This is a genomic window from Nitrosomonas sp. (assembly GCF_021731985.1).
Lineage (GTDB): Bacteria > Pseudomonadota > Gammaproteobacteria > Burkholderiales > Nitrosomonadaceae > Nitrosomonas.
Genome location: NZ_JAKFWH010000006.1, coordinates 52,613 through 99,045 on the forward strand (window position 1 = coordinate 52,613; position 46,433 = coordinate 99,045).

Annotated in this window: 46 protein-coding genes, 2 tRNA genes and 1 pseudogene (1 of these 49 cut by a window edge); 39 read left to right on the plus strand and 10 right to left on the minus strand. The window is 45.1% G+C overall.

Going from position 1 to position 46,433, the window contains the following annotated elements; genetic code table 11:
* From QZ942_RS00695 to QZ942_RS00785, 19 genes are all read left to right on the plus strand, one after another.
* Positions 1-1,123: the 3' portion of a hypothetical protein gene (locus QZ942_RS00695; protein WP_292992605.1), read on the plus strand. It extends 569 nt beyond the left edge of the window; only the last 1,123 of its 1,692 coding nucleotides appear in the window; the start codon falls outside the window, past its left edge; it ends in the stop codon at positions 1,121-1,123.
* A gap of 56 nt (positions 1,124-1,179) precedes the next feature.
* The gene (locus QZ942_RS00700) at positions 1,180-1,809 is read left to right on the plus strand and encodes a hypothetical protein (RefSeq protein WP_292992607.1); all 630 of its coding nucleotides are present in this window, start codon (positions 1,180-1,182) and stop codon (positions 1,807-1,809) included.
* A 6-nt stretch (positions 1,810-1,815) separates the two neighbouring features.
* Entirely contained in the window at positions 1,816-3,681 is a 1,866-nt protein-coding gene (locus QZ942_RS00705; protein ID WP_292992609.1) for a hypothetical protein, read from the plus strand.
* A gap of 33 nt (positions 3,682-3,714) precedes the next feature.
* Entirely contained in the window at positions 3,715-4,413 is a 699-nt protein-coding gene (locus QZ942_RS00710) for a hypothetical protein (RefSeq protein WP_292992610.1), read from the plus strand.
* A 79-nt stretch (positions 4,414-4,492) separates the two neighbouring features.
* A complete protein-coding gene (locus QZ942_RS00715; protein ID WP_292992611.1) occupies positions 4,493-5,299 on the plus strand; it encodes a hypothetical protein in 807 nt (268 codons plus the stop codon).
* A gap of 193 nt (positions 5,300-5,492) precedes the next feature.
* Entirely contained in the window at positions 5,493-5,645 is a 153-nt protein-coding gene (locus QZ942_RS00720) for a DUF4113 domain-containing protein (protein WP_292992612.1), read from the plus strand.
* A 179-nt stretch (positions 5,646-5,824) separates the two neighbouring features.
* Complete coding sequence (locus QZ942_RS00725) at positions 5,825-6,955, plus strand: right-handed parallel beta-helix repeat-containing protein (RefSeq protein WP_292992614.1); 1,131 nt, start codon at positions 5,825-5,827, stop codon at positions 6,953-6,955.
* Between the two features lie 455 nt (positions 6,956-7,410).
* The gene (locus tag QZ942_RS00730) at positions 7,411-8,151 is read left to right on the plus strand and encodes a hypothetical protein (protein ID WP_292992616.1); all 741 of its coding nucleotides are present in this window, start codon (positions 7,411-7,413) and stop codon (positions 8,149-8,151) included.
* Positions 8,135-8,359 carry a hypothetical protein gene (locus tag QZ942_RS00735; RefSeq protein WP_292992617.1) on the plus strand — a complete coding sequence of 75 codons (225 nt, stop codon included), beginning with the start codon at positions 8,135-8,137 and terminating at the stop codon, positions 8,357-8,359. Before QZ942_RS00730 ends, QZ942_RS00735 begins: the two co-directional genes overlap by 17 nt.
* A 2-nt stretch (positions 8,360-8,361) precedes the next feature.
* Entirely contained in the window at positions 8,362-8,676 is a 315-nt protein-coding gene (locus QZ942_RS00740) for a hypothetical protein (protein ID WP_292992618.1), read from the plus strand.
* Positions 8,677-8,679: 3 nt separating this feature from the next.
* A complete protein-coding gene (locus tag QZ942_RS00745; RefSeq protein ID WP_292992620.1) occupies positions 8,680-9,237 on the plus strand; it encodes a hypothetical protein in 558 nt (185 codons plus the stop codon).
* Positions 9,238-9,252: 15 nt separating this feature from the next.
* Positions 9,253-9,825, plus strand: a complete 573-nt coding sequence (locus tag QZ942_RS00750; protein ID WP_292992622.1) for a hypothetical protein — start codon at positions 9,253-9,255, stop codon at positions 9,823-9,825.
* 135 nt (positions 9,826-9,960) lie between these two features.
* Positions 9,961-10,461 (plus strand): hypothetical protein, encoded by a 501-nt coding sequence (locus QZ942_RS00755; RefSeq protein ID WP_292992623.1) that lies wholly within the window; start codon positions 9,961-9,963, stop codon positions 10,459-10,461.
* Between the two features lie 33 nt (positions 10,462-10,494).
* Positions 10,495-10,851: a hypothetical protein gene (locus QZ942_RS00760; protein ID WP_292992625.1), complete on the plus strand. Its 357-nt coding sequence runs from the start codon at positions 10,495-10,497 to the stop codon at positions 10,849-10,851.
* A gap of 9 nt (positions 10,852-10,860) precedes the next feature.
* Positions 10,861-11,247 carry a hypothetical protein gene (locus tag QZ942_RS00765; RefSeq protein WP_013965560.1) on the plus strand — a complete coding sequence of 129 codons (387 nt, stop codon included), beginning with the start codon at positions 10,861-10,863 and terminating at the stop codon, positions 11,245-11,247.
* A gap of 10 nt (positions 11,248-11,257) precedes the next feature.
* Positions 11,258-12,166, plus strand: a complete 909-nt coding sequence (locus QZ942_RS00770) for a hypothetical protein (RefSeq protein ID WP_292992629.1) — start codon at positions 11,258-11,260, stop codon at positions 12,164-12,166.
* A gap of 4 nt (positions 12,167-12,170) precedes the next feature.
* On the plus strand, positions 12,171-12,677 hold the full coding sequence (locus QZ942_RS00775) for a hypothetical protein (RefSeq protein WP_292992630.1): 507 nt from the start codon (positions 12,171-12,173) through the stop codon (positions 12,675-12,677).
* An 80-nt stretch (positions 12,678-12,757) separates the two neighbouring features.
* A complete protein-coding gene (locus QZ942_RS00780) occupies positions 12,758-13,243 on the plus strand; it encodes a hypothetical protein (RefSeq protein ID WP_292992631.1) in 486 nt (161 codons plus the stop codon).
* 38 nt (positions 13,244-13,281) lie between these two features.
* Entirely contained in the window at positions 13,282-13,722 is a 441-nt protein-coding gene (locus tag QZ942_RS00785; RefSeq protein ID WP_292992632.1) for a thermonuclease family protein, read from the plus strand.
* A 44-nt stretch (positions 13,723-13,766) separates the two neighbouring features.
* On the opposite strand, the gene QZ942_RS00790 is transcribed toward QZ942_RS00785, so the two are convergent.
* From QZ942_RS00790 to QZ942_RS00800, 3 genes are read right to left on the minus strand one after another with little or no spacing between them, the layout of a single operon-like run.
* Complete coding sequence (locus tag QZ942_RS00790) at positions 13,767-14,303, minus strand: DUF6680 family protein (protein WP_292992634.1); 537 nt, start codon at positions 14,301-14,303, stop codon at positions 13,767-13,769.
* Positions 14,304-14,323: 20 nt separating this feature from the next.
* Entirely contained in the window at positions 14,324-14,740 is a 417-nt protein-coding gene (locus QZ942_RS00795; RefSeq protein ID WP_292992635.1) for a type II toxin-antitoxin system HicB family antitoxin, read from the minus strand.
* On the minus strand, positions 14,737-15,027 hold the full coding sequence (locus QZ942_RS00800; protein WP_292992636.1) for a type II toxin-antitoxin system HicA family toxin: 291 nt from the start codon (positions 15,025-15,027) through the stop codon (positions 14,737-14,739). The genes QZ942_RS00795 and QZ942_RS00800 overlap by 4 nt, the downstream gene beginning before the upstream one ends.
* Between QZ942_RS00800 and QZ942_RS00805 the strand changes: the two genes are divergently transcribed.
* From QZ942_RS00805 to QZ942_RS00815, 3 genes are read left to right on the plus strand one after another with little or no spacing between them, the layout of a single operon-like run.
* Positions 15,019-17,091 (plus strand): hypothetical protein, encoded by a 2,073-nt coding sequence (locus QZ942_RS00805; protein WP_292992638.1) that lies wholly within the window; start codon positions 15,019-15,021, stop codon positions 17,089-17,091. The two genes, QZ942_RS00800 and QZ942_RS00805, sit on opposite strands and share 9 nt — an antisense overlap.
* A 5-nt stretch (positions 17,092-17,096) precedes the next feature.
* Positions 17,097-19,025, plus strand: coding sequence for a hypothetical protein (locus QZ942_RS00810; RefSeq protein WP_292992640.1), 1,929 nt, complete (start codon positions 17,097-17,099; stop codon positions 19,023-19,025).
* Entirely contained in the window at positions 19,022-20,890 is a 1,869-nt protein-coding gene (locus QZ942_RS00815; RefSeq protein WP_292992642.1) for a hypothetical protein, read from the plus strand. Before QZ942_RS00810 ends, QZ942_RS00815 begins: the two co-directional genes overlap by 4 nt.
* Positions 20,891-20,940: 50 nt before the next feature.
* Here the strand turns inward: QZ942_RS00815 and QZ942_RS00820 are convergent, their stop codons facing one another.
* Positions 20,941-21,330, minus strand: a complete 390-nt coding sequence (locus QZ942_RS00820; RefSeq protein WP_292992644.1) for a type II toxin-antitoxin system HicB family antitoxin — start codon at positions 21,328-21,330, stop codon at positions 20,941-20,943.
* Positions 21,331-21,340: 10 nt separating this feature from the next.
* Positions 21,341-21,628, minus strand: coding sequence for a type II toxin-antitoxin system HicA family toxin (locus QZ942_RS00825; RefSeq protein WP_292992646.1), 288 nt, complete (start codon positions 21,626-21,628; stop codon positions 21,341-21,343).
* Positions 21,629-21,654: 26 nt separating this feature from the next.
* On the opposite strand from QZ942_RS00825, the gene QZ942_RS00830 reads away from it, so the two are divergent.
* From QZ942_RS00830 to QZ942_RS00840, 3 genes are all read left to right on the plus strand, one after another.
* Entirely contained in the window at positions 21,655-28,065 is a 6,411-nt protein-coding gene (locus QZ942_RS00830) for an SNF2-related protein (RefSeq protein ID WP_292992647.1), read from the plus strand.
* A gap of 14 nt (positions 28,066-28,079) precedes the next feature.
* Complete coding sequence (locus QZ942_RS00835) at positions 28,080-28,496, plus strand: hypothetical protein (protein WP_292992648.1); 417 nt, start codon at positions 28,080-28,082, stop codon at positions 28,494-28,496.
* Between the two features lie 367 nt (positions 28,497-28,863).
* Positions 28,864-29,727, plus strand: coding sequence for a hypothetical protein (locus tag QZ942_RS00840; RefSeq protein WP_292992650.1), 864 nt, complete (start codon positions 28,864-28,866; stop codon positions 29,725-29,727).
* Positions 29,728-29,794: 67 nt separating this feature from the next.
* Here the strand turns inward: QZ942_RS00840 and QZ942_RS00845 are convergent, their stop codons facing one another.
* Positions 29,795-30,937 carry a DUF3883 domain-containing protein gene (locus QZ942_RS00845; RefSeq protein WP_292992651.1) on the minus strand — a complete coding sequence of 381 codons (1,143 nt, stop codon included), beginning with the start codon at positions 30,935-30,937 and terminating at the stop codon, positions 29,795-29,797.
* Positions 30,938-31,203: 266 nt separating this feature from the next.
* A complete protein-coding gene (locus QZ942_RS00850) occupies positions 31,204-32,028 on the minus strand; it encodes a hypothetical protein (RefSeq protein ID WP_292992652.1) in 825 nt (274 codons plus the stop codon).
* Between the two features lie 659 nt (positions 32,029-32,687).
* On the opposite strand from QZ942_RS00850, the gene QZ942_RS00855 reads away from it, so the two are divergent.
* The 10 genes from QZ942_RS00855 (at position 32,688) to QZ942_RS00900 (ending at position 40,683) form a co-directional block, all read left to right on the plus strand.
* Complete coding sequence (locus QZ942_RS00855) at positions 32,688-32,921, plus strand: hypothetical protein (RefSeq protein ID WP_292992653.1); 234 nt, start codon at positions 32,688-32,690, stop codon at positions 32,919-32,921.
* A gap of 1 nt (position 32,922) precedes the next feature.
* Positions 32,923-34,416, plus strand: a complete 1,494-nt coding sequence (locus QZ942_RS00860) for a hypothetical protein (protein WP_292992655.1) — start codon at positions 32,923-32,925, stop codon at positions 34,414-34,416.
* Positions 34,417-35,127 carry a hypothetical protein gene (locus QZ942_RS00865; protein ID WP_292992657.1) on the plus strand — a complete coding sequence of 237 codons (711 nt, stop codon included), beginning with the start codon at positions 34,417-34,419 and terminating at the stop codon, positions 35,125-35,127.
* Positions 35,124-35,762 carry a phage tail protein gene (locus tag QZ942_RS00870; protein WP_292992659.1) on the plus strand — a complete coding sequence of 213 codons (639 nt, stop codon included), beginning with the start codon at positions 35,124-35,126 and terminating at the stop codon, positions 35,760-35,762. Before QZ942_RS00865 ends, QZ942_RS00870 begins: the two co-directional genes overlap by 4 nt.
* 15 nt (positions 35,763-35,777) lie before the next feature.
* Positions 35,778-36,092 (plus strand): hypothetical protein, encoded by a 315-nt coding sequence (locus QZ942_RS00875; protein ID WP_292992661.1) that lies wholly within the window; start codon positions 35,778-35,780, stop codon positions 36,090-36,092.
* On the plus strand, positions 36,092-37,714 hold the full coding sequence (locus QZ942_RS00880) for a hypothetical protein (protein WP_292992662.1): 1,623 nt from the start codon (positions 36,092-36,094) through the stop codon (positions 37,712-37,714). The genes QZ942_RS00875 and QZ942_RS00880 overlap by 1 nt, the downstream gene beginning before the upstream one ends.
* 18 nt (positions 37,715-37,732) lie before the next feature.
* Entirely contained in the window at positions 37,733-38,143 is a 411-nt protein-coding gene (locus QZ942_RS00885) for a hypothetical protein (protein ID WP_292992663.1), read from the plus strand.
* A 142-nt stretch (positions 38,144-38,285) separates the two neighbouring features.
* Positions 38,286-38,606, plus strand: coding sequence for a hypothetical protein (locus QZ942_RS00890; RefSeq protein WP_292992664.1), 321 nt, complete (start codon positions 38,286-38,288; stop codon positions 38,604-38,606).
* Position 38,607: 1 nt separating this feature from the next.
* Positions 38,608-39,351, plus strand: a complete 744-nt coding sequence (locus QZ942_RS00895) for a hypothetical protein (protein ID WP_292992665.1) — start codon at positions 38,608-38,610, stop codon at positions 39,349-39,351.
* The gene (locus tag QZ942_RS00900; RefSeq protein ID WP_292992666.1) at positions 39,352-40,683 is read left to right on the plus strand and encodes a hypothetical protein; all 1,332 of its coding nucleotides are present in this window, start codon (positions 39,352-39,354) and stop codon (positions 40,681-40,683) included.
* A gap of 71 nt (positions 40,684-40,754) precedes the next feature.
* On the opposite strand, the gene QZ942_RS00905 is transcribed toward QZ942_RS00900, so the two are convergent.
* Together QZ942_RS00905 and QZ942_RS00910 are read right to left on the minus strand one after the other, a co-directional pair.
* A tRNA-Phe gene (locus tag QZ942_RS00905) sits at positions 40,755-40,830 on the minus strand.
* Between the two features lie 69 nt (positions 40,831-40,899).
* Positions 40,900-40,976 (minus strand) — tRNA-Arg (locus tag QZ942_RS00910).
* Between the two features lie 307 nt (positions 40,977-41,283).
* On the opposite strand from QZ942_RS00910, the gene QZ942_RS00915 reads away from it, so the two are divergent.
* From QZ942_RS00915 to QZ942_RS00935, 4 genes are all read left to right on the plus strand, one after another.
* Positions 41,284-41,829: an ISAs1 family transposase gene (locus QZ942_RS00915; RefSeq protein WP_292992668.1), complete on the plus strand. Its 546-nt coding sequence runs from the start codon at positions 41,284-41,286 to the stop codon at positions 41,827-41,829.
* A 385-nt stretch (positions 41,830-42,214) separates the two neighbouring features.
* Positions 42,215-42,634, plus strand: coding sequence for a rubrerythrin family protein (locus QZ942_RS00920; RefSeq protein WP_013966504.1), 420 nt, complete (start codon positions 42,215-42,217; stop codon positions 42,632-42,634).
* Positions 42,635-42,751: 117 nt separating this feature from the next.
* Positions 42,752-44,740, plus strand: a complete 1,989-nt coding sequence (locus QZ942_RS14000; RefSeq protein ID WP_366835868.1) for a DUF3501 family protein — start codon at positions 42,752-42,754, stop codon at positions 44,738-44,740.
* Positions 44,737-45,246 carry a CNP1-like family protein gene (locus QZ942_RS00935; protein WP_292992671.1) on the plus strand — a complete coding sequence of 170 codons (510 nt, stop codon included), beginning with the start codon at positions 44,737-44,739 and terminating at the stop codon, positions 45,244-45,246. Before QZ942_RS14000 ends, QZ942_RS00935 begins: the two co-directional genes overlap by 4 nt.
* A 146-nt stretch (positions 45,247-45,392) precedes the next feature.
* Here the strand turns inward: QZ942_RS00935 and QZ942_RS00940 are convergent.
* Positions 45,393-46,304 (minus strand): annotated as a pseudogene (locus QZ942_RS00940) (IS3 family transposase); the annotation flags it as partial.
* Between the last annotated feature and the right edge of the window lie 129 nt (positions 46,305-46,433).

Here is a 46,433-nt window from a genome sequence, read left to right on the forward strand (position 1 = left end):
ATCAATGGATGGCGCTAATTCAGGCAACTCCTTCATATCAGCATCGCGCGTCAATGTGTCTATGCCAGCAGTCAGTACCGGCAACGTTACGGGTGCATTAACGGCGGTACAAGCTACTGATGAAACTTGTGATCCAGCCGCATCAACACTTAAATTGCTGCGTGGCAGAACATTAGTTTATGTAAACGGCATGGTTGCTGCAAAAGAAGTGGATCAGTCCGGTTCGGGCAACTCCGCAGTCAGTGGAACGATCAATGTTGGCGGCACTGATTACGCCATTGGCGGAACAATTAATACCGATACCGGCGTTTACGCTTTGACCACAACCCCGGCATTAGGTACAACCGTTCCAGTTGCAGTGGAAGGTTTCATTGATTACGAGCGTGCGCCAGAATTCACGCCATCGATCATCGCCGCCGCTACTACATACGAACTTTTTGCTGCACCATGGAGAGCAATCACTCAAATCACCATTGATTCAGCCACGCAAATGTCAAATGAGCTGGGTCTTGATCCCTATGGCGAGAGCATTCTTACTATCCAAAATCAGTTCGCCAATGAGCGGCACTACCAGATTTTGCTCAAAGCGCGTCGTTTGGCCAAAAACAACAGCGTTGATTATGACTTCGACTGGCCAAATCAAAAAAGTCAGAAAACCCGTGCGCAGATTTGGCTTGATTTCGCCACTCCACTGGGCGCGGTATCGCAACAAATGGCTGTCGATACGATGGATCACGGTATTACGCACATGTATGTGGGCAAATACATCGCATCTGCTTGGATGTCATTGCCGCGCGAAATATTCGAGCCTTCTGGAATCGCTGAAAGACCTGGCATATTCCGTATCGGTCGCCTATTCGGTCGCATTGATGTGTACTACACGCCAAAAGGTCTGACTGATACCGCAGCGGCTGGGCAAATTCTTTGCATCGGTAAAGCTACTAACGTTGCACTCAATCCGTTTGTCTTGGGTGATGCGACAGCGCCAATCGTTCAGCCATTAGCTGTTAATGCGGACATGAAGCGTGGCGCTGCGTTCTATGCGCGTAATTTCACCGCAGTTAACCCATACAAGCAAGCCTCACTAGGGTGCGCAATTATCAACGTTACAAACATGATCTAAGCGTCAGATTAATAACTGAAGCAAATTCAAAGTAACGTTAATAAGGAGCAAGCATTATGGCAAGAAAAATAGAACTGGGATCACCTTCATTCGTGAAGGTGGCCATTGCCAGCTTAATCGGGGCATTCGCTGATGCGACCTACCCGGTTAAGGTGGTTATCACAAACAACATGCCACGGGATATTTCCTTGCCTGACATTGGATTATTCCTGCGGCATGTATGCAATCCAGATGGTGAAAACAGGCGCGAAATTGAGTTACAAGGCTTTGATCAATTGCAGCGGCTGGCATCGAATATTGGGCAGATATCAATGCTTAATGATTACCAGTATGCGGCCATGACTGTTGAGGAAGTGGTTGAAGAGCCTGAGCAGGATGGTGATGAAGAAGTGGAAGCTAAGGCCAAAGCAGAAGCAGAAGCCGAAGCCACAAAAATGGCGGAGGCCGCAAGAGTTCAAGCCGAACTTGATGCTGCTGAAAAAGCTAAGGCTGCCGCAGAAGCGGAATCTAAAACTGGTGATGAATCGGGTACTGAAAATAATCCTGACTTGACCGGGACTGGTGATGAATCTACCAAGATTCCAGGCGCTGATGCTGCCAATGGTGAGAGCGATGCAGGAAAAGACGCTGCGCCGCCAGCCGCACCAAAAAAGGTATCTCATGCCAAAAAAGCTAAGGAGGGCTAATAAACCATGTCACTTACTTTTGTGAGACAACTTGGCTCTGAAGCAGGCGTGCAGCTTAACCCGCTGCGCGACAATTCAGAGATACCAACGTCCGGTAATGGTGATCAGGTATTCGCCTTAATGATGCGCGCTACTCGTGGTCGAATCGATAAGCCTTTCAAGGTTGATCGCGGGAACGTAACCAGAAAGCTTGGAAAGGGTGAGCAAATCCGTATATCCGCGCTAAATGAAGCCTGGGTGCATGTGGTGGAAGCATTGAACAATGGCGCGTATGAAGCCGTCGTTCAGCGCTTGGTCACCAGTGCTGCGATAATCAAATGGGCTGTAATAACTGCTCCAACTGATACCCCGGCATTTGCGGCCTCACATACTCCAGCCGTTTTAACTGCTGTGGTTGGTAGCGGAGCGGTTACTTCGGTGACTGTGGTCAGTGGCGGCAAGGATTACGCCGGTACTGAAACAATCACCGTTGGCGGTCCCGGTACCGGTGCGGTGCTTACTCCGGTATTCACCAACGGCGTTATCTCTTCAGTAACGGTAACGACTCCCGGAACTGGTTATTCAACAGCCCCAGCATTAACGTGTTTGCCTACAGCAGCTGCGCCAGTCGGAACGTATTTGCTCGCAGTTAAGCACCTGGAATGCTTTAACGATGGCATTAAGCTGGAAATTCGTGCGGATGAAAAGAAATCCAGCGGCGTGTCCGTAGCAAACGACAAATTGACTCTGCGCATCAAAGATAAAGACGGTCTTTTGCTGTATGAATTCACCGGGTCACTTGATCCTCTGGCAAAAGATGATTTTGGCGGATCTGCTTACCTCGCCGATGTGGCTGCGGCAATTACCGATGCATTAATAGTCAGTGTCGGTGTGACCGGCGCATCGGCTGATATTGAGCCGACATCAGATGCTTATGGATATGACTCGAACGGCAAGGAGAAATGGGCTAAATCAAGCGTTCTCACCTGCTTTACCGAGGGCAGCACTTCATATTCAAATGGCGATTATTCTGCCGCGCGAGTTAAATTGAATAATACGGTGTATGACTACGCTTATGTTTCTTCTGGGGGATCTCAGTCCGCTGCGTTGTTAGGAGAACTGGCGCAATTAGCATTCGATACCAATCGTCAACTGCGTTTCGATGTGCCTGGAAATCTTGGTATTGATGCGGCAATTGCTTTTGTCGAGCAATTAAACATGGGTGCCAGTCAAACTTCGCACCTAATTCATGCTTTCTGGTCACCTATTAAATCAAGTGATCCAACAGGCATTAACCCCAATGGATATTTCGGTGTGGCCACGCTTAACATTGCCTACGCATGCCTGAGAAATGCACAGAAAAATGCTCGTGGCTTTGCTCCGAAGAATTACCCGATAGCTGGCAAAGAATGGCCTGTTCGTAGAACCGGAATGGTGCAAGCCTATACCCCAAGTAGTCAGGAATTGAATTCTCTTGCGAAAGCCAAGATAAATCCGGTGTTGTGGGAAGTGTATTCGGGTGGCGGTAGTTTCGTGTTCAGAGATTCTTTGACCAGTGCCTTGGTAGATTCCAGCCTGAAGAAATTGATCGCAGTAGCGGATATGTCGGTCAGTATTGATGATGCGGTCACTCGTTACGGCAAGGATGTTCTGCAATTGCCTATGCAGGTTGCATTAAACCGTATGGGCAACTATCTAACCGCACTGTTTGAAGGTGCCGAAGCTTCGGGATGGTTGGTTCCTAGCAATTCACCTGATATGGGCGGTAAAGCGTGGAGGTTTGATGTTCGCCCTAATGAATTACGTCCATACGACAACATGGATGTTTCATATTGGCTTCGTTACGACGGAACGGTTAGACAGATTTTTGTCACGCAAACATTGACCCGGTAATTTCCTGGATATTTATTAAAAGAGGATTAGAGCATGAAATTAGCAAATAGAGCAGTGACTGACGTATTGCGAGACGCAATGAAGAGTAGGGCTTCAACTAAGCCTGTTCTGGATTCGGCTGAAGATACTGGAACTGAATTGATGGGCGCTGATGATTTCACGTTGAAAGACATTAAATTATCTGTTGCGGCAGTCATTCAGCAATGGGTAGAAACGGACGATCTTGATGATGGTGAAACGTATGCGGATCGTTTGCTTGCATTAATGATCGGCACCGCTGATGAAAATCATGACGGCGATATCACTGATGATGAGCAAGGTGTTTTGGATATAGCGCTCAATGCGGCATGGGACTATTTATCCAGTAAAGGTGCTTCAGATGAGGATCTTGACGTGCTGCTAAATGACTGGGATGGCGATGTTGCTGACCGCGTGCGCGACCTAGTAGCATCCGTATTGCCAGAGGGTGAAGATGAATCTGATTCTGATATTGATAACTTCGCCTTTAGTGCCAGCGATCAGGAACCGGCTTTGGATGCGGCATACAAGATGAAAATGGCGATTCGCAAGGGCAAGAAAATGCGCATCAGAAAGCGCGTATCTGGAACCGTTCGATTGAGTGCAGCCCAGAAGGTTGGGCTTCGTAAGGCGCGCATGAAAAGCCACTCAGCTACAGCGAGAATGCGCCGGGCAAAATCGATGAAGATTCGCAGAAAAGCTGGATTGAAGTAAAAACATTAGATTAACTGAAGCCCTTGAGCGCTACCGTATCGAGAAAAACGTCCGGTAGCGCTTTTTTTACATCTACATTATGAATAGAACATCATCGCAACCGCCAAGCCTTGAAGGAAACTCGCTCTCATCACTTTGGGATGGTCTTTCGCCGCATTTGATAGCCAGCTTCTATGAGATTAAAAAAAGTGATGATGGCGTGTGGTCAAGAGCAAAAGCAGACCCTGTGACCGTTCTGGCTCCTTTGTCTGAAGCCAGCATGGAGATATCCTTGAGCTGGCAAAGCCCATTTGAGCACGCCGGACCGGAATCACGCGCGCCCACGCTGCTTGCTATGCTTCAATCGGGTGCGTTGATGCCATTAATTGACGCATTCCTGAAAGGTGATGATGCATCAAGTATGGCCTCTCAAGCGCAGCAAAAATCAAATGATTTTATTCGCCAGTTCGAAGGTAGAACCGGCATTACCAAGCTGAATTCAATGCAGGTATTCAATGGTATGCCGCCTGTTAAGTTTCAGGTTACCGCTTTATTCCGGGCATGGAGTGATCCATTTGCTGAAGTGGAAGCGCCATTCAATAAACTCATGGAATGGTCGCTGCCGGTAAAACTCTCACCCGATGGTTCGGTATTGGCAAGATCGGCTCAGGCAGTCAAGGGCAATACTGGGTTTATTGATGCTTTGGTACCGTCTATCGCGCCTACCATGGTGGCCATGAAGTACAAGAACCGCATCTATTCTCCACTGGTTATTGAGTTTATAAAAGACCCAATAGAATCACCTGTTGACAGAAATGGCCGGTATGTTGAAAAAGCGGTAACGATGACACTGGCAACACTGACGGCTATAGATCGGGATGATTGGGTTAAGTATGGCAGTTTGTAATTTGCTGCTGCGGAATATTCCGTAAGTTATTCTCGATTTGAGTTCGTACAGGACATAGCACTTAGCTTGTATTTTAAGGTTGTTTGCTCAGCGATATCCTTTTCCAAATCGGCTATCAGACTTCGTTGATAGCTATCACAGGCAAGCTGATATGTTTGGGCTAAGATTGGAAGATAGCAAGTCAAAAAAACTCATGAAAGTAATAGTTCAGATCAATGCGCGGATGGGCAAAGGCACTATTAAGGTAGCATCTGAAGGCACTAATCAGTTGTGGAAGATGAAGCAAGGGAGTAGGAGCCCTGGTTATACTACTGATTGGGATGAGTTGGTGGCTGTGAAGAATTAGATTTTCTAACTAACGGATAAAGATCGGGTAGAATGGATATTGATGCTTGTCATGGACAACCTAGGAATAAAGAGATAGTTGCATCGATTAGAAAGTCTGTGGAAGATAATAAAAATATCTTGATATTCCCGAAAGAATTTGAACACAATGTTATAAACAAACATTAAAGGAGAGTTTAATTGAAAAAAATATCAAGTATTGTCTTTGCTGCATTGTTGGCAATGTCAACTACATTTGCACTGGCTACAGTTCCAACAATAGGACCTAAAGCATACACTCCCACAAGTACAAGTGGAACTGTTTACTATGTTGCCACCAGTGGTTCAGGAACCACATGCTCTATCTCTGTACCTTGCACCATGCCTACCGTTATCGGGAAGGTTGCTCCAGGTGATAAAGTATTTTTGAGAGATGGGATTTATTCATTAACTTCAACGGTTAACATTTATGCTAGCGGATCTTCTGGAAGCCCGATCATATTTGAAAGTTATCTAGGTGAACAAGCTATTTTTGATGGCAGTTCAAATGCTAAAGGTGATGCTGTTCGAATTCAGATTACCGGAGATTGGGTTAAATTAAGAAATATAACCATCCGGAACATGCCGCAACAAGGTTTATGGATTCAGGGAAATGACAATGTTATCGATGCGGTTACAGTCTATGACAATTATCTCTCAGGTATTCTTGTTCATCATAGTTACAGCACTCCATACACAAAATCGTCTAGAAATTCCATAATCAACAGTGTTATTTTTGGTAACGTTGATGAAGGATATACCACGGAAGGGGCGAATGGTGGAAACGCCGATGGCATATCCATTTCAAGTGGCAATGATAATATCGTTAAATGGAATTATGTAGCCAAAAATTCTGATGATGGAATTGATGCATGGAGATCTATAGGAACATTAATCCAATTTAATCTAGTTTTATTCAATGGTTTATTGGATGGAAATGGTAATGGAATTAAAGCTGGCGGCGATTCTCCTAGTGCTGACAACATAGTTAAAAATAATATCTCAGTTGGAAATCGTGAAACCGGTATCGATTGTAATGGTGGCGATAATATCACTATCGGAAACAACACAACTTGGAGTAACAAGAAGAGCTACATCTTATGTTCGGATAGTATCGTAACTGATAATATTGAACTTGAATACAATCATGCTGGAACTGGTTCAACAAACACCGGGAATTCATGGAATGCTGGTGGAACTGTTTTGATGGATTATTGGGATGTTTCTAATAAATTATTTTTAACTCCTAGTTCACAAACTTTTCAAGCTATTGGAGCAAGGGCAACTTACTGAGCTATTATTTTCTCCCCGCCCAGGGATAGAACCGCAGATCAAAGAGACCCTGGTGGAAAGAGCTGATTTATAAATTTTAGACCACAGAACCCGCTTAGGCGGGTTTTTTATTGCCCATAGCCAGCCAGCGTCCTGCTGGTTTTTTTACGTCCTTAGTTTGGAGTTTGGTATCGAGCAGATGACACGAGCAGATGAAAATCACTTCTTGTCTTTGGAAGACTCCCCTTCTTGGTGTTAACGCAGTTATAGCTTTCTTCTACGTCAAATTCCTTAAATTTATGCAGCCGCCAGATATTTCCGCTATCGAGCGTCTCAGCTTCCACCCAAAAAGCAATAGCGGAAAATCCACCAAATTCCACCTGCACAATTTAGCACAATCATGGCATGTAGTTACATGACCAAAAGAGGTGTTGCTGGTGATTTATTATCCTGTTCTCAGAATGCGGCGTTTGACTGTGCAACTCCGAGAACTATCAATTGGCGAATCGATAAAGATCGCATCCATGCCGGTACATTTAGAAGAGGCTTCCGTTACCGCTATGCTTCGGTATGCCGTCGAAAGTGTGAAGGGCAAGGACATTATCGAAGATCCAGCGTATTGGACGGTTCAAGAACGCATTATGGCGGTATGTCATTATCTGGCATCCATTTCCGATGGCGAACCGGATTTCACAATTGGTAAAGGCCGATATTCAGACTATTTGGATGGTAGTAACGATGTCGGTTTGATGGAAAGCGATATCAATATCGGTGAAGTGGGCGGGGATATCTGGCACATAAGGCACTTGACCGGCGCTATGGCCGAATCGATTGAGCGTCTAAGTGGTGAAATAGAAGGGGTATCTGGAAAGCTTCACTGGTTGTTGGGCGGGATGGCTGCGCAATTGACGATAGATGGCGAAAATAGTCCAAGTCCAATAGATGGTGAGGGTAAATTTGATCAGTTTCTTGTTGACCGGATGAAAGTCATGGCCGGTTATCCCGAGAGTGATTTTAATGCATTGCTTGGCCTATATTTCACCGGACGCGAAAAACTACACCACTTATTCCACATAGAATTCGATAACAACGGAATTGTTTCACTACCAAAAGGAGGGGCGGCAAGCGATTTGCCACCCGCCCGATTTCCGGTTAGTACCTGCCTCTCGCGCGTCGTGCTTAACCTGGTCAGAGTCGCTCATGAGCCTGGCATCTAACATCAGCCTTTATTCCCACACCTCTTTGCTTGACGCACTGAATCTGCCTGCAAGTGTGGCAAAAGATTTCTTTGACGGCAAGCCGTTTGGAGATTGGAAGAAAGTGCGAGAAGCGGAAGCCAAAACACAATCAGCAATTGTCGGTCGTCTGAATTCAGTAATTCGGGCGATTGGCATACTTGCCAAGACAACAGCAGGGAGAAGATAGACATGGAAAATCCACAACAATGCCCGCACACAATGCAAATGGGGTCGCATGAAGCAAGGATAGTCGCGCTAGAAAAAGGAATGGAGGATCTTGAACATTCTATTGAGGACAAGATAAATAAAGTGACTGCAATGGCACAGAACAATGCTGTAAAGATTATCGAAGATAAGGCAAATCAGTCTGGTTTCATAAAAGGCGTACATATCACAGCAACACTCATTGGCTACGCAATAATCATTGGTTTGTTGCTGATGGCAGGGAAATTTACTGGGGCTATAGAGTCATTCCTAAAACTATTAAGTGGTAAGGGTTTATAAAACATGGGTTCAGCAGCATTAATTATGGCAAAAAAATACCTTCCGTATCTCATTGTGGCGATTGTAGTAATCGGTTTTCTGACATGGGCAATCTCGAGTATTTATAAGGCCGGTGAAGCATCCAAAAATGCCGAATGGCTGATTAAGGACGCAGAGCAACGGGAAGCTTTGGCAAAAGAAATGGGAGAGGCCATGCAGCGCGTGGCTGATGATAGAAAAAAGAATGAAATGCACACTATGGAGGTAATCAATGAAAGAGACCGTCAAATTAGTAGCCTTAATAATCATCTTGATGACAGTAAGCGCGTGCTCATCCATACACAAAACACCGCTTGTAATGGCAACGCCGTGCCTGGAAAAAACAACGGTACCGTTGACTCTGGTGGAGCCACCCGTGAATCTGGAATACGAGTCTCAGGAGGATATGCTGAAGAGGTATATGTATCAGAAGAAATGACCAATACCATCATCAATGACTTACATCGGCAAAGAGAAGAGCTAAAGATATATTTTAAAGCATGCGCGGCAGAACTCAGGCCACTGGTAAACATTGTTAACTGACTATGAAAGTTCATCATGATACAAAGATCGAATAGATTGCGGTGGATTACAGGATTCAAATACAGAACCACTGAGCCTTATTGGTTGTTTACAAACTTCAGACCCAAAAAAGCAATTGAGTTAAACAGAATCCACCTGACGCGCGAAGGTCTTTTGTTTATCGAAGCCGGGTATTCATCTGACGGTCCTAGCGGTCCCACGATAGATACCAAGGACATTATGCCGGGAGCAACAGGCGCGCACGATCCTGGTTATGAATTGCTACGCAACGAAATGATGGGTGTGCCGGTGGATATCGTGCAGCCAGAGCAACGGGCTGGTGAGAGGCTGATCTATAACACCCCAGATGAAGAAAAGGTAATCAAAAACGCAAGTCATGAGCAAATCAGACACGAATTTGACAAATTGCTTGCTGATTTGATGCTTTTGGATGGTCAAATAGTATGTCAGAAATTCGATAAATATCCGCGCTTCAAGAAGCTGCTGGGTAAAGTCTTGGTATTCAGAGCGCAGTATTTCTATGACGGGCTGAGACTGGGCGGTGTATCTTCGGCAATCGTATGCCGCAAAGAATACGCAGCGCCTTAATGCCTGCAGACTACTCACAATTCTAATTCCCTCGAATACGGGGGAATTAAACCGGAAAAACAGCCAGTTCATGGCGATTCAGTAAGGCAAAGTTCTGTTCATCAGATTCACTTATGAACTATAGGACAGCCAATCATGACAGTTTCTAATACAGCATATCTTCACGGCTTCTACAACGTTTCAAAAGCGCTTGGTGCGAAGGTTATTTCCAGCGATTTCACTATGGAAATAGAAGGCTTTGAGCAAAATTACTTGCTTTGCAAGCAAGCGCCATGGGCGCAAGTATCCCCTGCTGGCGAAATAGAGGTTCCGGGGCCGATTGGATCTGCTTCATGGCAGCCACAACAAATAAGAGTCAATCATCAAGGGCAGATTGCGCTCGAAGAAACCGTGGCTGGAAGCATAGACAATATGTTGATCAACATCATCACTCGTGGCGGCAGGTTCAACGCAAAAATGTACGAAGGAACGCCACAAAAGTTCTTGCGGGCAAAGCGCTACGAGGACTGCTTTATACAGATGGATGACGCAGACAGGGATTGGGAAAACAGATCACAGATACTGATGTTTACTGGAACGATGTTTTTTCATTACTTTGGCGAGGTAATTCCTGGAAATTCAGGCGATTACACATAATTTTTTCATTAACTTTAACAGGAGTAAATTGATATGGGAGCACCATCATTTTTAGGCGGTAAAGTTCAAACCAAAAAAGGATCATCAGGTAGCGAGGTAATTAGCGCTGAAGATGTCGATAAAAATTACATGAGCAAAGCGTCGCCCAAGATCGTTGAAGGTGCAAATGCAGCAATGGGCACTACGGCTCTTGTAGGCGGTGCTAAAGTTGTTGCAAATACCAGAGTGACTGCTAATACCAGAATATTTCTTACATCTCAGGCAGACGGCGGTACTCCTGGTTGGTTGCGTATTTCTGCCAGAACCCCCGGTACCAGTTTCACTATCACATCTAGCAGTGGCACTGACACCAGTACCGTAGCATACGAGCTGATTGAACCAGACGCATAAGGCTGACAAATGGCTACTATAGAAGCGCTCGTTGATAATTTTCTCATGAATGAGCGTCCTGATAGTATCGTGCTAGACCCCGCGACCGTGCTTGCCAAGGCGGTTGCGGCAACAGAATTTTATGCGGGATATGCGAATCTTGAGGCAAATGACGGTGTTGATCCGCCATTGCCTGCAATTGCTGCCAACACAGTCATCAGTTACTCAGAATGGGCTTTGATCAAGCCGTTGTTCATGCTCATGACGGAGCTTGAAACATCTACGCAGCTTGAAGCTTCGCGCGCCCTGGGAGTCGATGTTTTTGGCCGGTCATCCAGTGAAGTTCAGCAGGAAATCAACCAATATCAAATGGAATTGCCGCAAAAGGCATTTCTGCAAACAATCATAACAGTGTGATAACTGCCCTGTGATTCTATACCTCAATAGCGGAGACCAAATACGTGGCGACCTTATAAAATCCGCCATAATTCGCTCGGATATGTCGCCGGTACCGGTTACGCTCGAGGCAGAGATCCGGGCTGATGAAGATATGGCTAAGAAATTGGCCGAAGGGGAAGTCATAACCGCGGGCGGCAGTTCTGTATCGTCAGGCGATACACTGCGCATTATCAAATCCACATTGGTGGAGAATAGGCTTGTGCAAGGCAGTCGTGAAATGGATGTGATTCAGATAACGGCCATGCTGGATGCCTGCCATGGCGTAGCGTTTGTGCGAAGCCGGGCGATTATCAAAGAAAACGCTGTTTTGTCGGCAATCTACCGTGCATCGGGCGCAACAATCAAAGCAGTCGATGCGGATTTCCCGGTACCACGTTTCTATTGCCCGGTAGGGGATACCCCAAGTTTTCACATTGCCAGGGCATTGCAGGAAGAGGGCGGTATCGTTCGGTGGAAGGATGGCCGGTTAAAGTTCTTTCGCCTGCCCGATCTGTTTAAGCAAAACCCAATCATGGAATTGCCTGAGAACGCATCGGATTATATTAACAGCGGATTCCTTGAGCGGCATGAAATCCCCTGGTTCTACTCTTTGGATGATGCCGGTGGCTTTGTCTTGGGCGATCAAAGAAAGCCAAGGAGCGTGCGTTACGCGCCGTTCATGAATGCGCAACGCCTGCGTAATATGTCACGCTGCCTGGTGCAGCGCAAGATATCAAACATCAACTTATCAACCGGTATTGCAGCCGGTGATTTAATCAATTTTGCCGGGCGTGATCCGCTTGTTGTTATTACCGCAGCCCACGCTTTTTTTAGTGGCACCGATGGCAGCGGAAGTAACCAGTACACACGCCTTTGGCTTGGGTCATTGGAGGGATGATGCGATGAATGATTACGGGACCATGCCAGGGCGCTATCCAGGGGTTGTTAAATCTTACGATAAAGACCGCAGAACATGCCGCATTGAGATACCCGGCTTGACGGACGGTGCGGACGTGCTGCCAGAAGCAGAAATCGAATATCCGATTGGGGACAAGTCACGAACTGGGGACAATTCTACCGAGATCGAAATACTGCCGGGTGATGCCGTCTGGATAGCCTTTATCGGTGGAGATCCGCGCTATCCAATTATTACTGGGTACAGAAACCCGCAATCAGGAAATTCAATCGATTGGCGGCGCTTCCACCACACAAACATCGAAATGACAGCCGATGGCACATTGAAGCTGAATGCGGCCACTGTTGAGATTAACGCCGCAACAGTAACGATCAACGGCACCAATACAACCATCAATGGCAGCTCATTGAAACACAATTCTAAGAACGTTGGTGACGACCATCGGCATTCAGGCGTACAGGCTGGCGGAAGCATCACCGGTGTGCCGAGTTGATAACGTAAAAGCGCCAATTTTAGGTATTTCTGCTGGTGTATTCTGGATATCACTTACTTGCTTAAATATGAGTTAAAAACATGAAATCTTTACTATTCAGCTTCGAGGATCTTTCAGTCAAAGACAAGGCCGCAAAAGAAGCTATGAAATACTTCTCACGCGCCGGGGCTAATGTCGTTCAGCAAGATGTGTCGACAGCGGTAAAAAGAAATTCTGGCGTGAGTTACCGCGAAATGACGCTGACTTTTGCCGACTCTCAGAAAGTAGTTCTGCGAATCAAGCAGACCGGCGATATCTTTCAGGTTCTACTGAATAACAAGTTGTTACCAATTAAAAACCAGGATGACCACGTTGCCGCAATCACTGAGATTGTGAAGGCGATGGACTCCGGGCGTTCAAAGTTCCAGAAATTACTTGCTGCAGCAAAGGTTCGTCCACCCGCAGGAATACGCACGGCGGCACCCAAGATGGAGCAAGTATTGATTGGGAAAAGGGATGCTTTGAAAGCGGCGATTGCCGAAGTCAGAGCGGAAATTGCAACATACACAGGAGCGTTAGCAACATGAAGAATTTTTTGAGTGGGTCTCTTTTATTGGTTTTTTGTATGATGACATTACTATCCGCTTGCGATTCGGTATATGCCGATACTGCAATCAAACCGGATTCGGTGATTAAGGTTCACGATGGTGACACATTCAGCGTAAATATTGCTGGTTGCCCAGATGTTTTGTGCAAGAACATGCCGGTACGAATAAGCGGAATCGATGCCCCGGAAATGAAGGGGAAGTGCGCTCAAGAAACTGCCGGGGCGATTGCTGCCAAAAATTATCTTGCTGCCCAGGTAATGAATGCCAAGGATATTGCGTTACACGATCCAACCAGAGATAAATATTTCCGGATAAGCGCTCATGTTATGGTGAATGGCGTTAATGTCGGTGATGAAATGGTCAAGCAAGGATTGGCGCGAACGTACAGCGGTGGCAAGCGAGCTAGTTGGTGTGGCGGTTCTGGCGGCACCGGTGTGACGCAAACTAACTCAGTCTGACAACTAAGTATCGTAACAATCAATGGCGCTTCGTGCGCCATTTTTCATTTGTGGTCGTTCTGATTAGTTTCCTCTTGAAAAGGAAATTTCATTACATCCATAGGAATAGATCGCTTGCCTTCAAGCACTTCAATTAAACCCTTGCGAATATTAAACAGATCGTTTTCCGTGTTACCGTGAGCTTGAGGTGCATAAGATGAGTTTTTAATATGTGTTTTTTCAAAATCATAATCCAAAACTATTGCCATCCTGTACAACATTTCCACGAAAAGCTCAGTGCGTTTGTCATTCCATTGGGGATCAATTGGTCTAATAGTATTGAGAAAATCTAAATATGCGTTCCAAGCAATAAGAACATCTTTTTCTTTATCGATACTTTTATCAAATTCAAGATCGATTATATTAAGTGCGTTTACATGCTCCTGTGAAGTGGCATATGACCGTGTAGCCATAAGAGTTTTAAATACCCTCAATTTGCGCTCTCTTTTTTCTTTTCTTTCGTCCAACCTGCGTGTAAGTTGAATGCCAACCAATGGACCTAACAAGATTGCTGCGATTGTTAACCAGTCTGATAACTCCAAGATAACCCCTCAAAAGAATTTTATTCCAAAGACAGTACCAGTTTCTTACCCAATGCCGCTGCCGCCTTATCAAGCTGTTTAAGTGTTGCCCAGTGATGAGGATCTTCAAGGCGTTGTGCGGCTGGCCAGGAGGTTTCAAGCGCTCTTGCAATCTCAGCCATAGATCTGTCGCCGCGCGCCCATTTAATCAGAAGAGCTGACTGTATTTTTACATCGGGCGCGATGTAATAAGCATCTTTAACATTCTCTGATGGAAGCGGAATATCCTTGCCATCCTCAAGATACACTTCCAGAATTCCAGACAACACTTCCGCGCCATTGAATAAGCATTCTTCAGTGGTTTCTCCTTGTGTTATTGCTTCTGGAATATCAATAAATTGCACAAAGAATCCCGAAGGTTCCTGCGGTTCAAATTTTGCTGGGTAAAGCGTGTTCATTTAAGTTTAACTCCGGTTTGTTTTTCGATTGCTGACAGCAAGCCTTTGCCTATCTCGGTTGAACCGTGTACCGGCACCGGAACGCTGCGCCCATCCTTGCTCATGATGTGATGGCTACCGCGAACGCGCTTTATTTGCCATCCTTCATTTTCCAGCTTTCTGATGATTTGTTTGCCGTTCATAATGTAAAGATATATCAATAAAGATACATTGTCAAGTAATTCAGTAACCGGAAAACCCACCGAATACAGCGTCATCAGCGGCTTAACATGCTGCTTATGACACATTCAACCGATACCATATTTCTTAGCATCGAAAACGCTGCCCATGGTGGCGCTTTTGGTAAAAATCCTATTCCAGAACCCACGGAAGCACAGTGCAAAGCCGGGAATTACAAAATGGGAAGAGTCTCTTTCCAGGGTCTCTCAATAGCCATAGAGCAGCCGCGCGGCACCTATCGAAATGGTATTGATTCAAAGACCGGCAAGCGCTGGACTTCTCGCATGGCAGCGCATTATGGCTATATCAGCGGCACCAAGGGCGCGGATGGTGACGGCGTTGATTGTTTTGTGGGTCCGTATCCGCAGTCTGAGATTGCATACGCTATCAATCAGTATATCGATGGCCGCTTCGATGAACATAAAATCATGCTGGCTTTCCCTGATGAAGAAACGGCAAGAAATGCTTATCTGCATAGTTTTGATCGCGGCTGGAATGGCCTGAAAAGCATGATTCCACTATCAATTAACCAACTCAAATGGTGGCTCAAGCACGGCAATATGAAGCAGCCACTCAAATCAGAAAACTTACCACCGGAAGGATTAGAAGCTATGACAAAAAAAGTTCATTGGGATGGAAACGCGCAGCCATATAACGCCACTATCGATCAGGTTCTGTATGAGATACGGCAATCAGATTCAGGCGAAAACCTGCTATTAGATGCTGTGAGCATCGCTGAAATTATTGCTGATTCTGACGGAATTCTGGCACTTGATGCGCTGGTTACGCCTTACATCAAACTGCAACGCAAAATGGAGATATTGCAGGGCGTTATGGAGCGTATGGGCACAGGAATTAAACCTGTAGCCATGCAAATAACCGAGCCATTCAAGCAATTTGGCGTGGCGAATGTGGCCGTAGTTTATGAGCTATCAGACGGGCAAACCGTATCGATCTATTTTCACAATCCTGATGCAACACCAGCAAAGCTGTCACCGAATGATGATGTTATTTCTTACAAATGGCTGTTGAACAAGAAGGATATCACGATTGTTGTGGCACCTGAGCGCGGCCAGGATCTGAATATTCGTGAAGTTGCGCGCCGCATTCTGAAACTGGCTGAAAAAAACAGCCCGGCTTTTGCTCGTGCAAATGCAAAGCGTGCGGATCGTATGCAGAACATTCAATCTTTGAAGGATGAAATTGTTGTTTTGGAGGGCGAATTGAAAAGTGCGCAGAATGAATTGGAAATTGCCAAGGTTGCTGCTGAAGATCGAAAACCAGAGGATACAAAACCAATCCTTCCAGAAACGGATTTCAACGTGGACATAGCATCGTTGATCGAAGCGTTGCCGGGGCTTGATGGCTATGGCATAACCAGTCTGATTATGCGCACAAATGGCGAAATAAATGCAGTTAGCGGCCATGACATCAAGGCATCTGGCGTAACTGATGCAGATATTCTCGCTGCTTATGGAAAGGGATTGCTGCGGGAAGCTGCGGCTGATGATCTACCAGATAACCAAACAGTAGTTGAAACAGCGCTGAACCCAACATCCCCAGAAGATTACGCCAAAATCATGGCCGATCCTGAATTGCAATTGAATTACCAGGATGTGCTTGACTCCTTCATTCAAGAGCGAATTATTGCCGTGCGGAATGCGTTAAGAGAGTTGGGCTGGGATGGAGAAAAATTCAAAGACCTCAGTAAAAACGGAGTGGTGGCAAAATTTACATTTAAGCAAGTTGGTGCTGGCGCTAACTTGGTTGGATACGATGTAAACGGTATTGCAGACGATCTATCTAAAACCCCAGAACAGCTTGCCGCCGAGATAGATGCTGCGGTTCCAATTCAGGAAGATTCGAAGGAATTAAACCCTGCCGCTTCGGAAATCGAAGTTCCACCGACCTCAGAAATCGAAGCTGAATCCGAAGATATGAAGGCGGCCAGAGAATTCCTTAAATCAGTCGTAGAGGGCGATAAAGACAAAGATGATCTAATGGCCTTGCTGGATAAAATCGAGGCTTCTGCCAATGCGATTATTGAAGCCGGTAAGGGTGAAGATTATGATTCCTTGATTGGAGCTGCAGCGGAAAAATGGGCTTCTTTAGACCAGCAAGTTAACGGATAGCCGCCATGCATATGCTTGATGATGCGGGTGTTGGTGGAGTTGAAAAACTCAAACTGGTCCGTGAACTTGGGGTTATCCGCAAAAAACTACCAGAAGTAGCCGGGGTAAATAAACTTACTCTGGTTAAGCGCGTGCGCGAGATACGGCAATTGTTGTCTGTTTCAGGTGGCGCGCCTGCTGTAAGCCTGTCAATTGATCCATCAAACCCGATTGAATCGCTCAAATCATTAACTGATTACGTGAAGAATGGACTATCTGCGGTTCCTGAAGTGCTGCGAGGTGTTGAAGCCGATATTGTAGCAAACATAGGCCGCTCGTTGCAGGTAGAGCGTAATGATGAACATGAGGCGGTCAGAAGGGATTTTTGGGATGCTCTTTCAGACGCTGCGCGCGGTAATGGCGATAAAACCCAAGATGAATGGATGATTGCATCATTTGATCATTTCAAATCGCTAGGAAATGTATTTGATATTGATATGGATGTGATCAATGCAACCGAAGAATCCATCAAAGAATTGACCGCAAAGCCACTGGAAGAAATTAGCCCAGAAATTGCCGCGCAAATGAAGGTCGCTCAAGAGGAATATGAAAAATTGAGACTTTCTTTGACATCCTTGATATCGGTAAATGAAGCTAATGGTTTCAGCCTTGATGAAATAAACAAAGCAACCGAAGATTACACTGAGATTTCTATGAAGAAACAATCGGTGTGGCATAAATTGCTAGAACTGGATAAACAAAGTAGTGACGAAAAGAAAATGCGTGTCAAAGAGCTAAAAGACAGTATTGCGCCTATCGGTCAGAAGATCATAGATACCCTGCTGAATAGCTCAAAAGTAACTCAAGAACAAGCTGATTCATGGGCGAATAGCCAGATAATCGAAAAATCGGCCATTGTAAAACTAAAGAAGATGGGGTACCCGGAAGCCGATATACGCCGTGATATGTCGGAATTCTACCGCATTACTGGCGGCAAACTCAGGCTCGTGCGGATAGAGACAAATGGAAGCAGACGCGCCAATGCGGGCGGCATAGGTCATTTCGAGGATAGCGTTATCCGCCCAGGAAGCGCATTTGGTAAAACTGTGCTATGGCATGAAATGGCTCATCATCTTGAGGCTGATCCGGTGGCTGTATCGGCATCCAATGGATATTTGCTGAGAAGAAGAAAAAACGAGAAAGTGCATTCCCTTAGATCATTGACGCAAAATCCTGGTTATCGAAGCAACGAGGGTGCTTACGATGATAACTTTATCGATCCTTACATCGGTAAGGTGTATCAAAACAGAATCACTGAAGTATGGTCTATGGGTGTTCAGTACCTTGCAACACCTCAAGATGCAGCAATGATGGCCGCCAAAGATCCGGAAATGGCGGCGCTGATGGCTGGTTATCTTCAAGCCGATCTAACCCCGGCCATGAAAACGCTTCAAGCAATTCAGGATAGCGCTAAGGATAAAGCCCAAGAAAAGCGCGAACAAGTCAAAAGCGAGTATGAGCAGGCGCTAGACAAGCTGGCCGCTGGTGTTGAGATTATTGATGATGGCTGGTTTGGTGCGCTAGATCCTGTCGATCAAGAAAATCTACTTAGCCGGTGGGGTGGATTGGGAGATCCGGAAGCTAAATTTATTGGTTCATGGGGTGGGTACCGGGTATTTACTGGAAAATTCAGAGACAAGCTGTCAAAGCGCACAAAGAAAGGAAATTCGGTAGCTTATACAACAATGACTGGGTCATTCGTAAATCCAGACGACAATAAAAGTAGATTTATGCCAAATTCAGCCCCTGTGCATGGCGATGAGCGCTTTCTCAAAGCCTTTATGCGTATGGCAAGCATGCATAATGACAGTGTTTACGCTGTTCTCTACAACATAATCGGAAGGGAATCAAAAATCGTTGAAGAGGCTAATAAATTATCAGGTGAGCAATCATGATGAATAGCATTTACAAAGTTCTGACACCAGCCGGTCAATTCGATGCGATTTTCGCTGAAGATGAGGATATTCCAATCGAATACAGTGGTGATGAGCTGGCAATCAGTTTTTTCAAGGATTGGTTATTCATCAATCAGGTAAGCGGCGAACACGGTCACTTGCTGGATAGCAAAAACCTTACACCAAGAGAGCTATACGGATTTTGCCAGCCGCGAGGTGGCGTAATTGAAGTGATACCGCCATTTGAGGATTTTTTGGCGTACATCCAAGAAGATGCAGCGAATCCAGTTGAAGATAACGATGAACAACTACAGGAAGAAAATACTATGCAGGCGAATGATATGGTTAACAACGATAGTTCTTTGGATGGCGTGTACACCGATGCAGATAAGGAGGCAATCGCGGCCACCAATCAGCTTATTAAATATTTTCGTGATTTTATTGCATCGGATTTTGAGAAAGCTAAGGTTCCTACTTCAATTTATGGATGGACGGCAACCGGCCAGGTAATGAATAAAGATGAAGCCAAACGTATGCTCAGATCCCTAATTGATGTTGCTATAAACCGGAAGGCCGGAATTGAAGATATCACTCCTAAGCAACAGCAGCGGATCATTGATTTTCAAAGTGATGCGCGTGTAATTAGTGACTATCTGACCAAGCGTATTCGTCACACCGGCGCGCGTAACCTGCTGCGCACTCCAGAAATGAAAGCTAAGTTTCCAGAGATCGACAATCAGCCGCGCGATGAGTTCGATTCTGCGATCACTAACGATGAAGTGAAAAATATTGGTGATGTGACTCTTGATAACATATCCGGTATTGAAAAAATTAAGCTGATTAAAGAGGCCGGTAGTCTGCGGTCAAGTCTGCAATCCGCGCAATCCGGAATGGAGAAACTAAAAATGGTTAAGCGTATCAAGGAAATTCGTGATGCTTTGGGTGTTGGTGCCGGTGGATTAGATAAAGACGGTCTTGATTCTGATGGCATGTGGCCAATGACCAAAGCTGAATACGACAAGATTCACAGCGACTACAAGGGAGCGTTCCCAGATGGCACGCCTACGGCACTCAAACTGATTAACGGTGCTAGTTCTATCGTGCCTGTGAGAATCACTGATGAACAGCCTAAAGACCCTGAGCCAGAAGTAAAGCCACAGGCCACCATAGAAGATGTTAACAAAGTAATGCTGCTGTTAAAACAGTTCATAGGTGCCGCACAGCTATCCGCCATTGGTTCAGTCATTCGTGGTGAGGAAGGCCAATTTTTCAAAGATAAGTTGATTGAGATTGCTAACGTAATCCAAACCATGCCAAAAACCTGGGAAACTGACGGGCAGGGCGATAAGGCGATTGCTTATCTGCACTACTTCAAAGGCTCAGGTGACTGGCATATTACCGAAAAGGATATGGAAGATGAGCAATTGCAGGCGTTCGGGCTTGCAAATATTGGTTACGGTGGCGAACTTGGCTATATCAGCATTGAGGAATTGATTGGCGCTGGTGTTGAGCTTGATTTGTATTGGACTCCTAAGACTATCGGGGCGATTAAGGGTGTAAGTAGTGAGGATGAAAGCGAGGGCACCGAAACTGGTGGTGATGAAACCGGTGGTGAATCGACAGAAATCCCACAATCCACCGAAGAGCCTCAGACTATAATGCCAGCTGATACCATCAGAGCGGGATTCATAGCCGAATTGGAATCACTCAAAACCGAAACTGATATCAACCGTTTCAACGAACGCCTTGATGAAATTGCGGCGCGGATTGAGCAAGCCGGTTTGATGGAAACGCTAGATAAAGAACTGAATGATGCGGCGGATGTGCTAACCGCGTTACTGGCTGCGGCTGAAAAAGTCAGTTAAAGCATATTTAACAAGAACACTACACAAGCCCCATTAACCGGGGCTTTGTTTTAACCATGTAAGGCCAATTTAGCAATAAATCCCGAGCGAGATTCACCAGCCTCTTTCGCAGCCGCATCAATGCGACGAAGCACGCGGGATGGAAGCGTGATATTTATACGCTCAACCTTATCCGATAATTCGGCCAGATCAATTGTAACAACTGCCCATACCCAGCCTTTGTATTCAGGATTGGCTTGATGCTCACTGATGCTTTTAGGGTGAGGCACAGAACCACCATCATCGATTACGGTTTCTAACCATAACTCAATTGCTTCTTTTGCGTTATCGATTGCTTCATCAATAGTATCTCCGGCAGAAAAACAACCAGGAAGATCAGGAACTACCACGCCAAAAGCATGCTTGTCATCACCAGGTTCAATTGCTATTGGATATCTCATGTAATTCCTCTTATTTAAGCCCTGCCTGTTTTAACAACTTGTTTGAAAGGCCGATACCAAGGTCTTTTTTAGGATGTGGGACGCTGATATGACCGCTTTTCTCAGGATGTGTGTAAACGTGATGTGATCCCTTCGTTCCGCGGAGAATCCATCCATCCTTTTCAAGCTGTTTGATAATTTCTTTGCTGCTCATGTTGTGTATTGTACACACCGTTTTAAAAAGATCAATAGCGCGTTCAGTTATCCACCGGAAAACCAAGCAAATTGAGGGCTGTAGCGTCTCTATGATGATGGTCATAAATTGCCATCATCAGGACGTTAACAATGATTTCTTTCGCAGAAAAAAGAAAAATACAAAGCACAATATTAGAACAAAACAAGATTCTTTCTAGCAATCCATCGTTTGCCGATAAACGGCAGGCGCAAAAGATCAAGTCAGAAGCCATGATCAAGCTTGGCTTGGTTAGTACCGGTCAGCAGACACCTAATGCCGAAACAGAGCAACCGGATGAAGATCAGCCGATTGAGCGCAAATCTATCGCGCACCTGTACGAATTCGACCCAAACCGCAAGCCAGCGCAACGCAAGAAAGACAATGCCGCAGCAATGGCATTGCTTGACCGCATTGATTCCGGTGAAATTGATGCGAATAGCCTGACAGACGAACAAAAAGCCACTTTAGCTAAATATTCCGGTACCGGTGGCGCTTTGATAGGGGCTGATGGCAAGAAAGGTAGCGCATACGAATATTACACACCCAAACCGATAGCTGAAGGTGTCTGGGATCTGATGAGCGAATTGGGATTCAGTGGCGGTAAAGTGTTGGATCCTTCCGCTGGCGTGGGTGTTTTTGGTGCTGTTGCGCCGATTAATGCGGCTGTTGATGCTATCGAGTTAAACGAGACTTCCGGGCGTATCAATGGATTGGTGAATGATGGTCCGGGATATTCGACCACTGTTTCAGCGTTCGAGAGGGTTGCGGCCAATACTCCAGATGAATCCTACGATGCGATTGTCACCAATGTGCCTTTTGGCGGTGTTGCTGATCGTGGCGGCAATCAGTTATTAGATAACCGGTACCAGAAAGAGCCGCTACAAAATTATTTCATACTGCGGTCGCTTGAAAAGTTGAAGCCGGGCGGCCTGGCTGTTTTCATTACTCCTCCCCGTTGCGTATCAGGCAAGGGCGGAAAGGAAGAGGATTTGCGCGTGAAAGCCAGTTTTATGTCCGAATTCCTGGGCGCGTATCGCCTGCCCAATTCTGTATTCGGCACTGCAAGCGCAGACACGATGACTGACGTTATCGCCTTTCGCAAATACAGCCGGGAAACACTGGATAAGATTGCGGAATTGCGCGAACAGTCACCTCAAAGCCTGATTGAAGCCAATGTTCAATGGCAGGAATTCATTGATGGCCATTACTTCGACAGAGAATGGAAGCGCTTTATCCTGGGTGAATTTGTACCCAAAGATCCCAATAAATTCCGGGACGTTGACCGCGTGATTAATCCTGCCAATGTTGCAGAAATAGGCCGCATGCTCAAACGATTTCCGGATTCAAGAATTAATTGGGATCTGCTGGGAGCCGTCGAAACATCGCCAATTATCTACCGTGACGGCGACACCATTACCCAATCCGGGCAAACACTGCAAATGCAGAATGGCCGATGGGTTGCGATGGCGCGCACGGAAGAAAGCGTGGATATGGCTGAACTGGCCGGGAATATGGCAACACCCTACAAGGCTTTTGAGAACAAGGTAACTTGGTCTGATGCGATCAAGTATTTTGACTACATGATTGAGACCTCTCAGGCGCTTGATATTCCTGCGTGGGCGCGCGGGGTAATTAATGAGATTAAGCGGTTATCTGATGAGGGTGATCGCGGCAAATACTGGAATGCTGGCGTGGTGGGCATGTCGGTTGCGCAAGTATTGGAAGAGCGGCTTAGTGAAGAGGTGGGGGTCAAGTATGTTGACGAGTACCCCGCATTGTCGGACGCAATGCAGCGAGTTTCAACGATTGCAAAAGGCCGCCCCTCATCTTTTGGTGGCAAAATCAAAGATGGCTTGCTCGCTATTGGCAATCATTACCAGAAGAAAACCGGATTCTCAGCGGTATGGCGTGGAGACGTGCAGCAAGTAGTTACCACAATGGAAATTACGGCTGATTCCAGTTTTGAAGGTTTGCGCTATAAAACCAGATCGGCATGGGTGACGCTTGAAGATGCAAGGGGCATTTATGGTGATGACTTTGACCCGATTGGAGACCAAGCCTGGTGCGTTTCGCCTGATGGTAAATCAGTCACGCGCGCAGATGATTACTATGTGGGTAATTATGCCGAATTCTTAAAGCGTGTCGACGCGGAAATTGCGGCGGCATCCGATGACAAAGTACGCGATAAACTGCTGCGGCAAAAGTTGGACGCGGATAGCCGGGTAGATCGAATTGATGTATCAAAGCTGACATTCAATCTATTCACTCCTTTTGTCACCAATGAAGAAAAGGCTGAATTCCTGCGTAGATTTGTTCATCCTGCAGCGGTGGTTGTCTTTGATGAAAAAACCGGTGAAAAGCGTGTTGATATCGATATCCCTGGTAGCAAGTTAACTGACCGTGAAAAGCTGATTAACCGGATTGGCGATTACCTGAAGAATGGCACCATTACGCTTGGTGGCGCAAAACTCGACATGGAAAAGGCCAAAGCCCTGCAAGAGCTGCGCAGAATGGTCAATACCGCCAATGAGCAATTCAACGGCTGGGTGCGCGGCAATAGCGTGATTATGCGCAGGCTTGAGGGAATCTCTTCTGATCCTACAAAATTGCGTTTCCGGCAAGTAGAAGATAGTTCGCCAATGAAGATACAGGGCGTGGACGACTCGATAGTAGTGCCTCATGGGTACCAGTATGCTGAGATCCGCAGGCAAAGCCGTGAATTTGGCGGCATTAATGGATTTGGAGTCGGTTTGGGCAAGACGCTTACCGCCTTGGCCGCCGTCCAATACGCTCAAAGCATCGGTGTTAAGAAAAAAACCTTCATTGTGGTACCCAACTCAGTGCTATCGAATTGGCGCAAAGAGTCTGAGCGCGCATACACCAATCAAGATGATTTGCTGTTTGTTGGCCTACGGGTTAACAAGGCCGGTAAAGCATTGGTTAATTCGACCAACTTTGATGCTGACCTGACCGCAATCATGGAGAATCGCCACAGCAAGATTTTTATGACCATGGAAGCATTCGAGCGTATCCGCCTGCGCGATGAAACCATTGCTCAGTATGAACAGTTCTTGCGTAAAGTAGATGCCAGCTTTGCTGAGAGCGAGGACAAAAAAGAAGATGAACGGGCGAAAAGCAAACAAGCCGGATTGGTTTCTATTTTGTCTAAAAAAACCGGCAGCGCACCGTATCTTGAGGACTTGGGCGTTGACAGTATTGTGATCGATGAAGCGCACATATTTAAGAATGCCGCCCAAACAATCGATTTCAAAAGTGCGAAATTCCTGTCTTTATCACCGGCTTCGCAACGTGGCTTGGATGCGCAAGCAAAAGCTTGGTTTATCCGTGGCAAATCATCGCTTGGGGATGGCGTTCTATTGCTGACAGCAACCGCCATAACCAATAGCCCGCTTGAAATCTACTCGATGTTGTCATTGTCAGTTGGTCATGAGCGCGTGAATGATATGTGCCTTGGCATCAAGGGTGCTGACAACTTCATGGAAGTTTTTGTCCAGAAAGAGAATCAGGATGATGTAACGATTGATGGTGTTGCGCGCACTACCGATGTGTTTGTGGGGTTGAATAACGTTAGCATACTCAGAAAATCCATTGGTGAGGTTGCTACCATCAAATCGGCTGAAGATGTGGGTGAGCAAATCGTCGTTCCGGACCGCGAAGAGAAGGCATCCGCTGTTACATTAACGGACGATATTGTTGACAGGCTGGGCGTATACAAAAGAGCATTCAGATTCGCAATCGATACTCTGGCGGGGAAAGAACCTAATCGGGGTGGAAAAGAGGCATTTGATGCGGTATCCGCACATTTCGGTGAGGAAATGGATTTGATTGGACACCCGTTCAATCTAATCAATAAAATGACGCTGCTGATTGCAGATCCGGAGCTTGATCAAAGAGCGACATTCTACAACTTCATTGGTGCGCAGAAAGATAAGGCGCAGGATGCGGTAAGTCAGTTCAACGCCAAAAATTTCACGGAGGAGCGGCCAAGGTTTACACCAATGTCATCGGCTGACTCCGTTGTTTCGCGCAAAGTAACCAAAGACGAAGCTGGCAATGAAGTCACGATACTGAAAATTAAGGTGGTGGCAAGTATTATTGACGGCAACCGAATTGCCATTGATACCATAAACCCGGAAACCCAAAGCGCATTTGAGGATATTGCGGAAAAAATTGGCTTGGATCTGGATGTGTCGGTACCTCCCAAACTTGCCGCAATGCTAGAAAACTTCCAGAACGAGCAAGTCACGCCGCGCGGGATAATGGATGATGGCAGCAAGTCGCCGGTCGTTAAGCAGATTATTTTCTGTGACATTCTGCCACTGCATAACAAGATCAAGCGCTTATTAAACAAGCGCGCCGGGATACCATCGGGTGCCATTGCGATAATAACCGGCAAGACCAACAACAAACCTGATGAAATATTGGCCGTTCAAGATGGGTTCAATGCGTTTGGTGAAGATAATAAATACCGCGTTGTGATCGCCAATGAAAAGGCGGAAGTGGGGATTAATCTGCAAAGGGGAACCCAGGCAATTCACCATTTAACCATTGGCTGGACACCGGATAGTCTGGAACAGCGCAATGGTCGCGGAGTTCGCCAGGGTAATAAAACCGGGCACGTTAATTCTTATTATTACGATGCGGATGGCACTTTCGATACCAGCAAGCGCTCGATGGTTAATAAAAAGGCCGATTGGATCGGTCAGGTTATGGATGTCAACGGTAGCGAAAACGTTGCGGTTACTGGCGGCTTATCGAGAGAGCAGATGGAAGCGCTCATTGAAGTCGTAGGTGATGCGGATGCAATGAAGCGGATGCAGGAAACAATCGCAGCTAAAGAAGCGGAAACTAGGGCTGCGACAAACCGCGATAAGCAGATGATCAATATTGATACCATTCGCAAGCAAAATGTCTTCTTAAATGCCAATCCAAGCCCGGTTAATTTTATTGCTGACAAGATGTTTGGTTTGTGGAATCTTGAAAAGCAGATGTGGATGCTAAATGGCAGGATTAACAATCCATTGGCAACAGAGTCTGCGGTGGCGCGAAACAAAGCGCTGCTTTCCGATGTTAATTCCCGCATATCTAGTCTGCGTAACAGTATTGAGAGATCCGCAACTATTACAAAGAACACTGGATATAACTCAATTACCAGACAGCCCTATACTGAGACAGTAAGCATTGATGATGTGTTTGCCGAGATAAGGAAAAAGAGTAATCGAAAAGAGAGCGAGATACTTGAAATGTTGCGCGGCAAGATATATCCATCATTCGAAGTTTCAGCCATAGAAGGCGGTCCAATAGTAAACGATTGGCAATCCGAAGTGGATATGGCCAATTCGATGATTGAAGAATCCAAAAACAACTTCATCCGCCAGGCATCAGAGCATGGCAGTTATCCGGCTGAAGTTGCCAAGATCGTGGCCGAAGGTGGCGGCGACGTGCATGATGGTAAGCCGGTCGTTACCGGCATGTTTGTTCGATTCAAAGATGGTGCGATTGGCATAGTGAATGTCGCTAACAATACCGTTGTCACAGCCAATAAATCAGGTAATTTCTTGAATTATGAACTGGCAGCTACGCTCAAGGATGCTGTGGAGGTAATCTATCCAGGCTCTTCCGGTTACGAAGCATGCTTGGATGAAGCGGCTCAAATAGAGGACAAAGCTAATGAAGATGGAAACATTCAAAATGCATTCAATAGTCTCGTCCCAGTAATCACGCAACGCCGCAAGACCGATGTATTGACAGAATACAGCACCTATAACTACATTCTTCCGCAACCCTACTTTCCCTTTGTCATAACCAAGGCGGGCACTGAGGTCGAAAAACATATTTTTGCGTCTCAAAGTGAGATTATTAAATCCTCTCGCACAGGTCGCTTTACTGTTCCAAGTAGCGTTGCTATCACTGGAAAGCCTGAAGGATTAAATAACTTTGACGCTCTGCGAGAGTATGCCATAGCTCATCAGCTAAAATTGGTGATTGCTGATTTTACTGACTCTGAATACTGGTTAGGGTTGCAGATCATGAAAACTATCACAGCCGATATTTTTAGGTCTGCCCTTACCGGCTCTACTGAAGAGGAAATCCGTAATCAGGCTACAAACTTTATGTTAAATTCTGTGACGTGGTTCGACTTTGAGGGGATATCGCCGATTGAAAATCGCATGCTTCCACATGATCTGCAAAGAGTGCTGAAGGAAGCTATCAAAACGGTGACACCGGTACCGGTGCCGGTAGCGGCTGCAAGTAATAATACAGCGGCACCCGCGAGCATTGTTGGTATCAAGGTATCATCCGCTTCATGGGCTGACATCAATGTCTGGAAAGAGAACATAAAAGCTGCGGCGGTGGTGGCTGGTGATGGCAAGTACAAGTTTGATGGCAAGACTAAGATTTGGAACGTATTGCAGCCAACGTGGGATCATCTTATTGCAAACTATCCAGGCGCAGCGGATAAAGTTGAGCTTGTAAGCGGTACCTTGTCTTATCTATAAAGAGGAAGAGAATTATGGTATTTACAGAATATTTATTTGATCCTGAGAAGATCAAGGCACAGGTCGATAGCCGCACGAAAAGCTTGCGCGAGAATAAGGGATTCTCAGATTTACTTGGGTTTGGACTCAAGGTCATAAATGACCGGCTTGCAAAAGATCGTAGACGGTATATTGACTACGGACCCTATTGGCCTGCATTAAAGGACATCCTGAATGCGAACGGCTACAATTTTGGCGATCAATCAGATCCGATAGTTAAAGCCACATATCACGGCGATTCGGATGTCGAAACGCTGGTGATGGCCGATGAATTCAGAACCGAATACTTGGCAACCACTATTGTGTATACAAACCGATTCATGCTGGATGGCAAGACCGGTGAATTCTGGGTGTTGTTTGATTCCGATATGGAAGATCCCGCAGCAAAATAGCTTTTTCTCTTCATTCCTAACATCAGCTTGTCAGTTGGGGTGAGTACATCTATTTTATAGCATGAATTTCTGGGTTGATAGCTTCTACTCCTGATAATGAGGGGGCGCGCCGCCGACCGGCGCGAAGGGTATGACCCCATAGGAGGCATGCTGCCCGAATCCTAGTAGGGAAATTCTTTATCTAGACTTCCGCTTACTGCAAAACGCCTTTTAGTGGTTCTTGTTTTTTTATGCCTTGCTAAAATAGAGAAATTTGATAACTGGAAATTAGTCATATTTAACTTAAAACTTCGAAATTTCGTACTTTTTTTCAGAATATATGATAAATAAGCAGAAACTATGAAACTCCTCGTTAGGAAACTTATAGATGAAAATGTGCGAACAAATTTCCCGTTTTGATAAGAACAACAAAGAAATAATATATAACTTATTGGTTCTAAAAGGAGAATCCTTTATTAGAGGAAAAATATTAGCCTCTTATAAGGAATTCACGAAAGGAGAAAAATATAGTAATTTTTTTTTGGGTATATCGGATCAAATTGATATTTTGCTTATTTATTTTATAAACGATGAGATAAGTGCTTCTTTACCCAATCGCGGTCCTCTAATCGAATTATGTGACGAGGCGATCAATGAATATTTTAGAGATGAAAATTCTAAATGCCTTACAACTGCTATAGAAGATTTGAAAGACCTTTTTGCAAATAGAACAGAATTTGTTAGGGGGTCAAACATTTTTGACTTCAAAGTTAATACATTTTCAGTGTTTGAGCACTACGTCGTAGTTCTGTATGAAGAATTAACATCAACAAACCCCAGAAGTAGAGAAAAGGAACAAAAGTTAATTAAATTGATAGAAGACTATAACAAAGAAGAATGTAATGAAAAAAAATTGTCTTTACTCAAAAGAATTAAGGATATTAGTTTCTATATTTCTAGTAGTGAAAAAATAAATTATGTGCTATCAAGATGCAAAGGGATAGATTCGAAAAAGAAAGACATTAGACAACTTATAGACTACTATCGAAACCAAAGGAACACTGTACATAACTTGGGTATACATAAAGGAGAGTCTCTGTCAGTAACGGTTAAGGAGGGTATTGAAATAGAGCTAGAAAAAGATAAGTTCTCGTACACTAGTGATTACAACTCTGCAATATTTGCATGCAGGGAATTAATGGACATATATGAAACAATGCACACAAGTGTCACTGGAGAGGCTGTTTCCTGACAATTGCTTGCCTTGGACAGGTCCGCATGCGCTGAAATATATTTGAAGCTTTTATTAAAATCATTGATTATGTTTCTTCTAGATTAAACCTCACCATATAAGCACAAGGACTAATTTCGCAGCTTAAATAAAACTCTTGTGCATGTTTTATTAAGAGATCACACGGTTTTAGGTCCTTGCCATAAAATACTAAGTAAAAATAATATTCATGTCCGCTCTCATCAGATTCCGATACCGAACGCTCATTATCGGAGAGATAAAACCTTAAGCTTGCTTCTTTCCAGTCTCTACCGACTGATTTCACTTCGATATACCTTTCGAGTTCTGGTGCACTAAAAGAAAGGAAGTCATAACCATAGGCTGGAATGTCACGACGATCTTCTATTTTTTTAATCAGCTCTGGATATCCGAGACCTATTAACCGATTCTTCTCCCAGTTAAGCGCAAATTCTTCACTTTTTTTTCCTATAGCATCTCGGATTGCTGAGATATCCTCGAAATTAACTCTTCTTTTTGCCTTTTTATGAGGCTTTTTTACTATTGTAGAAGCAGAGGTAATCATATTGCCATCAATGAACTTGGTGTAAAGAAATGTCATAAACATTGGATTACTCCAGTCTTTGGAGATGTTATTTGTCAATTTTTTTTCTACCAACAAATGTTGGTATTCACTTACATACTTCTGTTTCGGGATTCCTATCTCTAATGCGAATTTCTCGAGATGCTCTGAACTACATACATTCAAATAAAGTTCGGGAAAATAAAGACTCAATATCTTGGCTTTGAACATTTGAGAAAGGGGATTTTCATCTATTTCACTAAAATTTTTTAGCTTGCCTGCTTTAACAAGGTTTAATAGCGCACTCTTAACACCATCAAATGCTTCTTTTTCAGTATTTCCAAACTTCTTAGTGAAACGGTATTGTTTCGCTGGATCGGATTTAGTTTTACCAAAGTAGATACCAAACTTATTTGCAGCTCCACCTTGCATGCTGGCCCATGCTTTGGTTTTTGGTTCGACATATGAACAAAATGATGTTGCGCTCTTGCCGATGACATATTCATCAAGTGAAATTTTTTTTAATCGGTTAAGCGGAAAGGCAGTTAGAAATTCCCCGCGTGCATTTGCTGCCTTGTCATCAGATTTCCTGGAAAAAATTTCTGCAAAGGCAATAAGCTCATCGGTATTTATATTTGCAGACTTGGGCATTTTCAAACTCCTATTTATAGTGTGCTGTGCGCAAATTACAATCTATTAATGAGCTTAAATAAAGTATGTGCTTATCATTCTTTCCCTCGTTCGAGTAATACGGCTGACTATAGATCATCAATATTAGCATGTAGTTTACTACTCCTGTTTTTACCGTATTGCTAGCCGACCGGCGCGAAGGGTATGACCCCGAACTCGAGAGGGGGCATGTTGCCCGTACCCTAATGCAGATATGTTTTTTTAATCCGTTTACTAGCCACAAAAACCTATTTACCTTCTTTTATGTATTTTGATTTGTCGGGCATCGGTGCTTTGTAATCTTCCGTTGAATACTGCGGCTTAGGTTTCTGGGGCGGTTTCGGTAGTGGTGGTGGTGGTGGTGTTTTTGATTGAACACTAATTTCTTTTTCATTAGACATTTCTATTATCCTTTCTTGGTTAACATTTTTTGATATTTCGGATATCGATGCTCCTGTTATTTTTATGCTGTTGATTAATGGAGTTCCTTCTGTGTACGACGTTGCAATTTTTCGAGGGGAAGATGCATCCAGGTCAAAAATTATGAATAAGATAGCCGCAAAAACAAAAGGAATCGCTCCATAGAAAACAAATAGGAGAGATTTTCTGACGATCAAGCGACGATCCTCGTTAATCTGATAATTTCTATCGGTACAAAAGCTTATAATCTCGTAAACATATATATCAAACTTTGCATTTGGGTCTGGTACCGAAATATTTTCCCCGCTTATTTCGTTATATTTCTTTATTTCATCTGAATAAACTCTTAAATTTTCTTTGTAGGCAATGATTTCCTGCGACTTCGGTAGAGTTGCATACTTATATCCTGTTAGTGCGACCCATGTCCATTTTGCTGCAATTCCTAAAAATATTAAACTTATTATTAAGCACATGTAGAATGAAACTAGAATTACGTAAGAGGATGAAAAATCAACCATCCTTGCCATATATGCGAGCAGGGCAATTTCACTTGTAAATATTGCATAGTTCAGCTGCAATCGATTGAAAACCTTATCCCTTGCGCTTAATTCATGAAAATAGAGATCCGATAAAATGTTCTTTGTAGCACTCATTTATTTATTCTTTGATATGACAAGTATTCGAATATAAGGGTTGAATTACGTTTATTTATTGTCGTTTTTTTGTATTCAAGGGATTTTGAATACCTTCAATCATATCACTTGGGAATTTTCTAACAAACCATTTCACCCTACAGATTTATATTTTGTTTTTATAACCGCTAAACTTCGGATAATTTCTATCTGGAGTCTCCCCTTGGCCAACTTCTCAAAACTTCATAATCTTTATTGGCATATCCGTTACACACGCAACAAAAGTGTTAAACGCAAATATTACCGGTATGTTTTGAAGGAAAAAAATGCCTGATTGAATCAGGCGTTGATATGGAGTACCTACGACTTTATTGCAGAGCGCTTAGTAGCCGACAAAATCAGCACGCCGAGAGTAGGTTGGTACGTTACCGAAAAGATCATTTTTTAAACAATCGATTATTAACGATATTAAATTTACTATTCTACATAATACAAAATATCTGTGATGAATACAGGTATCGCTGACTGTTTTAGGTAGAGTACTACTTAATATGATAGCTTTCTAATCTCAGGAAAAACCAACCTTAAAGCCATGCGCAAACCATTACGATTGGTGCATGGCAAATACTATCAACGGCAACGACATTCAAGACATGGTCTCTCACTGGCTCCTTGTGCCAGTGAACGGCTACCTTGGCTCATCTTACGGCCAAGACATAAAAGCACTCTTGCACAGACCGCAAGCTGACGGCGCACCCGAGGCGCTGCTACAAAAGCTGCGCGTTGATGTGCCAGTGCTTCAGGCGCTGCCAAGTGGCGCGGTCAATCTTTACAGCGTGCAAACGCCACCCGATAGACTTGATCTGGTAATTGAAGTGGCGGGGCAGGCAATAACGGTTCCAGAGGCGCGATGAAATGCTGACTAAAAAAGACTTTCAGCAAGCCATTGTAGATTCTGTAGCAGCCTTTCCAGCCGTTGCACCGTTATATCAAGCCGGTGATCCACGTATTCTGCAAAGCTTGGATGCCATGGCCACCATGCTGGCGATGTTCTCATCGCAAATCGAAACAGCGATGGCCGAACCTTTCGAGAAAGTGCGCGATGCCACTGTTCTGGCCGATGCCGCTATGCGTGGCGTAATCCGTAAAGCAAGCCCAGGGCGGATCAGAATAACCGTCAAGAATGGTAATAACACGGCTTTCACGGTCGATACCGGCAGAACAATCATTGATTCAGCAGGACTATCATACATTATCGAAACTTCGGCTGTGATCGCAGCAAATTCCACCGGCACATTCGATGCAGTACAAGTAAAACGTGAATCGATCAATCACACCGTATCTGGAAGTGCGCCTTTCTATGCTATTGAGATACCGGAATCAAGTGACGATACGTACCTAAGTGGAATTTCAGTAAGTGATACAGGTGGCGAATATGAATACCGTGAAAGATATGTCAATACATGGCCTGATGAGCGTGTTTTTCATGTTGAAGTTGATGACAGGCAGCGTATTTATGTGCGCTTCGGTCAGGATGATATTGTTGGCGTTCAGCCGGTCGATGGACAAGTTATAACACTTACCATTTCGCGCACGGCGGGAGAAATATCCCCGGCAGCCGCCTCCCCATTCTCCTTTGAATACCTGCAATCGCCAAACGAATCATACGTTGAATTGTCTCTAGCTTCGCTGTTAGACAAAGGCATAAATCCACCTGATATGACTACATTGCGTGATCTGGTGAAATACCCGTCCGTATACAACCACAATGCTGTTTTTCTGGGTGAATTCGACTTTGTTGTGCGGCGCGCATACAGCAACACCAAATTCCTGTCGATCTGGAATGAAGCTATCGAAGAGGTCGCGCGCGGGGCTGATGTTGACAACATTAATACGCTGTTCGTGGCTTGCTTGTCTGCGGATGGTTCTGAGGCTGTTTTGACAGAACCGGACCCAGAAACTCCCGTTACGCCTAATTTAATTGCTGAAATAGACTTAACCGCAACTCAGAAAGGTATTCGTAACGTCATACTGAAAGCAGATAACAGTTACCGGGTTAAATTCATGACTCCGGTGCGGTCCGAAATAGCAATGACCATAACGGCCACCATTTCCACCGCTTACATTGCCGGTGACGTTCAGTCACAGATCATTGAAACAATCTTGTCTGAATACGGTGAAGAGCAACCCGGATCAAAGCGAAGTGCGAATAAACCGCTCTATAAACGTGTTTATGCGTTGCTCAAAGAGAAAATAGCGGCATTATCCGATGCAAATGCTGACATCAAGGTGACGATTGCAAATCCGGTTGGTGATTACCGACCAGAATTATGGCGTTATGTTTCTGCAGATAGCTTGACGGTAACCGTCGCATCAGAAAATGTCTTGCCGCCGTCATGGGGTGGGTAAGTGGATTTCCCGAATGCGCAATTACCTGAACTGACACCGCTCAAGAATAGCTTTGCCGTTGATGACGTTGAAAACGATCTACGCAATCTGTTCATCGATCTGTTTGAGTCAATGATGGCGCAAAGCGCGTTTGATCTGAATGTTATCGGGGTAGGGCACCTGGGATCAATGGATTTAATCCGTAAGCTGGTAAACGTTGACGGGCTGGCATTAATCGATGGTGAAAGGGAAGAAACTGCCACCCGCTATCTGTACAAAGCGTGGAAATCACGCAATAAGAATGGGCGCGGGTTCCATTTTCTGGCCACCTATCTGCAATTGCTCTTCCCAAACGGATACGCCATTGAGCAAATGGCTCAAACCAAGGCAGGAACATACCCTAACCAGCTCTCACCTTTAAAATTAGCTGATTCAACAAAATTCTCCACAAGCCGGGTGCGAGTTGCCATCGACTCATCCAGAACAACATGGGAAAACATCGACAAAATGGCACCCATACTGAGTTCTATAATACCAGCACGCTTAATTCTTTATTTTGCGATGCTGACAACGTGGCGGAAAACCAATTACATCGGAGCCACCATGTTATCCGGGAATACAACTGTTGTTTATCCGGCTGCATCCCAGCCTACTGAATGGGAAAACATAACGCGAATAGGTGCTGCAATGATCGGAATCTCAACCAACACTATTTACCCTAAAACGTCATGAGTAGCATTTATTACACACTACTGACCAATGCTGGTGCATCTGCCATGGCTTACGCGGCTGCGCATGCCTCTGCGGTTGATCTTGCGGAAGTGGCCCTAGGTGATGGCAGCGGGTCTTTGCCTACGCATACACCCGCATCAACAACTCTGGTTAATGAGGTATACAGGGCATCCATAAATTCGATAACCCAAGATCCTGAAAATGCGGCTTGGTATATCGTTGAATTGGTTGTGCCACCGGAAGTTGGAGATTTTTGGGTAAGAGAATTCAGGATAGACGATGCTGCCGGAAACCCGATTTATATCGGCGTAACAGCGCCGGAATTCAAACCGATTTTAGCTTCAGGCATGACCAGGGATAGCATTTACCGGCTGATTGTAGAAACTTCCAATGCGGCTGAAATAACTTTGGTTATAGACCCATCAATCGTAATGGCTACGCACGCGTATGTATTAAATGCTTTGTCAGCATACATCCCGCTTACCCAAAGAGCCGCAGCCCTTGGTGTTGGCACATTGGATAGCAGCGGCAAGCAAGTGCTTTCTCAGGTTCCGGATTCAGTGGTTACTGACACTAAATTGGCGGCATTCTATAAAAACACGCGCGCCCGGCGATACTACTTTGCGAATATTTAAAAGGAGTCATATTTAATGCCATCAGGAAAGGTTTTTCACGGTCTGTTAACTATAGCCACCGACAATGACACCACGGCCACGCCTGCTGGAAAAATTCGGACGGCAACATTAGAAGCTTGCAATGACGGCGATAGTAGTGCGGTCATAAGGGCGTACATTTCCACTGACGCAACATCTTCGCAAGCAGAACTTGTGGAGCCAGGTTACTTGATACCCTCAAAAGGCGGATACATCAGGATATTTATACTAGGTCCAGGAGAAAGAATTCTTATTAACCCAAGCACCGCTAATGTGGTTGCCAGACTTACCTGTTTTGAAGAGGATCAATAATGAGAGAGACTTATGGCGGCAGCGATTCTTTAGGCTCCATCCTTGACTCAAGTCAAATCGGGGCTGGGGAGAACGTGGAAAAAAACGATTTGCTTTACTTGTGCGGAATTACTGGCAAGGGATATAAAGCGGGAATAACAGACTATGCGGCAGTTGGTCCTGTTTCATACGGAACAGCCCAGACCAATGCGGCAAGCGGACAAATCGTCGCCCAAACCTCGATTGAGGCAAGTCGGACTGATTTCAATCCAGTATGTTTGCCGGTAGTTGCAAAATCTGATGGCAGCATATTTGCGGTAGGCAACAACACTAGCGGAGTGGGAGTTAAGTTAAGCAAGCTATCATCAAAAGGCGGGTTAATTGATAGCGTCAGCGTTGTTGCTTCCGGTGGCTCTAAGAGTCATGCGATATTTGAACTCAGTAATGGCAATATTGCTGTTGTGTACGCAATAGTGGCCGGAACTGCTGATATCTATATCGCTGTTTACGATGAATTTCTTACTGAAATTAAGGCTCCAACACTGATTGCGAGTTGCCCGACGGCATCGTATTATTTTGGAGCAACAAAGATATCTGCTGGCGGTTTCGCTGTAATCTACAATGATTCCGCATCCCCTCTCTTATCAAAGATATCTGTTTTTGATAACACCGGAACTGCAACTGTAGCAGCATTTACAGTCTGGACAAGAACCGGATCATCGCAAAAGCAATATCACACCTTGGTCCAATTGTCTGATGGAAATTTGGCGTTTGCCATCTCCAGCACGAATACGGTATCTGGCATGGGGCTAAATTACGGTGTTTTTACAGCAGCGGGGGTTCAGGTTCTTGCTGCCACTCAATTGAGCGCCGTGAGTTCTGCAAATCATGCGGTAATGTCTGTTGGTGTTGGATACTTTGCTATTGCCAGGGCTGATGGAACGGATCAGAAAGCTTGGGTAATCAACAATGCAGGAACAGTGCAGGGATCTGCATTTAGTTCTGCAACAACAGCTGGCGGACCGGTTGCTGTAGTAGGTTGCAAGATTGCCGTGCTATTTGATGGATCGGATTTTTATTTGATCTGGCACAGAAACTCAGATTCAAAATGCGTGCTCACCAAGTTACCATATACTGGGACCGGGTATTTGACTGTCATAATCACAACATCGGTAACGCAATACAATTTCTTTATTTCTGCATACTATAAAGATGGTTATATCGTTGCGGCATCAATGTCAGGCACGATCTCAAACGTGGCTCCAACACTGTGGATAATAGACGTATCCAAAAGAAACTTGGTAGATGCTGCTGGAACAACCTTTGGGTCAGTTCCTGGGGTTCAAAACGACGCTAATATAGCGATCATTGATGGCAAAGACAGGGCTTTTATTTCATGCTACAGCTACGCCGACACAGCATCAACCAATTTGTGCGTTGGCAAGTGGGCGGCAACCATAGTTCTTGGTGTATGTGTTGATAGCGCTGTAAAAAATAGTGCCGTGGTTGTGGCTTTGATTGCCGGTGCCTATAAAATCAATCCAATAGGCGGATCTCGCAATAAATCCTTTGACATGACATCTAATGCAATGCTTGGAAAGAAAGGTGTAATTGTTGCCGGTGGCGCTGTCACATTTGTTTAAATAGGGAGTTAAAAAGCCATGCCGCAAATTAAGAATATAGCACTGGATACAAGCATTACTGTCAGCCAATCCCCAGTTCACATAAATGGTATTTGGGAATGTGGAGATAAGCGTTTCATTGATCCCGATGGCACACTGTATGAACCCGTGATTACCGCTGTGCCGGTTACGGTCAGCGTGACTGAATTCATGCTGCTATTCACCGCAGCGGAGCGGGTAAAAACAAGGGAATTGAGGGCAACAGACGCTACCATTAACGATTTTTGGCTATTGCTAGAGCATCCAAAAACTGAAAATGTTGTAATGGCATTGCCAGCGATTCAAGCCAGCGTTCAATATACGTTAGATGCCATTGATGAGGCAGGTGTTGAAATCGATATTCCGGCCAGAAAAGCGCAGATACTGGCAGGGCAATTGCCTGTAGCCTGACAATAACAAGCTTTAACCAACAAAACTAACCCGCTCAGGCGGGTTTTTTATTGCCTGTCAGCAAAGCGGAAATACGCCGGTTTCATCCAAAAAAACTCCATTAAATTTGCATGTAATTAATCACTTTGCAGGAGCAAATCTAATGGCAATCGAAGGTAATTATATTGTTGACCAAGCGCAGCTGACAAAACTTGGTTTCAATGACTTGACGGGGGCAAAAGTTGGCCCATTCGCAGACTCTGGCTGGTACCAGCTTGTGGCTACTGCTAATTGCTTCATCAAGGTTGTAAGCAAAGAAGCGAATGCGCTTGGTGTTGATGCGGCTGCGGTCAACGGCTTGAACGGCTGCGATCTATTTTCTGGTAACGGCGAGAAGTGGTACATCCCGAAAGGTGGGTATCTTGGAGCTATCGGATACCCAGGCAAATCAGGTGACATCAGAATTCATAAGGTGGGCACATAATATGGCTCAACTTAATGTGATTGGAACTCTCAGTGAGCAGGGGGTTGTGCGTGTTGTAAGTGGCAAATTAACAGACATGGACGGAAATGAGATACAGGTAACGGATCGCGTTGATACCTGGGCGGATCTGCAGGCGATTCCGAAAATCTCTGGCAATAATGGTCTTGGCTTGTTGGTGTCTGAGATTGGGGTGGGACCGGGATCAGTCTGGATCTATGATCATCCAACGACTAAATGGTACCCGCAGAACGGCGCTGTCGTGATGGGTAGGTTTCTTAATGTCGCGAAGGTGGGAGCTTATAACGTTAAAGAAATTTTTGGAAAAATACATTTTCCGTCATCTGGCGGAGTGTGCTGTTTGGGCGATGGCGATACCGTTAATATTCTTGAGTCTTACGACAAAACCGGTACCAATGGCGTGTATAGCAAGGGGCTTATGGCCGGGTCTGCGGGCACAGTTGGCGGTGACGTAAATATCGATTACACGGCGGGTGGATTAGCAACAAATACAAATGTTGGCGGTCTTCAGGTTTTGCAAAGATCTGGGAATACTACAATTAAAAAATTGTATTCTGCCGGGTCGAGCACTTTTAATGGTCCTACCGCTACAGGAAACGTCTCTCCAGTAACGGTCCCCGATATAAACACCAACGGTATTTATATAAGCTCGGTATTTGAGTTGGTGCATGCTTCTGATAGCGTGGTTTATGAGTACGGCGAATTTATCCTGCGGGCGGGGGTTTAAATGAGCGCGTTGGTTTCCAGGCGATCGCAACGAAATATCCCCAGAACTGGCTACAAATTAGCAAATTTATTATATGCCACAAACTGGAAAGGGTTATCGGTTGCTTCGCCCACTTTAGTAGGTGGGGCGAAAGCGACCAGGTATCCTAACGCAGCGACGAGTCTAACTCCTTATCTTATAAAGAGTTCTGGAACTGTCACAGTAACGCTGGTTGCTGATGTGGCGTTCGAAGCCGATGATTACATTCAGATGGTAGATGCTGCTGATTCTGCGAATTACATGGAAGGTAATGTTACTGAGTACAACACAGTACCAGGCAGCAAAATACTAAAATTCAATGTCCAACACTCGGGCGGATCTGATACCAAAAGCGACTGGAAAATAGGTGGCACTATACCGGTAGGAAGGAACTATACATGTAGCTTAAAGTTTGCAGGCGAAGATGCTGAAACCGGTTTTGCATTACCCACCGGCGCACCGTTCTACGCATCGGAAAATACTGGCTTTGGTGTACAAGATATTAATTGGATGGATGGCTATCCAACTAACGATACTGCCGGGGTAGCTACTTCAATAGGCACTACTTTTGAGTCAGTAGTTATTAATGACGTTATTACTACGGCTTTTGTGCTGGAGCAGAAAAAACCGGTAGCCAAGCTGGACTCTGTAGTCGGCTACAAGAAACAACAATGGGCGATGATGCAGAGAGACCAAAATCGTGTAGGTGGACTTCCTGATATCCCCAAGTTACGTATTAAGTATAAGCTTTGGGTAAATGATCTTAGCACTAAACTATCGGTAACTAACAGGCGCGTGAATCCGTTAGAAATGAAGACTATAACGGATTTTCGCTATGCCGTATCCTTTATCAAGGCTAATGCTGCCGATGCCGCAGACCCTGCGAACGGGGGAGTGTTGGAAGGTACTGTCGGATGGGAACTTTTAGTAGATAACAAGGCCAATTCATTGCCAGTCGCCCCTGAATTTTTGCGTTGGAAGAATTTCACGGTTCCGGTACCTTATGAGCAGTTCTTTACATTTGAGACTTATTGGCAGCGTTCGGCAAGTTACGCTGATGAGACAACCGGTAGGTTCCTGCTGCGAGTCATCCTGCCGGGGGAGACTGAATATACAACGGTTTTCGACATGAACGCAGAGACGGTTTCGGCTTATAATTTAGCTTGGGGAACTTCGTATGTCAACCGGCACATGGGCATAGAAGGAAGCCCAGTGCATCGCATATTTTTCTTCGGAATATACGGCAAGTTCGAGTGGGTAGCTATGAAGTTTAAATGCGCGATGTTAAAGTTCTTGGATAGCTTGATAGATTAGCCAAAGTTACCCCTGTGTTACCCGGAGTATTTTTTACCTTCTATATTTTGCTTCTAAGTTATTGTTTTTATTGGTGGCCAAGGGCGGAATCGAACCACCGACACAAGGATTTTCAGTCCTCTGCTCTACCGACTGAGCTACTTGGCCATTTGAGAAATGTCTAGACAAAAAACGGATAAACCCGCTTATTGAATGTAATAAGATTATTCGATGAGTTGGCGCGCCCGGCAGGATTCGAACCCACGACCCCTTGGTTCGTAGCCAAGTACTCTATCCAACTGAGCTACGGGCGCTAAGCACAATCTAATTACTTCCAGCTTATTTTATCAACCGGGAGATTATATCAGATTGAAGCAATTGCGGGATTCGAACTTATGCTTTTGTTACTGTATTCGATGCCTTCAAACTGTAATCGACTAAGCCGATTGTTTCTCTACAAATAATCACAATTTCTTTTTGCGGGGGCGATAATGGTGTATTTGTGGGATCTTGTCAAGATTTCCTGCTAACAGATTTCCTGCAACCGCCAGGGCAATCGGGCTTAAAGAGGCTTGAAAACAGAAACAAGATGAGGTATTAGGTTTATCATTTTGATTTCAAATGATAGAGAAACCGATAGCGTCAATTATCCATCACTTTTCAAGCATTGAAGATCCGAGAGTAGACAGGCAAAAGAAACACCAGTTACAGGATATATTTTTTATCGCCCTATGCGCTGTTATCTGTGGGGCGGACAATTGGGTAGCTATTGAAGAATTTGGCAAAGCCAAGATAGAGTGGTTCACTAAATTGCTTGGTTTGCAGCATGGGATACCCGCGCATGATACCTTTGGAGATGTTTTTGCGGCGATAGATAATGAACAGTTTGGCGAGTGTTTTTCCAACTGGGTGTCTGACTTAGCCAGTCTGACTGAAGGAGAAGTCATTGCAGTTGATGGCAAATGCTTAAGGCGTAGCATTGATAAGGCCTCAAGAAAGGCAGCTATCCATATGGTCAGTGCATGGGCGCAGCACAATAGCCTGGTTTTGGGTCAGGTTAAAGTGGACAATAAATCCAATGAAATTACGGCCATTCTCAAGCTGTTATCCCGGCTGAATATTGCAGGAAGTGTGATTACAGTTGCATGGGTTGCCAGAAAAGAATAGCTCAGCAGATTATTCAACAAGGTGGCGATTATGTCTACACCCAGATAGTTGACAATCCACAAACCCTTCGATAGTCTCCTTGTACAGATTGGATTTTGTATTTTCACGCACTCGCCATGCTCTGATTAGACTGAAGAAAACTTTGGCAAGATGCAGAATCATCACCTCACGCCTGCGTTTCTCAGTTAATCTAAGGAAATACTGAATTATTCGTCACACCGGCGAAAGCCGGTGTCCAGCTCTTTGATTTTTCTGGATTCCGGCCTTCGCCGGAATGACAAATTTAGAATAATTCAGCGATTCCCTAAGTTTTGTGCGATACGTAAATATATTTTTTTCATCTTTAACAACTACAAAAATTCGTTAATCTAAAAAGGAGAAAATGATGGGACTTAAAGGATCTAAAACAGAAGGAAACCTGAAGGCCGCTTTTGCCGGAGAATCTCAAGCTAACCGCCGTTATTTATATTTTGCAGCTAAGGCCGACGTAGAGGGACAAAATGACGTCGCTGCTGTATTCCGGTCTACCGCTGAAGGCGAAACCGGTCACGCACATGGTCATCTGGAATATCTGGAAAACTGTGGCGACCCGGCTACCGGCATGCCTTTCGGTGCTTCCCGCGACAATCTGAAAACAGCCATCGCGGGTGAAACGCATGAATACACCGACATGTATCCAGGCATGGCAAAAACAGCGCGCGACGAAGGGTTCGACGAAATCGCCGACTGGTTTGAAACGCTGGCTAAGGCTGAACGCTCGCATGCCAATCGCTTTCAGCGCGCACTGGATAGCTTAGCCGATTAATTCGTTACACGATACGATCGTTCATTGCATGGAATCATTGGGGTTTATCTAGCTATATTTCGTTGGTTAAACCCCATCCTTTAATCGAATAAATTTTCTACTCGCTGAAACCCATCTATGTCTACTCGTGAAGGCAGTCTCGAAGCACCGAAACGTCATCCCATTGACTGGAAAAATCCTGATTTCTATAACGAAGCCAGTCTAAATCAGGAAATGGAACGCGTTTTCGATATTTGCCAGGGGTGCCGCCGCTGCGTCAATCTTTGCACCGCTTTCCCACGCTTGTTTGATTTGATTGATGAAAGCGCTACCGGTGAATTGGATAGCGTCAACAAAAACCAATTCTGGGAAGTGGTCGATCGCTGCTATCTTTGCGATATGTGCTTCATGACTAAATGTCCTTATGTGCCGCCGCATGAGTGGAATATTGATTTTCCGCATCTGATGTTACGCGCCAAAGCAGCCAAATATAAAAGTCAGGGCGCCGGTTTCCGTGACAAATTACTATCCAGCACTGATTTGATGGGTAAACTTGCCACTATTCCCGTGGTGGTTCAAACCGTGAATGCCATTAACAAAACGCCAGCTACTCGCAAGTTAATGGACAGCATGCTGGGAATTCATGCCGATAGAAAATTACCTGAATACACGGCCAATAAATTCCGCTCAAACGCTAAACTCAACGATACTTTTCCGGTAAAAGATGGCGCCCGCACTCCCGGAAAAATCGCCATTTATGCCACCTGTTATATCAATTATAACGAACCAGGAATTGGCCATGATTTACTGAAAATACTGGAACATAATGAAATTCCAGCCTGTCTGGTAGAGAAAGAAGCCTGTTGCGGCATGCCGAAACTTGAACTGGGTGATCTGGAAGCAGTGGAAAAACTCAAAAATGAAAATATTCCGTATTTACTGAAACTGGCTCAAGAAGGCTATGCCATTCTCTCCGCCGTCCCCTCTTGTACATTGATGTACAAGCAGGAATTGCCGTTGCTATTTCCAGATGACGAAGCCGTTCAGGCCGTTGCTGCCGCCATGTTTGATCCGTTTGAATATCTGGCATTAAGAAACCAAGACAACCTACTCAAGACAGATTTCAAGAAACCGCTGGGAAATGTGGCTTACCATATCCCCTGCCATCAACGCGTGCAAAACATTGGCAAAAAGACTCGCGATATTCTGCAACTGATACCCGATACAACAATCAACGTCGTAGAACGCTGCTCAGGCCATGACGGCACTTGGGGTGTAAAAAGCGAACACTTTGCCGACTCGATGAAAATTGGCCGGCCGGTTTTTAAACAAATGGCTGCGTCAGATCCGGATTTTATCAGTTCGGATTGTGCCATCGCCGCACGGCATATCGAACAAGGCATAGGCGAAAGCAAAGCGCAAAAATTACACCCGCTCACTTTACTGCATATGGCTTATGGCATTGATACCGGTTTTCAGCCGCCAGCCGAATTCAACTTATCAGTCACCCCTATCACACAACCCGGTGAAAAACACATGACGTCAATAACCCGTGACAACCTGCTGACATTGGAAGCTTACGCCAAAATACGTAAAGATTTCCGCGCGCAAGTAATGGCACATAAGAAAACACGAAAAGTCGCTTTGGGAGAAAATATTACGTTGATTTTTGAGGATGAGTTGACTGTTCGTTATCAAATTCAAGAAATGTTGCACGTAGAGCGTATTTTTCAGGAAGAAGAAATCGTGCATGAGCTTGAAACTTATACGCCATTGATTCCGGATGGACATAATTGGAAAGCTACCATGATGATTGAATATCCTGACCCAACGGTGCGTGCAGCCAAATTGGCTACCATGGTAGGCATCGAAGATAAAGTGTGGGTCAAAGTTACCGGGCAAGCACCCGTGTACGCAATTGCCGATGAAGATCTAGAACGGGAAACCAGCGAAAAAACCTCGTCCGTTCATTTCCTGCGCTTTGAGCTCACTCCTGAAATGATCCAGTCACTCCAGCAAGGCACACCATTAAGCATGGGTGTTGATCACCCAGCCTATCAAGCAGCAATAGATGCCGTGGATACCAGCGTTCGCGCATCGTTGTTAAATGATTTATCTGTTGCATGAAAAGAGCACTTGCACTGACTTGCGTCTTGTTTTTGTTTGCTTGCGCTAAGCCAGCGTTCAAAGACGAATTTGAAAGCGACAAACCCTGGGTTGAACAACTGACACAACTCCCGGCTTACCCGGATGTGAAAAATCTGATGGCATTCGATGCAGGTGCTGTCAGCGATAATCAATATTTCGTCGACACAACCTCCATCAAAATAGGTGAAGATGGTGTCATTCGCTTTAGCTTGGTTATCAAGTCCTCTGCAGGCGCCTTGAATGTCGGTTATGAAGGTATCCGCTGCGCCACCCGAGAAAGAAAAGTGTATGCATTAGGTCGGAGTGATAAAACCTGGATAAAACCCCGTGTGTCGGAATGGCAAAAGCTCGACTTTGTCCGGCAATTTTATGCACAACGAGAACTATCTAGAAATATCTTTTGCCCCCACCAGCAAATCGTAAGCACCACTGAAGAAGCCATCGAGGCTTTAAAAGCAGGCATGCATCGAAGCATTTTCCGCTAGGGGTCTGAGCAATCGCTATCGCTATCGCCATTACTTCCATACCCCCTTTAATTCTGCGTCGATTTCGCGATTCACACAACACGATATTTTGACTAGAATATCTGTGAGGTTCCCTCTGTTTTTCGTCTTCCAATGGGTGAACAGTTTTATGCTATCAGCTTTTTCTTCTGTTGAGTGATTAGCCAATCATTTAGAAACCGCATTGGCGATTTATAGCCTAACGTTGAGTGCTGCCGTTTCCGGTTGTAGAGTACCTCGATGTACTCGAAACTCATGGCAGCCATCTCTGCGCGTGTTTCATAACGCAGTCCATGCACTCGCTCGTTCTTGAAGCTGTTGAACCAACTTTCGGTTGGGGCATTATCCCAGCAATTACCTTTACGGTTCATCGAACAGATCATGCCGTATTTCTTGAGCTTTCTCTGAAATTCTTTGCTGGCATATTGACTACCCCGATCTGAGTGGTGCATCAATCCTGCTGCAGGTTTCTTGCGAAACCATGCCATCGTTAGCGCATCTGTAACGATGTCTGCGGTCATGCGCGGTTTCAGCGACCAGCCAACCACCTCACGGTTAAACAGATCAAGCACGATAGCCAGATATAGCCAGCCCTCATCTGTCCATAGGTAAGTGATATCGGACGCCCAGACCTGATTAGGCGCGGCTGGACTGAAATTCCGATCCAACAGATTCGGTGCAATCGGCAGATTGTGCTTGGAGTCCGTCGTTACCTTGTAGCGCCGCTTGTGCCTTGCACGAATGCCGTTCTCTCGCATTAGACGTTCAACCCGCTTCTTGGAAGCTGGAAACCCACGGTCACGCAATTCTCTGACCATTCTCGGACTACCGTAGATCCCCTTGAGTTCGGCATGAATAGATTGGATCAGCGTCAGCATTTGAGTGTCCGTGAGGCGTTTGCGATCCGGTTTGCCACCACGCTTCCACGACCGGTATCCGCTCACACTGACATCTAATATCGTACACATCTCGGCGAGAGAAAACTCCCGTTGCTTATCAATCCAGGCGTACTTCACACAACATCTCTCGCGAAGTACGCCGTTGGAGATTCAATGGGTGAAAGCAACACTTAAATTGTATAGTTTACATTTTGGAGTGAGCTCATGAATTATCAACCCTCAAAACGAAGTTTTACGTATTATCAACAGGAAACGATGTGGCAGCTATGG

Excerpts from the sequence above, each read along its gene's own strand:
- QZ942_RS00735 (WP_292992617.1), top strand. The coding sequence starts at position 8,135 with ATGAGCCTGGCATCTAACATCAGCCTTTATTCCCACACCTCTTTGCTT.
- QZ942_RS00720 (WP_292992612.1), top strand. The coding sequence starts at position 5,493 with ATGAAAGTAATAGTTCAGATCAATGCGCGGATGGGCAAAGGCACTATT.
- QZ942_RS00840 (WP_292992650.1), top strand. The coding sequence starts at position 28,864 with ATGAAAATGTGCGAACAAATTTCCCGTTTTGATAAGAACAACAAAGAA.
- QZ942_RS00760 (WP_292992625.1), top strand. The coding sequence starts at position 10,495 with ATGGGAGCACCATCATTTTTAGGCGGTAAAGTTCAAACCAAAAAAGGA.
- QZ942_RS00880 (WP_292992662.1), top strand. The coding sequence starts at position 36,092 with ATGAGAGAGACTTATGGCGGCAGCGATTCTTTAGGCTCCATCCTTGAC.
- QZ942_RS00710 (WP_292992610.1), top strand. The coding sequence starts at position 3,715 with ATGAAATTAGCAAATAGAGCAGTGACTGACGTATTGCGAGACGCAATG.
- QZ942_RS00885 (WP_292992663.1), top strand. The coding sequence starts at position 37,733 with ATGCCGCAAATTAAGAATATAGCACTGGATACAAGCATTACTGTCAGC.
- QZ942_RS00900 (WP_292992666.1), top strand. The coding sequence starts at position 39,352 with ATGAGCGCGTTGGTTTCCAGGCGATCGCAACGAAATATCCCCAGAACT.
- QZ942_RS00915 (WP_292992668.1), top strand. The coding sequence starts at position 41,284 with ATGATAGAGAAACCGATAGCGTCAATTATCCATCACTTTTCAAGCATT.
- QZ942_RS00795 (WP_292992635.1), bottom strand. The coding sequence starts at position 14,740 with ATGAACACGCTTTACCCAGCAAAATTTGAACCGCAGGAACCTTCGGGA.
- QZ942_RS00830 (WP_292992647.1), top strand. The coding sequence starts at position 21,655 with ATGATTTCTTTCGCAGAAAAAAGAAAAATACAAAGCACAATATTAGAA.
- QZ942_RS00935 (WP_292992671.1), top strand. The coding sequence starts at position 44,737 with ATGAAAAGAGCACTTGCACTGACTTGCGTCTTGTTTTTGTTTGCTTGC.
- QZ942_RS00815 (WP_292992642.1), top strand. The coding sequence starts at position 19,022 with ATGATGAATAGCATTTACAAAGTTCTGACACCAGCCGGTCAATTCGAT.
- QZ942_RS00875 (WP_292992661.1), top strand. The coding sequence starts at position 35,778 with ATGCCATCAGGAAAGGTTTTTCACGGTCTGTTAACTATAGCCACCGAC.
- QZ942_RS00775 (WP_292992630.1), top strand. The coding sequence starts at position 12,171 with ATGAATGATTACGGGACCATGCCAGGGCGCTATCCAGGGGTTGTTAAA.
- QZ942_RS00740 (WP_292992618.1), top strand. The coding sequence starts at position 8,362 with ATGGAAAATCCACAACAATGCCCGCACACAATGCAAATGGGGTCGCAT.
- QZ942_RS00920 (WP_013966504.1), top strand. The coding sequence starts at position 42,215 with ATGGGACTTAAAGGATCTAAAACAGAAGGAAACCTGAAGGCCGCTTTT.
- QZ942_RS00765 (WP_013965560.1), top strand. The coding sequence starts at position 10,861 with ATGGCTACTATAGAAGCGCTCGTTGATAATTTTCTCATGAATGAGCGT.
- QZ942_RS00850 (WP_292992652.1), bottom strand. The coding sequence starts at position 32,028 with ATGAGTGCTACAAAGAACATTTTATCGGATCTCTATTTTCATGAATTA.
- QZ942_RS00895 (WP_292992665.1), top strand. The coding sequence starts at position 38,608 with ATGGCTCAACTTAATGTGATTGGAACTCTCAGTGAGCAGGGGGTTGTG.
- QZ942_RS00890 (WP_292992664.1), top strand. The coding sequence starts at position 38,286 with ATGGCAATCGAAGGTAATTATATTGTTGACCAAGCGCAGCTGACAAAA.
- QZ942_RS00835 (WP_292992648.1), top strand. The coding sequence starts at position 28,080 with ATGGTATTTACAGAATATTTATTTGATCCTGAGAAGATCAAGGCACAG.
- QZ942_RS00705 (WP_292992609.1), top strand. The coding sequence starts at position 1,816 with ATGTCACTTACTTTTGTGAGACAACTTGGCTCTGAAGCAGGCGTGCAG.
- QZ942_RS00800 (WP_292992636.1), bottom strand. The coding sequence starts at position 15,027 with ATGTGTCATAAGCAGCATGTTAAGCCGCTGATGACGCTGTATTCGGTG.
- QZ942_RS00870 (WP_292992659.1), top strand. The coding sequence starts at position 35,124 with ATGAGTAGCATTTATTACACACTACTGACCAATGCTGGTGCATCTGCC.
- QZ942_RS14000 (WP_366835868.1), top strand. The coding sequence starts at position 42,752 with ATGTCTACTCGTGAAGGCAGTCTCGAAGCACCGAAACGTCATCCCATT.
- QZ942_RS00825 (WP_292992646.1), bottom strand. The coding sequence starts at position 21,628 with ATGACCATCATCATAGAGACGCTACAGCCCTCAATTTGCTTGGTTTTC.
- QZ942_RS00810 (WP_292992640.1), top strand. The coding sequence starts at position 17,097 with ATGCATATGCTTGATGATGCGGGTGTTGGTGGAGTTGAAAAACTCAAA.
- QZ942_RS00750 (WP_292992622.1), top strand. The coding sequence starts at position 9,253 with ATGATACAAAGATCGAATAGATTGCGGTGGATTACAGGATTCAAATAC.
- QZ942_RS00755 (WP_292992623.1), top strand. The coding sequence starts at position 9,961 with ATGACAGTTTCTAATACAGCATATCTTCACGGCTTCTACAACGTTTCA.
- QZ942_RS00780 (WP_292992631.1), top strand. The coding sequence starts at position 12,758 with ATGAAATCTTTACTATTCAGCTTCGAGGATCTTTCAGTCAAAGACAAG.
- QZ942_RS00845 (WP_292992651.1), bottom strand. The coding sequence starts at position 30,937 with ATGCCCAAGTCTGCAAATATAAATACCGATGAGCTTATTGCCTTTGCA.
- QZ942_RS00805 (WP_292992638.1), top strand. The coding sequence starts at position 15,019 with ATGACACATTCAACCGATACCATATTTCTTAGCATCGAAAACGCTGCC.
- QZ942_RS00820 (WP_292992644.1), bottom strand. The coding sequence starts at position 21,330 with ATGAGATATCCAATAGCAATTGAACCTGGTGATGACAAGCATGCTTTT.
- QZ942_RS00700 (WP_292992607.1), top strand. The coding sequence starts at position 1,180 with ATGGCAAGAAAAATAGAACTGGGATCACCTTCATTCGTGAAGGTGGCC.
- QZ942_RS00715 (WP_292992611.1), top strand. The coding sequence starts at position 4,493 with ATGAATAGAACATCATCGCAACCGCCAAGCCTTGAAGGAAACTCGCTC.
- QZ942_RS00785 (WP_292992632.1), top strand. The coding sequence starts at position 13,282 with ATGATGACATTACTATCCGCTTGCGATTCGGTATATGCCGATACTGCA.
- QZ942_RS00745 (WP_292992620.1), top strand. The coding sequence starts at position 8,680 with ATGGGTTCAGCAGCATTAATTATGGCAAAAAAATACCTTCCGTATCTC.
- QZ942_RS00860 (WP_292992655.1), top strand. The coding sequence starts at position 32,923 with ATGCTGACTAAAAAAGACTTTCAGCAAGCCATTGTAGATTCTGTAGCA.